Annotated in this window: 49 protein-coding genes and 2 pseudogenes (1 of these 51 cut by a window edge); 25 read left to right on the forward strand and 26 right to left on the reverse strand. The window is 71.8% G+C overall.

Translation table 11 applies throughout. From position 1 onward, the window contains the following. Positions 1 to 73: 73 nt before the first annotated feature. The 6 genes from HFV08_RS04335 to HFV08_RS04360 all read right to left on the reverse strand — a co-directional run bounded on the left by HFV08_RS04335 (position 74) and on the right by HFV08_RS04360 (position 7,785). Complete coding sequence (locus HFV08_RS04335; protein WP_168536038.1) at positions 74 to 1,126, reverse strand: BMP family lipoprotein; 1,053 nt, start codon at positions 1,124 to 1,126, stop codon at positions 74 to 76. A gap of 332 nt (positions 1,127 to 1,458) precedes the next feature. Further along, positions 1,459 to 2,766 (reverse strand): amidohydrolase, encoded by a 1,308-nt coding sequence (locus HFV08_RS04340; RefSeq protein WP_168536543.1) that lies wholly within the window; start codon positions 2,764 to 2,766, stop codon positions 1,459 to 1,461. 186 nt (positions 2,767 to 2,952) lie between these two features. Beyond that, entirely contained in the window at positions 2,953 to 4,131 is a 1,179-nt protein-coding gene (locus HFV08_RS04345) for a hypothetical protein (protein ID WP_168536040.1), read from the reverse strand. A 24-nt stretch (positions 4,132 to 4,155) separates the two neighbouring features. Next, positions 4,156 to 5,067, reverse strand: coding sequence for an N-acetylneuraminate synthase family protein (locus HFV08_RS04350; RefSeq protein WP_168536042.1), 912 nt, complete (start codon positions 5,065 to 5,067; stop codon positions 4,156 to 4,158). A 13-nt stretch (positions 5,068 to 5,080) separates the two neighbouring features. Then, the gene (locus HFV08_RS04355; RefSeq protein WP_168536044.1) at positions 5,081 to 6,397 is read right to left on the reverse strand and encodes an N-acylneuraminate cytidylyltransferase; all 1,317 of its coding nucleotides are present in this window, start codon (positions 6,395 to 6,397) and stop codon (positions 5,081 to 5,083) included. A gap of 68 nt (positions 6,398 to 6,465) precedes the next feature. After that, complete coding sequence (locus tag HFV08_RS04360; protein ID WP_168536046.1) at positions 6,466 to 7,785, reverse strand: DUF6716 putative glycosyltransferase; 1,320 nt, start codon at positions 7,783 to 7,785, stop codon at positions 6,466 to 6,468. 198 nt (positions 7,786 to 7,983) lie between these two features. Here HFV08_RS04360 and HFV08_RS04365 point away from each other — a divergent pair, with 198 nt between their 5' ends. Genes HFV08_RS04365 through HFV08_RS04375 form a run of 3 tightly spaced genes read left to right on the forward strand, consistent with a single transcriptional unit; the run spans position 7,984 to position 11,464 of the window. After that, positions 7,984 to 8,961 carry a glycosyltransferase family 2 protein gene (locus HFV08_RS04365; protein WP_168536048.1) on the forward strand — a complete coding sequence of 326 codons (978 nt, stop codon included), beginning with the start codon at positions 7,984 to 7,986 and terminating at the stop codon, positions 8,959 to 8,961. Beyond that, positions 8,958 to 10,316 carry a polysialyltransferase family glycosyltransferase gene (locus HFV08_RS04370; RefSeq protein ID WP_168536050.1) on the forward strand — a complete coding sequence of 453 codons (1,359 nt, stop codon included), beginning with the start codon at positions 8,958 to 8,960 and terminating at the stop codon, positions 10,314 to 10,316. Before HFV08_RS04365 ends, HFV08_RS04370 begins: the two co-directional genes overlap by 4 nt. Beyond that, positions 10,313 to 11,464, forward strand: coding sequence for an acyltransferase family protein (locus tag HFV08_RS04375; protein WP_168536052.1), 1,152 nt, complete (start codon positions 10,313 to 10,315; stop codon positions 11,462 to 11,464). The genes HFV08_RS04370 and HFV08_RS04375 overlap by 4 nt, the downstream gene beginning before the upstream one ends. Positions 11,465 to 11,692: 228 nt before the next feature. Here HFV08_RS04375 and HFV08_RS04380 read toward each other — a convergent pair whose 3' ends face one another. Then, positions 11,693 to 12,304 carry a TetR/AcrR family transcriptional regulator C-terminal domain-containing protein gene (locus HFV08_RS04380; protein ID WP_312885374.1) on the reverse strand — a complete coding sequence of 204 codons (612 nt, stop codon included), beginning with the start codon at positions 12,302 to 12,304 and terminating at the stop codon, positions 11,693 to 11,695. 249 nt (positions 12,305 to 12,553) lie between these two features. On the opposite strand from HFV08_RS04380, the gene HFV08_RS04385 reads away from it, so the two are divergent. Further along, positions 12,554 to 14,056, forward strand: a complete 1,503-nt coding sequence (locus tag HFV08_RS04385) for an FAD-dependent monooxygenase (RefSeq protein ID WP_168536054.1) — start codon at positions 12,554 to 12,556, stop codon at positions 14,054 to 14,056. 139 nt (positions 14,057 to 14,195) lie between these two features. Here HFV08_RS04385 and leuE read toward each other — a convergent pair whose 3' ends face one another. Then, complete coding sequence (gene leuE, locus HFV08_RS04390) at positions 14,196 to 14,855, reverse strand: leucine efflux protein LeuE (RefSeq protein WP_168536056.1); 660 nt, start codon at positions 14,853 to 14,855, stop codon at positions 14,196 to 14,198. 824 nt (positions 14,856 to 15,679) lie between these two features. On the opposite strand from leuE, the gene HFV08_RS04395 reads away from it, so the two are divergent. After that, positions 15,680 to 16,591 (forward strand): L,D-transpeptidase family protein, encoded by a 912-nt coding sequence (locus HFV08_RS04395; protein WP_168536058.1) that lies wholly within the window; start codon positions 15,680 to 15,682, stop codon positions 16,589 to 16,591. A gap of 1,267 nt (positions 16,592 to 17,858) precedes the next feature. Further along, positions 17,859 to 18,581: pseudogene (locus HFV08_RS04400) on the forward strand (class I SAM-dependent methyltransferase); the annotation flags it as partial. A 2-nt stretch (positions 18,582 to 18,583) separates the two neighbouring features. Here the strand turns inward: HFV08_RS04400 and HFV08_RS31350 are convergent. The 5 genes from HFV08_RS31350 to HFV08_RS04420 all read right to left on the reverse strand — a co-directional run bounded on the left by HFV08_RS31350 (position 18,584) and on the right by HFV08_RS04420 (position 23,979). Further along, on the reverse strand, positions 18,584 to 19,669 hold the full coding sequence (locus tag HFV08_RS31350) for a hypothetical protein (RefSeq protein ID WP_246341493.1): 1,086 nt from the start codon (positions 19,667 to 19,669) through the stop codon (positions 18,584 to 18,586). Continuing rightward, positions 19,669 to 20,331 carry an RNA polymerase sigma factor gene (locus HFV08_RS04405; protein WP_168536062.1) on the reverse strand — a complete coding sequence of 221 codons (663 nt, stop codon included), beginning with the start codon at positions 20,329 to 20,331 and terminating at the stop codon, positions 19,669 to 19,671. The genes HFV08_RS31350 and HFV08_RS04405 overlap by 1 nt, the downstream gene beginning before the upstream one ends. A 677-nt stretch (positions 20,332 to 21,008) precedes the next feature. Further along, positions 21,009 to 21,590 (reverse strand): hypothetical protein, encoded by a 582-nt coding sequence (locus tag HFV08_RS04410; protein WP_168536064.1) that lies wholly within the window; start codon positions 21,588 to 21,590, stop codon positions 21,009 to 21,011. 126 nt (positions 21,591 to 21,716) lie between these two features. Further along, entirely contained in the window at positions 21,717 to 22,226 is a 510-nt protein-coding gene (locus HFV08_RS04415; protein WP_168536066.1) for a hypothetical protein, read from the reverse strand. A gap of 121 nt (positions 22,227 to 22,347) precedes the next feature. Then, positions 22,348 to 23,979 (reverse strand): beta-N-acetylhexosaminidase, encoded by a 1,632-nt coding sequence (locus tag HFV08_RS04420; RefSeq protein WP_168536068.1) that lies wholly within the window; start codon positions 23,977 to 23,979, stop codon positions 22,348 to 22,350. A 429-nt stretch (positions 23,980 to 24,408) separates the two neighbouring features. Between HFV08_RS04420 and HFV08_RS31355 the strand changes: the two genes are divergently transcribed. The 5 genes from HFV08_RS31355 to HFV08_RS04445 all read left to right on the forward strand — a co-directional run bounded on the left by HFV08_RS31355 (position 24,409) and on the right by HFV08_RS04445 (position 28,527). Further along, a complete protein-coding gene (locus HFV08_RS31355) occupies positions 24,409 to 24,969 on the forward strand; it encodes a 2-oxo-4-hydroxy-4-carboxy-5-ureidoimidazoline decarboxylase (RefSeq protein ID WP_312885405.1) in 561 nt (186 codons plus the stop codon). A 149-nt stretch (positions 24,970 to 25,118) separates the two neighbouring features. Further along, on the forward strand, positions 25,119 to 25,499 hold the full coding sequence (sdhC, locus tag HFV08_RS04430; RefSeq protein WP_168536072.1) for a succinate dehydrogenase, cytochrome b556 subunit: 381 nt from the start codon (positions 25,119 to 25,121) through the stop codon (positions 25,497 to 25,499). Between the two features lie 5 nt (positions 25,500 to 25,504). Then, entirely contained in the window at positions 25,505 to 25,990 is a 486-nt protein-coding gene (locus HFV08_RS04435; protein WP_168536074.1) for a succinate dehydrogenase hydrophobic membrane anchor subunit, read from the forward strand. Positions 25,991 to 26,014: 24 nt separating this feature from the next. Further along, the gene (gene sdhA, locus HFV08_RS04440) at positions 26,015 to 27,769 is read left to right on the forward strand and encodes a succinate dehydrogenase flavoprotein subunit (protein ID WP_168536076.1); all 1,755 of its coding nucleotides are present in this window, start codon (positions 26,015 to 26,017) and stop codon (positions 27,767 to 27,769) included. Further along, positions 27,769 to 28,527, forward strand: a complete 759-nt coding sequence (locus HFV08_RS04445) for a succinate dehydrogenase iron-sulfur subunit (protein WP_168536078.1) — start codon at positions 27,769 to 27,771, stop codon at positions 28,525 to 28,527. The genes sdhA and HFV08_RS04445 overlap by 1 nt, the downstream gene beginning before the upstream one ends. A gap of 68 nt (positions 28,528 to 28,595) precedes the next feature. Here HFV08_RS04445 and HFV08_RS04450 read toward each other — a convergent pair whose 3' ends face one another. Further along, positions 28,596 to 29,507, reverse strand: coding sequence for an alpha/beta fold hydrolase (locus HFV08_RS04450; protein ID WP_168536080.1), 912 nt, complete (start codon positions 29,505 to 29,507; stop codon positions 28,596 to 28,598). A 154-nt stretch (positions 29,508 to 29,661) separates the two neighbouring features. On the opposite strand from HFV08_RS04450, the gene HFV08_RS04455 reads away from it, so the two are divergent. The 4 genes from HFV08_RS04455 to HFV08_RS04470 all read left to right on the forward strand — a co-directional run bounded on the left by HFV08_RS04455 (position 29,662) and on the right by HFV08_RS04470 (position 32,293). Continuing rightward, positions 29,662 to 30,072 carry a MerR family transcriptional regulator gene (locus HFV08_RS04455; protein WP_168536082.1) on the forward strand — a complete coding sequence of 137 codons (411 nt, stop codon included), beginning with the start codon at positions 29,662 to 29,664 and terminating at the stop codon, positions 30,070 to 30,072. Positions 30,073 to 30,343: 271 nt separating this feature from the next. Next, entirely contained in the window at positions 30,344 to 30,751 is a 408-nt protein-coding gene (locus HFV08_RS04460; RefSeq protein WP_168536084.1) for a hypothetical protein, read from the forward strand. After that, the gene (locus HFV08_RS04465; protein ID WP_168536086.1) at positions 30,748 to 31,290 is read left to right on the forward strand and encodes a thiol-disulfide oxidoreductase DCC family protein; all 543 of its coding nucleotides are present in this window, start codon (positions 30,748 to 30,750) and stop codon (positions 31,288 to 31,290) included. The genes HFV08_RS04460 and HFV08_RS04465 overlap by 4 nt, the downstream gene beginning before the upstream one ends. Before the next feature lie 253 nt (positions 31,291 to 31,543). Next, complete coding sequence (locus HFV08_RS04470; RefSeq protein WP_168536547.1) at positions 31,544 to 32,293, forward strand: TetR family transcriptional regulator; 750 nt, start codon at positions 31,544 to 31,546, stop codon at positions 32,291 to 32,293. Positions 32,294 to 32,375: 82 nt separating this feature from the next. Here HFV08_RS04470 and HFV08_RS04475 read toward each other — a convergent pair whose 3' ends face one another. Further along, entirely contained in the window at positions 32,376 to 32,945 is a 570-nt protein-coding gene (locus tag HFV08_RS04475) for a GNAT family N-acetyltransferase (protein ID WP_168536088.1), read from the reverse strand. Between the two features lie 221 nt (positions 32,946 to 33,166). Here HFV08_RS04475 and HFV08_RS04480 point away from each other — a divergent pair, with 221 nt between their 5' ends. After that, entirely contained in the window at positions 33,167 to 33,658 is a 492-nt protein-coding gene (locus tag HFV08_RS04480; protein WP_168536090.1) for a hypothetical protein, read from the forward strand. A 209-nt stretch (positions 33,659 to 33,867) separates the two neighbouring features. Further along, positions 33,868 to 34,203, forward strand: a complete 336-nt coding sequence (locus tag HFV08_RS04485; RefSeq protein ID WP_168536092.1) for a DUF4440 domain-containing protein — start codon at positions 33,868 to 33,870, stop codon at positions 34,201 to 34,203. Between the two features lie 63 nt (positions 34,204 to 34,266). On the opposite strand, the gene HFV08_RS04490 is transcribed toward HFV08_RS04485, so the two are convergent. Both HFV08_RS04490 and HFV08_RS31360 read right to left on the reverse strand, forming a co-directional pair. Then, positions 34,267 to 35,706 (reverse strand): metallophosphoesterase, encoded by a 1,440-nt coding sequence (locus tag HFV08_RS04490; protein ID WP_168536094.1) that lies wholly within the window; start codon positions 35,704 to 35,706, stop codon positions 34,267 to 34,269. Positions 35,707 to 35,830: 124 nt separating this feature from the next. Further along, positions 35,831 to 36,070 (reverse strand): SCO4848 family membrane protein, encoded by a 240-nt coding sequence (locus tag HFV08_RS31360; RefSeq protein ID WP_246341495.1) that lies wholly within the window; start codon positions 36,068 to 36,070, stop codon positions 35,831 to 35,833. Positions 36,071 to 36,233: 163 nt separating this feature from the next. On the opposite strand from HFV08_RS31360, the gene HFV08_RS04495 reads away from it, so the two are divergent. Beyond that, positions 36,234 to 37,475 (forward strand): D-alanyl-D-alanine carboxypeptidase family protein, encoded by a 1,242-nt coding sequence (locus HFV08_RS04495; RefSeq protein ID WP_359707018.1) that lies wholly within the window; start codon positions 36,234 to 36,236, stop codon positions 37,473 to 37,475. 184 nt (positions 37,476 to 37,659) lie between these two features. On the opposite strand, the pseudogene HFV08_RS04500 reads toward HFV08_RS04495, so the two are convergent. Next, positions 37,660 to 38,580 (reverse strand): annotated as a pseudogene (locus HFV08_RS04500) (YihY/virulence factor BrkB family protein); the annotation flags it as partial. Between the two features lie 207 nt (positions 38,581 to 38,787). On the opposite strand from HFV08_RS04500, the gene HFV08_RS04505 reads away from it, so the two are divergent. Further along, on the forward strand, positions 38,788 to 40,179 hold the full coding sequence (locus HFV08_RS04505; protein ID WP_168536100.1) for an FAD-binding oxidoreductase: 1,392 nt from the start codon (positions 38,788 to 38,790) through the stop codon (positions 40,177 to 40,179). A gap of 45 nt (positions 40,180 to 40,224) precedes the next feature. After that, positions 40,225 to 40,980, forward strand: a complete 756-nt coding sequence (gene dprE2, locus HFV08_RS04510) for a decaprenylphospho-beta-D-erythro-pentofuranosid-2-ulose 2-reductase (protein WP_168536102.1) — start codon at positions 40,225 to 40,227, stop codon at positions 40,978 to 40,980. Between the two features lie 108 nt (positions 40,981 to 41,088). Here dprE2 and HFV08_RS04515 read toward each other — a convergent pair whose 3' ends face one another. Further along, positions 41,089 to 41,670 (reverse strand): 2'-5' RNA ligase family protein, encoded by a 582-nt coding sequence (locus HFV08_RS04515; protein WP_168536104.1) that lies wholly within the window; start codon positions 41,668 to 41,670, stop codon positions 41,089 to 41,091. Between the two features lie 235 nt (positions 41,671 to 41,905). After that, on the reverse strand, positions 41,906 to 42,919 hold the full coding sequence (gene trpS / locus HFV08_RS04520; RefSeq protein WP_040252930.1) for a tryptophan--tRNA ligase: 1,014 nt from the start codon (positions 42,917 to 42,919) through the stop codon (positions 41,906 to 41,908). 315 nt (positions 42,920 to 43,234) lie between these two features. Here trpS and HFV08_RS04525 point away from each other — a divergent pair, with 315 nt between their 5' ends. Then, positions 43,235 to 47,686, forward strand: a complete 4,452-nt coding sequence (locus HFV08_RS04525) for a tetratricopeptide repeat protein (RefSeq protein ID WP_168536106.1) — start codon at positions 43,235 to 43,237, stop codon at positions 47,684 to 47,686. 25 nt (positions 47,687 to 47,711) lie between these two features. Here HFV08_RS04525 and pdxR read toward each other — a convergent pair whose 3' ends face one another. Then, positions 47,712 to 49,106 carry a MocR-like pyridoxine biosynthesis transcription factor PdxR gene (gene pdxR / locus HFV08_RS04530; RefSeq protein ID WP_168536108.1) on the reverse strand — a complete coding sequence of 465 codons (1,395 nt, stop codon included), beginning with the start codon at positions 49,104 to 49,106 and terminating at the stop codon, positions 47,712 to 47,714. A gap of 47 nt (positions 49,107 to 49,153) precedes the next feature. On the opposite strand from pdxR, the gene HFV08_RS04535 reads away from it, so the two are divergent. Beyond that, positions 49,154 to 49,696 carry a carboxymuconolactone decarboxylase family protein gene (locus HFV08_RS04535; protein WP_168536110.1) on the forward strand — a complete coding sequence of 181 codons (543 nt, stop codon included), beginning with the start codon at positions 49,154 to 49,156 and terminating at the stop codon, positions 49,694 to 49,696. A 216-nt stretch (positions 49,697 to 49,912) separates the two neighbouring features. Then, complete coding sequence (locus tag HFV08_RS04540; RefSeq protein WP_168536112.1) at positions 49,913 to 51,133, forward strand: glycosyltransferase; 1,221 nt, start codon at positions 49,913 to 49,915, stop codon at positions 51,131 to 51,133. 341 nt (positions 51,134 to 51,474) lie between these two features. Here HFV08_RS04540 and HFV08_RS04545 read toward each other — a convergent pair whose 3' ends face one another. Both HFV08_RS04545 and HFV08_RS04550 read right to left on the reverse strand, forming a co-directional pair. Beyond that, positions 51,475 to 51,780, reverse strand: coding sequence for a DUF397 domain-containing protein (locus HFV08_RS04545; RefSeq protein ID WP_168536114.1), 306 nt, complete (start codon positions 51,778 to 51,780; stop codon positions 51,475 to 51,477). After that, positions 51,777 to 52,598 (reverse strand): helix-turn-helix domain-containing protein, encoded by an 822-nt coding sequence (locus tag HFV08_RS04550; protein WP_168536116.1) that lies wholly within the window; start codon positions 52,596 to 52,598, stop codon positions 51,777 to 51,779. The genes HFV08_RS04545 and HFV08_RS04550 overlap by 4 nt, the downstream gene beginning before the upstream one ends. 143 nt (positions 52,599 to 52,741) lie before the next feature. Here HFV08_RS04550 and HFV08_RS04555 point away from each other — a divergent pair, with 143 nt between their 5' ends. Both HFV08_RS04555 and bla read left to right on the forward strand, forming a co-directional pair. After that, positions 52,742 to 53,200 (forward strand): ATP-binding protein, encoded by a 459-nt coding sequence (locus HFV08_RS04555; protein ID WP_246341497.1) that lies wholly within the window; start codon positions 52,742 to 52,744, stop codon positions 53,198 to 53,200. A gap of 166 nt (positions 53,201 to 53,366) precedes the next feature. Beyond that, positions 53,367 to 54,308, forward strand: a complete 942-nt coding sequence (gene bla / locus HFV08_RS04560) for a class A beta-lactamase (RefSeq protein ID WP_246341498.1) — start codon at positions 53,367 to 53,369, stop codon at positions 54,306 to 54,308. Positions 54,309 to 54,382: 74 nt separating this feature from the next. Here the strand turns inward: bla and HFV08_RS04565 are convergent, their stop codons facing one another. The 3 genes in view from HFV08_RS04565 to HFV08_RS04575 are tightly spaced (at most 4 nt apart) and all read right to left on the reverse strand, a layout consistent with a single transcriptional unit that may run on beyond the window. Next, the gene (locus HFV08_RS04565; protein ID WP_168536118.1) at positions 54,383 to 55,396 is read right to left on the reverse strand and encodes a serine/threonine kinase C-terminal domain-containing protein; all 1,014 of its coding nucleotides are present in this window, start codon (positions 55,394 to 55,396) and stop codon (positions 54,383 to 54,385) included. A gap of 4 nt (positions 55,397 to 55,400) precedes the next feature. Then, complete coding sequence (locus HFV08_RS04570) at positions 55,401 to 55,871, reverse strand: hypothetical protein (protein ID WP_168536120.1); 471 nt, start codon at positions 55,869 to 55,871, stop codon at positions 55,401 to 55,403. Further along, positions 55,855 to 55,974: the final stretch of an AbeC-like domain-containing protein gene (locus HFV08_RS04575; RefSeq protein WP_168536122.1), read on the reverse strand. 1,863 nt of this gene lie beyond the right edge of the window; 120 of the gene's 1,983 nt are visible here — the last part of the coding sequence; the start codon falls outside the window, past its right edge; its stop codon occupies positions 55,855 to 55,857. Before HFV08_RS04575 ends, HFV08_RS04570 begins: the two co-directional genes overlap by 17 nt.

The following is a 55,974-nucleotide window of genomic DNA, read 5'->3' on the forward strand; positions in this document are numbered from 1 at the left end:
GGGGCCCCCCCCGGGCGGGGGGGGGTCCCGGCCGGGTGGGGGGGGCATCCCACCGCCCCCCCCCCGACCGGTGTCACGGGGTGGTCTTGACCTTGATCTCGCCGGCGACGATCTTCTTCTCGGCCGCGTCGAGCTTGGCCTTGATGTCGTCCAGGTACCCGCCGGAGGTCGCCAGCGCCACGCCCTTGTCCTTGAGGGCGTAGGAGCTGACACCGGTCTTCGGCTTGCCGTCCTTGACGGACTTCACCAGGTCGTAGACGCCGATGTCGACGTTCTTCAGCATCGAGGAGAGGATCGCGTGCTTGAACTTGGCCAGCGCCGGGACGGCGTACTGGTCGGAGTCCGTGCCGATCGCCCAGGCGCCCTTGACGCCCGCGGCGGCCTCGATGGCGCCGGTGTTGGAGTTGCCCGCGGCCGTGTAGACCACGTCGGCGCCCCGGTCGAGCATGCCCTCGGCGGCCGACTCGCCCTTGTCCGGGCTGGTGAAGCCGGAGGTGTCGTTGCCGCGGCTGAGGTACTGGCGGTCGATCTTGATCTTGGGGTCGGTGTCCTTGACGCCCTGGACGTACCCCGCCTCGAACTTCTTGATCAGCGGGTTGTCGTTGCCCCCGATGAAGCCGACGTGGTCCTTCTTGGTCTTCAGCGCCGCGGCCACACCCGCGAGGTAGGAGCCCTGCTCCTCGGTGAAGACGATGCTGTCGACGTTCTTCTGGTCCACGACCGAGTCGACGATGCCGAAGGTGGTGTCCGGGTACTTCGCGGAGACCTTGTTGACGGCACCGGCGTAGGCGAAGCCGACGCCCACGATCGGGTTGTACCCGGCGTCGGCGAGGTCGGTGAGCTTCTGGACCCGGTCGGCCTCGGTGTCCGAGGTCTTGGCGGTGAGCTCCTTCAGCTCGGCGCCGAGGTCCTTCTTGGCCTTGTCGGCGCCGCTGGCCGCGGAGTCGTTGAAGGAGTGGTCGCCCCGGCCGCCGACGTCGAAGGCCAGGCCGACCTTGACCCCGCCCTTGCCCGAGTCGGAGTCCGAGTCCTCCTTCTCGGAGGATGTGCTGCCACACGCGGTGGCGGAAAGTGCCAGTGCGGCGCTGGCCATACACGCGGCAGAAATCTTCGCTACCCGGCGCAAGGGAGGCTCCTTAGACCTGACCTAAGCGCCTTAGCCGGCGCTCTGAGGGTGCGCGCCGCTCGGACGAGTGGCGCAGAGTTTCGCCGCATCGTAACGCGCGTAGATTTCCTCGCCAGACCCTATTCGCAGCCGTTACCGTATCGACGCGAACGGGTCCTGAACGCGCAACCTACGAGAGGTGGCGGAGCCAGGCTACGCCGGTCGGCGGACATCGGCACGGCCTGTGGAAAACCTCTCGCCGGTGGCCGGAAACCGGCCCGGAATCCGGTCCCGGAGCCGGTCCGCGGGGCGCCCCGGTCCACCCCGGGGACGCCCCGTGCACGAGAGAGCACTCAGCGCTGCTGCCCGTCGAGGAGGGCGGCCGCGGTGAACAGCTCCACGCCGACCCGGATCGCGGACTCGTCGGCGTCGAAGTCGCCCTGGTGCAGATCGCGCGCGATGCGGTCGTCCGGGCGGCGCACCCCGAGCCGGGCCATAGCGCCGGGGACCCGCTCCAGATACCAGGAGAAGTCCTCGCCGCCGAGGCTCTGAGTGGTGCTCTCCACCGCGTCGGGGCCGCGGCGTGCCGTCATCGCCCGGCGCAGCAGCTCGGTGGCGGCCGTCTCGTTGACCACGGGCGGCACCCCGCGGACGTAGTTGATCTGGCTCTTGGCCCGGTACATGCCCGCGATCTCGTCGACCGCCGCGTGCACCAGGTCCGGCGCCTGCCGCCAGGTGTCCAGGTCCAGGCAGCGCACGGTCCCGGACAGCTCGGCGTGCTGCGGGATCACATTGCAGGCGTGGCCGGACTCGATGCGCCCCCAGGTGACCGCGAGGCCCGAGCGGGCGTCCACCCGGCGCCCGACCAGGGTGGGCACCTCGGTGGCGACCCGGGCGGCGGCGGTGACCAGGTCGGTGGTCAGGTGCGGGCGGGCGGTGTGGCCGCCGGCGCCGTCCAGGGTGATCTCCAGGCGGTCGCAGGCCGAGGTGATGGCGCCGCGGCGCAGGCCGATCCTCCCGGCGTCGACCTTGGGGTCGCAGTGCACCGCGAGGATCCGCCCGACGCCTTCGAGGACGCCGGATTCGATGGCGTCCGGGGCGCCGCCGGGCAGCACCTCCTCGGCGGGCTGGAAGATCAGCCGCACCGGGTGCGGGAGTTCGCCCCTGCGGTCCAGCTCGGCGAGGACGAGACCGGCGCCGAGCACCACCGCGGTGTGCACGTCGTGTCCGCAGGCGTGCGCGCGGCCGGGCTCGGTGGAGCGGTAGGCGCAGCCCGTCTTGGTGTCCGGGATGGGCAGCGCGTCGATGTCGGCGCGCAGCGCGAGCATCCGCCGCGCCCCGCCCGCGCCCAGCTCGGTCTCGATGCCGTCCAGGGGCGCCCCGGCGCCGGACTGGGTGGCCATGTCCCCGATGTCGCACATGAGGCCGGTGCCCATGCTCAGGACGTGCGGCTTGAGACCGGCTCTTTCCAGCCGGTGTTTGAGCGCGGCGGTGGTGCGCACCTCCTGGTTGCCCAGTTCGGGGTGCATGTGCAGGTCACGCCGGAAGGCGACCAGCTCGGCGAAGAGCTCCTCACCGAGCAGCCCGGGCAGGCCCGGCAGTCCGAGCAGCCCCGACAGCGGTTCCGCCTCGGGCAGGTCACCTTCTGACTCGTACGGCATCACGTGGCTCACCCTTGGCAGGATACGGCGCCGAAGGGGGCCTCCGAGTGGCGTGGAACGATTCTTCAGCCGTATTGGTCAGAGAAATTTCCCCGCCGCAGGCGTGATCACCACATACGGCGGGTATGTCGTCTGGTTTGCCTCACGGACGTTCGGTCCGTGGCCCGATCCGGTGCGTACGGAGCGTCATCCCGCGGCTGTGCCGGGTGAGGCCGGGGCCGGGCCGAGCCGCTGGACGTCCCGGGCGCTGCCGGTCACCCCGGAGAGGAAGCCCTGCGCGCGGGGCGAGGCGTGCGCGGTCAGCCAGGCGGGGTCGATGTCGCAGACCGCGACCCGCACCTCGGTGCCCGCGAGGGCCAGCGGCAGGGTGTGCACCACGGTCGAGGGAAAGCTGAGGATCGTACGCCCGATCGGGCCACGCCGGGCGATCAGTTCGAGCGGCAGGTCCGGGCGGACGATCTCCAGGCCGGTCTCGGCGGAGAGCCGGTGCAGCTTCTCGGTGCTCTCGCGGCGGTGCGCGAAGTAGCGGGTGGCCCGGTGGGCGGCGCTCAGCTCGGCCACCGCCACCAGATAGCGGTCCAGGTCCACCACCCCGGTCTCCACCAGGGAGGTGCCGACCAGGTCGGCGCCCTGGGTGAGGCGGGGCGGTCCGAAGCGGGAGCGGGTCCAGCCGAAGTCGTTGGCGCTCAGGTGCACGCCCTCGGGGGCGGAGTCGATCGGCATCGAGGAGAAGACCTCGACACGGCGCCCCTCGCCCGGGGTGAGCCGGCGCCGCGCCGCCCGCGAGACCGGACCGAAGGCCAGATCGCGCGGGCTGGGACGGCCGCCCCTGCGGTGCCAGCGCACCAGCCGCTGCCCCTCGGCGAGCTGGGTGATGAACTCCATGGTCGCGGTGCCGTCGTCCACCACCACGATGTCCCGGACCTTGGTCAGGGTCAGCAGCAGCTGCACATAGCGCGAGAAGGGGTCGCCGATGACGATCCGCTCGGCCTGGCGCAGCAGCGGGGTCAGCCCGCCGATGGTCTGGAAGGGCGCGCTCGCACCGCCGCGCGCCTCCTCCCAGCGGACCGTGCAGCCCTCGCTGCTGGCGAGTTCCGCCATGCGCCGCAGCTGGCCGCGGGTCATGGGGTCGAGCGGGGAGAGGACGACGACGGTGAAGTCCTCGTAGGGAGGGGTCACCGGTGGGTTCCCGGCCGGGCTGCCGTCCGGCCCCGCCACGCCCGCGGGGGGCGTGGCCGGGCGCGGGCGGTCGTCGAGCGTGCTGGGCACCACTGTGTGCGCCCACTCCAGGACGTTCAGCAGCTGGACGGGGCTCTCGACGAAGGCGAGGGTGGGGCCGCCGTGCGGCCCGACGCGGGAACTCATCGGTGTGTGGCTGCTACCCGGCCGTCAGCCCTGCTCGGCCTCGGCGACGACACCGGGGACGCGGCGCAGCTTCTTCATCGGGCCCAGCTCCGATTCGTAGACCTTCTTGACACCGTCGCCGAGGGCGGTCTCGATGACGCGGATGTCGCGGACCAGGCGCTCCAGGCCCTGCGGTTCCACCGAGGCGGCCTGGTCGGAGCCCCACAGGGTGCGGTCCAGGGTGATGTGGCGCTCGACGAAGGCGGCGCCGAGGGCGACGGCGGCCAGCGTGGTCTGCAGTCCGGGCTCGTGGCCGGAGTAGCCGATCGGGACGTTCGGGTACTCGTCCTGGAGGGTGTTGATCACCCGCAGGTTCAGCTCCTCGGCCCTGGCCGGGTAGGTCGAAGTGGCGTGGCAGAGCAGGATGTTGTCGCTGCCGAGCACCTCGACGGCGTGCCGGATCTGCTTCGGGGTGGACATGCCGGTGGACAGGATGACGGTCCGGCCGGTGGCACGCAGGGCGCGCAGCAGCTCGTCGTCGGTGAGCGAGGCGGAGGCCACCTTGTGCGCCGGGAGGTCGAACTTCTCCAGGAAGGCGACGGCCTCGGTGTCCCACGGGGAGGCGAACCAGGCGATCCCGCGCTCCTTGCAGTGCTCGTCGATGGAGCGGTACTCCTCCTCGCCGAACTCGACGCGGTGCCGGTAGTCGATGTAGGTCATCCGGCCCCAGGGGGTGTCGCGCTCGATGTCCCACTGGTCGCGCGGGGTGCAGATCTCCGGGGTGCGCTTCTGGAACTTGACGGCGTCGCAGCCGGCGGCGGCGGCCACGTCGATCAGCTTGATGGCGTTGTCGAGCTCGCCGTTGTGGTTGATGCCGATCTCGCCGGTCACGTACACGGGCTGGCCCGGTCCGGCGGTGCGGGAACCGAAGCTGCGCAGGCGGGTGTTGGAGCTCATGATGGTACTTTCCTTAGCTATCGAGGGAGGGGCCGAGAATCCAGGCGGCAATCTCTCTGATGGCGCCGTCACCACCGGGCAGGGTGGTGACGGCGCGTGCGGCTCCGCGCACCACGTCGTGTGCGCTCGCAACCGCTACCGGCCAGCCGACGAGGCTGAAGCACGGCAGATCGTTGACGTCGTTGCCGACGTAGAGCACGCGCTCGGGCGCGATGCCCTGTTCCTCGCACCACTGCTTCAGTGCGAGGTCTTTCCGGTCGATGCCGTGCAGCACGGGGATCCGGAGCTTCCGTGCGCGAGCGGCGACGACCGGATTCTGCTCCGTGGAGAGGATGAGCATCCGCAGGCCCGCCTTGCGCAGGGCCGCGATGCCGAGTCCGTCGCCGCGGTGCACGGAGACGAACTCCTTTCCGTCGGAGTCGATCAGCACCCGGTCGTCGGTCTGGGTGCCGTCGAAGTCGAGGACGACCGCGTCCACGTCCGAGCGGGCCGGCAGCGCGCCGGGCCGCTCCGCGTCGAAGAGCGGGGCCAGCGCGCGGGCGCGGGCCAGGTCGTGCGGGTCGTCGATCTCCAGGACGCGTGCGGGGTCGGTGCGCACGAGTTCGGTGTGCCCGAAGAAGCGGTGGTTGTGCTTGCGGAAACCGAGCGCGTCCATGGCGTAGGCGGCGCCGGTCTCCAGGAGGTCCTGCGGGCGGTCCTGGCGGCGCGGCCGGAAGGACTTGTCGTGGTTGACGCCGTAACCGCCTTCGGTGGCGGTCGAGTTGGCGAGCCGGGTGGTGCCGCCCCCGCTCGTCGCCCGCTCCTCCCGCTCGCCCCGCCCGTCCTGTTCGGCGGCGATGCCCGCGGGCTCGTCGGCGGAGTCGCGCCAGACGAAGCCGTGGAAGGGGGCGACGGTCAGCGCGGTGTCGGCGCCGCCCTCCACCAGGGCCCCGACCACGCCGTCGATGTCCTCGCGCAGGATGAAGGGGCTGGTGCACTGCACCAGGAGGACCACGTCCACCCGCGCGCCGTGCAGCTCCTCGTGGGCGTCCATGGCGTGCAGGACGGCCGCCTCGCTGGTGGCGGTGTCGCCCGCGATGGCCGCCGGGCGGATCACCACCTCGGCACCGGCCTCGCGGGCCGCGGCGGCGATGGACTGGTCGTCCGTGGAGACCACGACATCGGTGACCAGGCGGGCGGCGCGGCACTCCCGCACGGTGCGGGCGACCAGGGGCGCGCCGCCGACCGGGGCGAGGTTCTTCGCGGGCACGCCCTTGGATCCGCCACGGGCGGGGATCACCGCGAGCACACGGCGTGCCGGCGCAGCCGAACCCGCTTCCTGGTGGGTCATGGATGCTCCTTCGGGGGGCAGTCGGTGCGGACCGCCGGCGGGCGGGGCGGCCTGGTCGCCGGGCGTGTTCACAGCTCACCCATACGACGGATGACGGGAGCCACGCGCTGTACGCCGTGGCGATACGCGCCACGGGCCGCCCGGCGCACGATCTGCCGTACCGGACCCGGGTCCTTGTCGGCCCCGGGGGCACCGGGCAGCGGCGAACCGTCCCGGTCCAGGTGGTGCCGGGCGAGGATGCCCGGCAGATAACCAGGCGCGGTGGCGAGGGTGTAGTAGGGGCTGATCGGTGGCAGGGAGTCGGCGGTGAGCAGTTCCCGGACCCGGTCGCGGGCCTCGTCGAAGGCCCGCTCGTACCCCCCCTCGGCGGCGACGCCCTGCCGGGAGACCCACACCGGATCCGGCACGGGCCGGTGCCCGGCGTCCAGCTCGTCCCAGGAGGCCAGGCATCCGGAGCCGATGAAGTGGTGGTTGCCGAGCGCCTCGCGCACTCCGTTGTCGGTGAGGACGACGGTCGGGATACGCCGGTGCAGCGATTCGAGCGCGGCGGTGGAACTGACGGTCACCAGGAGGTCGGTACGGTCGAGAACTTCCCCCATATTGCCGTACACCAGGCGGAAGTTGGACGGAAGTCCCCCTTCGATCCGCTGTGCGAGCCGCTGGTACGGCAGCTCCTCGATGTGCGTGGTGTGCTCACCGGGGCGGCTGCGCAGCTTGAGCAGCACCTCGCGCTCGGGGTGCAGCCTGGCGTGCTGCACCATCCGTTCGAGGAGGTACATGCGGTCCCTGCGGTTGTCCGGGACGGACGGCTGAGCCGCGAAGACCACGGTGTACGGATCGCTCCTGGTGTACTCCGCGCCGCCGAGGAAGGGCAGCGCGGTCTCGGTGACGCCGGAGGCGTCGGCGCCCACCCCCCGGTAGACGGCGCGGAAACGCTCCGCGTCCTGGCGGGAGTTGGCGAGTACCAGGTCGGCGCCGTGCCGCAGCAGCAGACCGTCGGCGAGCTTTTCGTAGACCACGCCTACATAACCGGTGACGACCACCGGACGTTCTGCACGACCCTTCCAGGCGCGGGCCAGTCCGTGCAGCATGGCCTGGACGGCTCCGCCGACGAGGGCGAGCACGACGACGTCGTACTCCTCCGCGTCGCGTTCCATCTCCTTGAGGAACTCGACCGCCGTGACCTCGGCGAGCGAGTCCGCGGTGACACCAACTTCCTGGAGTTGGCGTGGAGTCGGGGTGGCCCGCCCACGCAGGAGGAAGCCGCTGAGCCTGCTGTCCGTCACGATGCGGTGCGCGGTGAGGGCGCCCCATTTCCACCGAGTATCGGAATCCGCGAGCACGGCGACCCGCAGAGAGGACTGGGAGGTGGTGGTACTTCCTGGCACGCCTCAGACAGTAGGAAGCAAGATGAAGCCCTGCCCGAATCTCGGGGCAACAAACGGTTAACAGTGGGTCAACGGGCCGAAAATCGGCCGCGAGTCGGCGCAAAACCCCCCTAGGTTTACCGATCTGGCACGTGTCGTTCATCTGACATCTCACCCAGGTACGCGACAGGCTCGGCCCGGGGGCCTACCGTCCTCTACGTGGCTAAGCTCTCCGTCATCGTGCCGTTCTACAACGTGCAGCAATACGCGCCCGACACCCTCAAATCCTTGCAGGCCAACGCCCGCGAGGACTTCGAGTTCCTCCTCGTCGACGACTGCTCGCGCGACGAGACCCCGGACATCCTCGCGCGCGCAGAGCGCGAGCTGCCGGGCGCGCGCCTGCTCAGACACGAACAGAACGGCGGACTCGCGACCGCCCGCAACACGGGCATCGACGCCGCGAGCGGCGAGTACCTGACCTTCCTGGACGGCGACGACTGGCTGGCCCCCGGCTACTACGCCCAACTCGTCGCCGCCATCGAGGACTTGGGCTGCGACTTCCTGCGCACCGACCATGTGCAGTGCACCGCGCGGGCCCGCAGCATCCACCGGGTCCCGCACGGGCGGCGGGGCGAGGTGATGAGCCCGCGCGAGGTCATCCTCCCCGCGGACCGCTCCACCTCCGTCGACTACGCCTTCGCCTGGGCGGGGATCTACCACCGGCGCCTCGTCGACTCGGGGCTGCTGCACTTCACGGACGGGCTGCGCACCGCCGAGGACCGGCCCTGGATCTGGAAGCTGCACCGCGAGGCGGAGAGCTTCGCCGCGGTGGGGCTGCTCGGCGTGTACTACCGCCGCGGTGTGGCCTCCTCGCTGACCCAGATCGGCGACGTCCGCCAGCTCGACTTCATCCGCGCGTTCGACCAGGTGGTCGAGGAGACCGCGAAGGACCGCGAGGCCGCGAAGCTCCTTCCCAAGGCCGTCCGCACCTACTGCGCGATCATCTCCCACCACCTGGGCTCCATCGAAAGGTTCGAACCTCCCGTGGCGCGGAAACTGAAAGCCTTGAGCGCTGCGGCACTGCGGCGCATGCCGCAGGACGTCCTGGACGAGGCCCTGGACTCGATGGACGTCCAGCGCGCCACCCGGCTGCGCCGACTGCGCCGCCGCCCGGCCTCCTCGGGGGTCGCGGCGTGACCACCCAGATCTTCTTCGCCTCCACTCTCTACGGCACGGCCACGCTCGCCGCGGCCCTCGACGCCGACTGCTTCGCCCCGGCCGACCGGCGCATCCTGCTGGTCTCCAACAACGCAGCGACGCCCGAAGTCACCCCGTCCGTCGACGAGATGCCCGGCTTCGCGAAGCTGCGCGACCGCTTCGACGAGGTGCTCTCCTGGAACGAGACCATCACCCCCTTCCACCCCGGCGGCTGGTCCCCGCGCGCCGACGACGTCCCGCTCTGGGAGCGGCATCTGCGGCTCGCCTGGAACCTCGGTGACGACCCGGTCGAGCTGGCCCTGGAGTCCATCCAGGTCAACCCGGCCCTCGGGCTCGCCCAGATCTTCATGGGCGCCCCGCTGGACGTCTACGCGGACGGCCTGATGAGCTACGGACCCACTCGCAACAAGATCGACCCGCTGGTCGGTTCACGCGTCCGCAGGCTGCTCCACCTGGACCTGGTCCCCGGACTGAAGCCGATGCTGCTGACCGAGTTCGGTGTCGCACCCGAGATCATCCCCACCGAGGTCTTCCTGAAGGTCCTCGGCGAACTCGGCGACGACCCCTCCTCGACCGCCGGCCTCCCCCGACTCACCTCCCCCGCACTGCTTCTGGGCCAGTACCTCTCCGCCCTCGACATCCTCACCGCGGAGGAGGAAGAGGACCTCCACGTCCGGCTCGTACGCGGTGCCGCCGCCCTCGGCCACCACCAGATCGTCTTCAAGCCGCACCCGAGCGCCCCCGCCCGCTGGTCCCGCACCCTGGAACGCGAGGCCGAGCAGCTCGGCGTCGAACTCACCGTCGTCGACTCGCCCGTGCTCGCCGAGGTGCTGTACCAGCGCATGCGCCCCGCCCTGGTCGCGGGCTGCTTCTCCACCGCCCTTCTCACCGCCCAGACCTTCTACGACATCCCGGTCGCACGCCTCGGCACCACCACGCTGCTCGACCGGCTCGCGCCCTACCAGAACAGCAACCGCGTCCCCGTCACCATCGTGGACGCCCTGCTGCCCGAACTCACCGACAAGAGCGCGGTGCAGGCCCAGTCCTCCGGCACGCAGTCCTCCGGCATGTCCGTCGCCGAACTGAGCGAGCTGATCGTCGCCGTCGGATTCGCGATGCAGGCGAAGATCTATCCGAGCCTGCGCCCCGCCGCCGAGCGCTACCTCTCGCGCCACCTCGACGCCCACACCTGGCGCTACTTCAAGCGCCGCCGCCTGACCTCCCTGGCGCTTCCCGGCGCGGTGCCCCAGCAACTCGCCTTCATCCCGCGCAATGCCACCGTGCGCCGCGTCGCCCGCCGTGCGCGCTCCTTCAAGCGGGCAGCTCTCGGATGACAGCCCCGAGCACAGACCCGGGCACAGCGGCGAAGGAGCTTCCCGGGGTGACGCCCGGGGCAGTGGGGCCGGTACAGCCCAAGCCGGTCAAACACCCGCCCCGGCTGCGGGCATTGGACGGACTGCGTCTGATCGCCGCCCTGATGGTGGCCTTCTACCACTACGGCGGACGTGACGGGGAGATCTCCGAGGCCTGGGGCACGTCCAGCAGACTGCAGTTCCCGACGGCCCACGAGTTCTTCGCCTACGGCTGCCTCGGCGTCCAGATCTTCTTTGTCATCAGCGGCTTCGTCATCTGTATGAGCGGCTGGGGCCGCCCGCTGCGGTCCTTCTTCGCCTCGCGCGCCTCGCGCCTGCTGCCCGCTTACTGGGCGGCGATCATCCTGGTCACCGCGGTCTTCGCGCTGCCGACCATCGCCTATAAGGCGGTCTCGCCGAGCGACGCACTGCTGAACCTCACCATGATGCAGCAGCCGCTCGGGGTGGACCGCGTCCTCGGTGTCTGCTGGACGCTGTGGGCGGAGGTCCGCTTCTATGCCCTGTTCGCGCTGTGCATTGTCCTTCCGGGCGCCACCCGGCAGCGCGTCATCCTCTTCTGTGCGGGCTGGACGCTCGCGGCGGCCATAGCCGAGGCCGCGAACGAACCGCTGCTCGACCTCGTGCTCATGCCCGAGTACGCGCCGTTCTTCATCGGCGGTATCGGCCTCTACCTGCTGCACCGCAACCGCCGCGATGCCATCGGCTGGGGCATAGTCGGTGTCAGCTGGCTGATAGGCCAGCACTACGCGGTGGACCGGCTGTGGCATCCGCCGAATCCGGACTACTTCTCCAACCGCTCCTCGGTGGGCATCATTCTGGTCGTCACGCTCGGATTCCTGGCTGTCGGCGCCATCGCCCTCGGCGCGATGAACTGGGCCCACTGGCGTTGGCTGACTGTCGCCGGCGCACTCACCTATCCCTTCTACCTGGTGCACGAGCACCTCGGCTGGGTTGCCGTGGATGTTCTGCATCAGCGGATCGGTCTGCCCTCGTACGCCACTCTGGGGCTCGCGATCGGCTCGATGCTGCTGCTTGCCTGGCTGTTGAACCGGTTCGTCGAGGACTGGGCGACTCCGAGGCTGCGCTCGGCCCTGGCTCCACGCCGCTGAGTCCTGCCCCCTCCGTCCCCACTCCCCCTGTGCTCCCCGCCACCACCGTGCGCGCACCCGCACGCGAGGCCGGGAACCGAACCGGACACCGGCCCGACATTTCCTCGCGGGCCCACTGTGCACCATTGAGCCCGGCTGTGGGGAGAATCCTCCCGTGTTCACCCGATCGTGGGACAGAGCGGCAACTTCCGCCGCGAGGCGCGGAGTTGTTCACGGGCATCCGCCCGCTCAGTGGATTCCGTACCGCGTCTCGATACCCGCGATGATCAGGTCGAGCCCCTCGTCGAAGCGCTCCTCGTAGCGGTCGAAGAGCTCGGGACCGGCCGCGGCGGCCAGCGGGTAGTCCGCCAGCATGGCCGTACGCTCCTCAAGGTCGAAGCCTTCCCGGCGCTCGCCCGGCAGCGGGCTGACACCCTGCTCCTCGGTGACGAAACCGATGGTGAACAGGAAGGCCGTGGTGCTCGCGCGCACCGCCTGCTGCAAGGTGAACCCGGCCCGCAGGAGATAGCCGAGCTCGGCCTCCATCCCCTCGCCGTGCTGATCCCCGGTGAAGCGGGAGCCGCTGAACACCTTCGCACCGTCGCGATAGCGCAGCAGTGACTGGCGCAGTCCGTGGTTGGACTCCCGGAGATGGCCCTGCCAGCCCGCGGCCGGCTCGTAGACGATGTCGACGACCATCCGCCGGTACATCTCCGTCGCCATCTCGTCGAGCAGCGCCTGCTTGTTCTTGAAGTGCCAGTAGAGCGCGGGCGCCTGGACGTCGAGCTCCTTGGCGATCGCGCGCAGCGTCAGGCCTTCGAGCCCGACGTCGTTCAGCAGATCCAGTGCGGTGTCGGCCACCCGGGTCTTGTCTATCCGCGCCTTCTCCGTCTTGGCCCGCTTCCCGGCACCAGGCCCCCGCGTGGCGCCTTCGGCCTGCGCCGCCGGGGACTTCGCGCCTCTGCCCGCACCGCTCCGGGCCCCGGAATCCCTTTCCCGCTCAGTCACGCTTGACAGCTTAACACCGTTAAGGCAATCTCGGCCTCGGCGGAGCTTAACGCCGTTAAGGCACGTTGGGTGAGCAGACGAGCACGCACAGAGGAGCGAGAGATGACGTCAACAGCGGTCTTCACACAAGGAGAAGGCGCGGCCGGGGTCGCCGACGAGGACACCGAGGTGCTGATCGTCGGCGCGGGTCCCACCGGGCTCGCGCTGGCCGTGGATCTGACCCGGCGCGGGGTGCGCTGCCTGGTGGCGGAGCGGCAGGAGACCCTCTTCCCCGGGTCACGCGGCAAGGGACTCCAGCCGCGCACCCTGGAGATCCTCGACGACCTGGGCGTCCTCCCGCGGATCCACGCGGCGGGCTCCCTCTATCCGCCGATGCAGCTCTGGGAGGACGGGCGGCCGGGCAAGACCTGGCATCTGGCCCCGCGGGGCGAGGCCACCGAGCAGGTGCCGTACGCCAACGGCTGGCTGATACCGCAGGCACGCACCCAGGAGATCCTCTTCGCCCGCCTGCGCGAGCTGGGTGGTGACGTGGAGTTCGGCGTGGCGGTGGAGGAGCTGACCCAGGACGCCTCGGGTGTCAGGGCGAGGCTGAGCGACTCCCGTACGGTGCGCGCCGCTTACGCGGTCGCGGCGGACGGCGGCCGCTCCACCGTGCGCCGGTCCCTCGGCATTCCGATGACCGGCGAGACGGTGGACCCGAGGCCCCTGCTGGTCGCGGACGTCGAACTCGCCCTGGGGGCAGCCCTGGACCGCGAGCACTGGCACGTCTGGGAAGGAGAGGGCGGCGACGGCATCTCGATGTGCCCGCTCCCCGCGCCGGGCAACGCCTTCCAGGTCCTGGTGCGGTACGGCGACGAGAACGCCGTACCTGACGCCTCGGCCGACGGCGTCGTCAAGCTGGTGGACCAGCGCACCCACCTCACCGCCGAGGACGTCGTACGGGTGCAGTGGTCCTCGGAGTTCCAGGCCAAGGCGGCGCTGGCGGACCGCTTCCGCGAAGGGCGCGTCTTCCTCGCCGGGGACGCCGCACACGTCCATTCGCCGGTCGGTGGCCAGGGGCTCAACACCAGCGTCCAGGACGCCTACAACCTGGGCTGGAAGCTGGCGGCGGTGCTGCGAGAGGGTGCCCCGGAGTCCCTTCTGGACACCTACGAGGAGGAGCGCCGGCCCATAGCCGCCGGGATGCTGGGGCTGTCCACCCGTACCCACCGGGCCACTGTCGCCAAGGGCGGGACCATGACCGTCCAGCGGGGGCGGGAGTTCCGGCAACTCGATCTCGGGTACCAGGACTCGCCCCTGTCGGTGGAGACCCGCACCGGCCTGGCCCCGGAGGCACTGCGGGCGGGTGACCGGGCCCCGGACGGCAACCCGGGCGGCACCCGCCTCTTCGACCTCTTCCGCGGCCCGCACTGGACCCTGCTGGCCCTCGGCACGGACTGCCCGCTGCCCCGGCTCGACCCGGACACGGTCACGACCCACCGGGCGGCCGCCTACGAGGCCTACGGGACCGGGGTCTTCCTGATCAGGCCGGACGGCTACCTCGCTTGGGCGGGCGAGACCGCGGAGGGGGTGGAGGCCTATCTGACCTCAGTCACCGGCGGTTGACCGCCCGGCGGCCGACGGCACCCGGGCCCGGTACCGCCACGACCGCCGGTACCGCCACGACCGCCGGGACCACCACGGCCACCACGGCCAAAGGAATCACCACACCGCAGAAACCGCAGGAACAACCGACCGGAACCGCTCAGGCGCTCGCGAGAGACAGCTTGACCGCGAAGCCCAGGAAGACCGCACCCGCCGCGGAGGTCGCCGTGGCCGAGAGGCCCTTGTGGCGGCGGAAGGCGGAGGCGAGCCGGGTGCCACTGAAGATCAGGGCGCTCAGGTAGAGGAAGCTGGCGGCCTGCGCGAACGCGCCCAGGATCACGAAGGAGAGTGCGGGATAGGCATAGCCGGGATCGACGAACTGCACGAAGAACGCCACGAAGAAGAGGATCGCCTTCGGGTTGAGCAGGCTGACGACGAAGGCCCTGCGGAAGGGTCGCTCACCCGCGGGGGCCGCCCCGTCCTCGCTCTCCGCCTCCGCCTCCGCCTGCCGGTGGCGTGAGCGCCACATGCTCCAGGCCGTCCGCACCATGCCGACCGCAAGCCACGTGAGGTAGCCCGCACCGGCGTACTTCACGATGCTGAAGAGGAAGGCGTTCCCCTGGAGCAGCGAGGCCACCCCGGCTGCGGAGAGGGTCATCAACACGGTGTCCCCGCACCACACTCCGGCCGCCGCGGTGTACCCGGCACGGACACCGCGCCGGGCGGAGACGGAGAGAACGTAGAGCGAGTTGGGTCCAGGGAGGAGGACGATGACGAGAAGGCCGACGAGGTAGGTCGGCAGATCGGTGACACCCAGCATGAGGCGGAGTCTCGCACGCCCGTCCGGGGGTTTGCCCTTTTGTCCGATTGCCGGACAGAAGGAGGAGCGCGGGCGAGACAGGCGCCGAGGGCGGGCGGCCTTCCTCGGGTGGAGGACGTTGCCGGGGCCCTGAGCCGCGTGCGGAACTCCTCGGCGTCGAGGGCGAAGCAGTTGGCGTCGACCACGACGCGCTCGCCCGCCTCGGCCTCCCGGCGACACGGGCAGACCAGGTTCACCTCAGGCTGCTGGGCGGTGAGCTGGGGTGAGCTGGACGCCTGCCGCCTGGCGACGCCGTCTGGCGGTGCGCCTTGCCGAAAACCGTCGCTCACGGGGAATGACCCCGGCCACCCGCCCAAGGGTGACCAGGGGCGGTCAGGGATGAGTCGAGAGGAGACAGCAGAAGAGGAAGGGAAGCGCGCTTGCCGAAAACTTTGCCGACGCTATCTCTCTCGCGTGAGCGCAAAGGGGCTGGTGGGACCTCTGGATGCCGCGCCCGTCCCAACGGGCTCCCAGGGCAAGCCCGTTGGGGTCCCGCGCGGCGGTGCAGGCGGTGCGGGTCCGGCACGCTTGCCGTGGCGGGATCCGGCGGGATCGCCCCTCCGGTCCCGTAAACGCGCCAGTCTCACATCGAAGAGCTGTGAAGAGTTCGCAACCATCAACGGCTGGGAAGCATCTTCTCTGTCGTACACCCGGGAGGGGGAGTCGGCGTATGCCGACGCCTTCGGGCACCGAAGCCCGGGCAGGAACGGCGGGCAACAGCCCACCGGGAGTGCCTTTTCGGATATTCGTGACAGGGAACAACAACCCAGGACATGGGGGCTTTTATGCGCGCACCCGTCATACAACGGTCACTCGCGGCCGCAGCGGCTCTCGCCGTGGTCACCGGGTGCACCGCGCAGGCGGTCGATGCGAAGGGCGAGGCGCCCAAGGCGCACACCTCGCCGACCACCGCCGCGAAGAAGACACAGCAACCCGAGGTCCAGAAGCCGGCCGTACAGAAACCGGCGGCGCAGAAGCCGGCCGCCGCCCGGCCCGAGAAGCCCGCGACCGCGGCGAAGGCGCCGACGCAGCAGGCCGCCGCGGTGCGGCCGGTGGCGGCGAAGCCCGTGATCGTGATCGCGCAGGGCACCACGAGCGCGAAGGTACGTGAGCTCCAGGCGCGGCTGCGGCAGTTGAAGCACTTCGGCCTCGCGCCCACCGGCTTCTACGGCCCGATCACCGCCAACGCGGTCGGCGCTTTCCAGAGCGCACACGGTCTGCCCCGTACCGGGAACACCGACCTCAAGACCTGGAACAAGATCCAGGACCTGAGCGACACCCCCGGCCAGGACGCCCTGTACCCGCCGACCACCCTGCCGCCCGCGAAGCCGGACCCCCGGTGCCTGAAGGGCCGGGTGCTCTGCATCAGCAAGTCCAGCCGGACCCTGCAGTGGATGGTCAACGGCAAGGTGCGTTCGGCCATGGACGTGCGCTTCGGCTCGCAGTACACGCCCACCCGCGAGGGCCTGTTCAGCGTCTTCTGGAAGTCGCGGGACCATGTGTCGACGATCTACGACACCCCGATGCCGTACGCGCTCTTCTTCAGCGGCGGCCAGGCCGTGCACTACTCGTCCGACTTCGCAGCCCGCGGCTACAGCGGTGCCTCGCACGGCTGCGTCAACGTCCGCGACAAGAAGAAGATCGCCGCGCTCTTCGACCAGGTGAAGACCGGCGACAAGGTCGTCGTCTACAAGTAGCCCCGGGGACAGGGACCGATCCGGCCCGCGCGGAGGGGAACTCCCCTTCGCCCGGGCCGGATCGGTGTCCGGGACCGGAAACGAGCCGAGGACACCGGCAGGGCGGACGTCACCGGAAGGTACGGGACAGTTCGTCCGCGCGTCGGGCGGCGTGTGTCCGACCGGGGCACCGTCCCGACCGGGGGCGTCTCCTGGCGAAGGAGCCCGGGAGGATCCCGAAGAGGCGGAAGCCCGGCCGAGCGGGCCGACCTCACCAGAGGAGCGGAACCGCTCGGCGAGGAAGAGAATGCGGCGCGGGTGGGACCGGGGGAACGTGTCCCACCCGCGCCGGTTGGCACTGAACCTCGGGTACGGGGGGAACCCGGGCTCGTGCGCGGCCGATGACCAGTCGGCTCACTCTGTACTGCGCCCCGGCGCCGAAAAACGTCACACCTTCAATCGAATATGCTCCTGGCATATTGCACACAGGGTGAGAGCCGACCGGAAATGGACTGCTCAGCACCGGATACCTCACGCTGAGTGAGTGGACCGAAGCGAAGTGGGCGGCTTCACCCACTCTCTCCTCACCCCAGGGCAAGGGGAGTTTCGGACATCGCGCGGCCCCTTTTCATCCCTCCCCCGCCCCGCCTCGACCTCCCGCCGCCAGACACCCGGCAGCACCACCCACGGGGCCGGGCGCAACCCCTCCCCCAGCCCCGGCAATCCCACCCGCCGCCCGCCTCCGACTCTCCCCTGGCTCTACCCCGGCTCTCCCCTGCCTCTCCCTCGGCTCTCGCTCGACCGGCCCGACCTCGCTCGCCCCCGGCACCCGTCCTTCTCTCTCCCCCCGCGGCAAAAGGCCACCCCGCCGCCGCCCGGAAAGCCCCCCGTACGGCACTCACCGATCCACGTACCGCCCTCTCACCCAAGCCCGGCGGCGCCGCCCCACCCCTCGCCCCCGCCCCGGCGAGTGAAGCCCACACGGCTTCCGCGCACCCCCGAACTCACCCTCTGAGCTGGGCTCTTGCCCGCTTCGGCCCTACGCTCACCGCATCGGATCCACCGGCATGCCCGCACCGAACCAGCGGCCAAGCCGGTGCCCGAGCCAGCGACCGAGCCAGTGCTCGAACCAGCGACCGGGCGAATGACCGACGCAGTGCCCGAGCCAGTGGCCGAAGCGGGGTCGCAGCAGTGCCCGAGCAGGGTTCGAGGCCGAGTTGCAGCGCCGGCAGGCGAGGCGGGGGCCGCCCTCGCCGGCCCAGGAGAGGAACCCGGGGAGGGGATCCGGATGGACCGCACCGTACGCACGGTGGATGACGTCATGCGGCTGCTGGACGGCTTGTTCGCGTCCGGGGCAGATCGATGGACGCGTGAAGGTGCCACCTGGTGGGACGAGTTCTACGCGGACCGGTCCCGGCCGGTGCCGTTCTTCGCGGCGAAGCCCGATGAGAACCTGGTCGGCCTGGTGGAGCGGGGCGGACTCGGCGGCGGACGCGCCCTCGACCTCGGCTGCGGCCCGGGGCGCAACGCCCTGTATCTGGCCGGCCGGGGTTTCGAGGTGGACGCCGTCGACCTCTCCCCCGCCGCCCTCACCTGGGCCGGGGAACGCGCCCGGGCCGCGGGCGTCCGGGTCGGCTTCCACCAGGGGGACGCCTTCGCGCTCGCCGGGGAGGAGTTCGCCGGGCCGTACGACCTGGTCTACGACTCAGGCTGCTTCCACCATCTGCCGCCGCACCGCCGGGTCGGCTACCTGGATCTCCTGGACCGGCATCTCGCACCGGGCGGGCACTTCGCCCTCACCTGTTTCGCCGCGGGGGCGATGGGCTCCGAACTCTCCGACGCCGACCTCTACCGCGAGCGGCGGCTGCACGGCGGTCTGGCCTATACGCCCGCGTCCCTGCGGCACGTCTTCGCCGGGCTGACCGAGATCGAACTGCGCCGGATGCGCGAGGAGCCGCCCGAGTCCCCGTACTTCGGGGAGGCCTTCCTGTGGGCCGGCCTGTTCCGCCGGGCTCAGCCCGCGAGGGACAGCGGAGACCCCGAGGTCTCCGGCGCCGAGGAGGTGGTGTCGCCCGCCGGCAGCGTTGTCGGCGGAAGGGGCGCCGGGAGGGTGGAGGCCTTGGACGGGTCGGGCACCGGTCCCTGACCGGAGTCGTCGTCGTGTCCGCTGCCCTGGTCGGGGCGGCCGCCGCCCGGCCTGGGCCAGTCGCCGTCGTGCCCGTCCTGGGAACCGCCGTGGCCCTCCTCGGCGTCGAGGACCTTCTCGCAGTAGCGCTTCAGGCGCCCGGCACCCTTGGCGGCCTCTTCGAGGGCCTGCTGCTTCTCGGCGTCCAGGGTCCCGGCCTCGTAGGCACGGCAGGCCTGGACCGCGCGCTGCCACCACTCCTTGGCGCCGGAGTCCGGGTGCCCGGGGCGGTCGCGTTCGGGCACCGGCCGGCTGGGCACGGGGGTCTTGCCGCCGCGTGCCTCGGCGTCCCCGCTCTCGGGCTCGTTGCCGGTGTTCCGCCGCGGGGTGTCCTCGGGGGTCGGCGAGGAGCCGCTCTCACTCTCCTCGGAGTCCGGGACCGCGGGGAACTCCGAGGAGAGCGGGACCTCCTGGTCCGGCTCGGGGGAGACGGTGGAGGCGGGCGAGGGGCGCGGGTCCTTGAAGGGCGAGGGCAGCACACCCGCCGAGCCCGCGACGGCGACCCCGCCGATCATGCACGCGGCCACCGCCGCCGCCATGCCCCAGCGCATCGGGCGGCCGATCCGTACCGCGCCCGCGCCGCCGCCGCGCCGTCCGTTCAGGACCTCGCGCGGGGCGAGCAGCGTGGTGGTGGAACCGTGGCCGTGGTGCACGGCGGAGGCGGCGGCGCCGTGTGCAATCGCGGCGCCCCGGGCCACCGGCGCCTGCCGGGCCTCGCGGAAGGCGGCCAGCGCGGCTTCCTCGCCGGGAAGTTCACCGCCCGCGCCGAGATCGGCGGGGGTGAGCGCGGACAAGGTCCTGGCCAGGCGTTCTGCCTGGGCACGCGCGTGATCGTCGACGTTGCCGAGCGCCTCTCCGCAGAGCAGGCGCTCCACGGCCTCGGGGCTCAGCCACTCGTACTGCTCGTCGGCCATCACATGTCCTTCTGCGTCCGCGTACGCGAATGCGTCACACCGGCGGACGTCACCGCAGTCGTGTGCGCCTCACGCTGCGGCGGTACGGCGTCGAGCATTCCGTTCTGCTCCGGATCGGAGCCGAGGAGTTCGGCGAGCCGCTTCAGGCCGCGGTGTGCGGCGGTGCGCACCGCACCCGGCCGCTTGCCGAGCGTGTCCGCCGCGCTCTTGGCGTCCAGGCCGACGACCACCCGGAGCACCACGGCCTCGGCCTGGTCCTGCGGCAGTTGCGCGATCAGCGACATGGTGGAACTGGTGGCGAGGGACTCCATCGCCTCGACGGCCGTGTCGGACTCGGCGGGCTTGCCGGTCAGTTCGGTCTCGTCGCCGCCGATGGCGGGCCTGCGCCCGCGCATCCGGATGTGGTCGAGGGCGCGGTTGCGCGCGATACGGGCGGCCCAGCCGCGGAAGCGGTCGGCGTCCCCGCTGAACCTGCCGAGGTCACGGGCGATCTGGAGCCAGGCCTCGGAGGTCACGTCCTCGGCGTCCGGCTCGCCGACCAGGGTCCGGACATAGCCGAGCAGCCGCGGATGCACAGCCCGGTACACAGTACGGAAGGCGGTTTCGTCTCCGTCCTGTGCCGCACGCACCGCGGCGGTCAGTTCCGCGTCGTCCCCCAGCACTCCCTCATCCTGCCCCAGTCGATGTTCACCCGCTGCGGATCGGGTCCTTTGCCCGGTTACCGATCATCCGAATCCGCCGCGCCGGCCGGTGCGAATCAGCACGCTACGGCGTCGAGCGGCACACGTCCACGCTTGATACAACGCGCAACTAACACGTGACCGAGTGGGGTGTGACAGAAAACGCAGCCCCGGCGCTGAGTGAAGTACGGGCCGCCGCGCGGCCCGTGCCGTGCGGCGGCCGGGGCCTCTCCTGTGGGGGGTGGCGGCCCTGGCCGTCCGCTGGCAGGGGCCCGCGGCGTTTCCCGACCGCCCCGCCCGCCTTCGACACCGGACGTTCACCTCCGGTCGGCGGGCCAGGGCATCGGCGCTCCCCCTCGCCCACGGGGCACCACTCACAGAGACCTCGGCTCCGGCGGCCGGGGCGAAGCCCGCCGAGCGCACCGGGTCCGCGTACAACTCCCGTGCGTCGAGCAGCAGTTCAGGGCCCGTGTGGCAGCCGGCCCACGCCGGAGGCACCCGAGGGCGGCCGGTCCACGGAGGCCCCGGGGAGAGTCGACCCGCGCCGGAAGCGGGTCATGCCCTCCCCCTACCGGAACCGGTCACGCTCTCCCCGTCCCGGAACCCGTCACGCTCTCCCCGTCCCCGAGCCGGTCACGCTCTCCCCGCGCCGGAACCGATCACACCCTCCCCCGCGCCCGCCGTGAGACCACCGCGCGCAGGACGCGGCGGCCCTCCGCCGAGACGTCGAGGGCCTGGCGCAGGCCGCCGGCGCCGCGGCCCGCGAGGAGTTCCAGGATGGTGGTCTGGCGGCGGAGTTCGGCGGCGACCAGGGGGGACATGTCCTCGGTGCGGCCCTCGCGGCGGGCGGCGACCGTGCGGGCGCCGTCGTCGAGGGCGTCCAGCTCCCGGTGTATCTGGAGCGCGGCGACCGAGCAGGCGTCGGCCCAGGCGCGCAGCGGACCGGCCGTCCGGGTCACGGGTACGGCGCCCAGCATGCGGTGGGCGAGGGTGACCGCACGGTCCTCCTGGGCGGGGGCGGCGTCCAGGGCCTCGCGCGCGTGGGCGGGGGCGGTGTCCAGGGCCTCGCGCGCGCGGGCGAGCGGCGCCTGCCAGTCGGCCTCCTCGGCGAGGCTGGCCCACAGCGGGCGCAGCACCTCGTCGTCGTCACCGAGCAGCGGCACACAGCGGTCGAGGCAGGCGAGTCCGCTCGCCGCCAGACCGCGGTCGTCCGCCTGGGCGAGGAGCTCCACCAGACTCATTGCGTACGCCTTTCCGTGCGCCGGCATCGACTCGTACTGCGTGCGCGCGCCGCCGAACGTCACTCTTCGGCCACCGTCCACCCGCCCGGGGACCGCGCCGAGAGGCCCGTTCCGGGGCCCGGACGCTCACCGCTCGACCACGCCGAGCAGGTCGAGGAAGCGGAAGAAGTGGGTCTCCGCGGAGGGCTCGGCGACCGCGGTCAGCGCTTCGAGCAGCGGCGCGGACGGCACCGTGAATCCGGCCTCGGCGGCCCAGGCCACGGCCCGGCGGGCGGCGTCGCCCGGTGGCAGGAAATAGTCCTCCAGGACCCGGGCGTCCTCGCCGAGGTGGGCGGCCATCGCGGCCGGGGCGAGGCAGGCGCTCCAGGCGCCGCTGCCGGGTGCGGCGGCCTCGACCACCACGCAGTCGCTGTCCAGGACGTAGCCGAACAGGGCGGGGGCGCCGGTCTCCCGGGCGAGCCGGTTCATGCTGCCGATACGGGGCGCCGCCTCACCCGCGGCCGGGCACTCCCAGACCTGCCAGTCGGCGGCGCGGTCCTCGAGCAGGGTGAGTTCGGGGCGTACCGCCCGCAGCGACGCGCAGTCCGCGAGCGGGCGCGGGCTGCGCCCCACCACGTAGTAGCCCCAGTAGCCCACGCCGTCCCCCGGTTCTCGACTGTGCTGGTGAGGGCTGAATACACCACAGACCCACGCGGTCGCGCCAGTGTCCGAAACCCCTCGGTGCGGGCCGGAGCCGCCGCACCGAGGGGTCGGGGCCTCAGTCCGCCTTGGCCGCGAGGGCCTTGAACTCCCCCCAGCTCAGCGGAGGTTCACCCGCGTCCCACAGTTTCTGGGCGACCGCGGCGAGCGGCAGGCGGATCCCGGCGGCGACCTGGTCCTGGGTCTGCGAGTCGGCCAGATCGCACCAGACCGCGAAGCTGCCGCCGAGGATCTGGGAGTCGTACTTCGCGGGCACCGCGCCGGTGCCGCGGATCACCCGGGGCGTCCACTCCTTGTAGATGCGCTCACCGGTCGGATAGACGAACTGGTTCGGCTGCCCGAGGACGTAGTAGAGGTACTCGTCGTTGTAGTTGAGCACCTTGCGCCCCTCCGCCAGGAACTCGGCGGGCTCGCGCTTCCCGGACTCCTTGCCGGTCCAGTAGGCGACCTGGAGGTCCTTCGCGGGGCGGACCGCACCGCCGGTGAAGAAGCCGTCGTTCCAGGCCCGCAGCTCCCGGCCGTCGCCGCGGACCGCCTTCGCCCGGTCGTTGAGCCAGCCGGTGGCGAGGTCCTGGACGCGGCCGTTGGGCCCGTACTTCTTGCGGGCCGCGGCGGCGAGTCCGGGGTAGGAGCCCTCCGGGTCGGCGGACATCAGGGCCAGGTACTCGTCGGCGCCGAGGTGCCAGTCGCTGCCCTTGAACAACTCGGCGTACTCCTTGAGGAGTTCGTCGACGAGCTTGCCCGCGGCCGGGTTCGCGATGTCGACGGTGCCCTGCACCGGGCTGCCCGAGCCGCTCCTGAGCTGGAGCTGCGGGTGCGCCTTGAGCACCGCGCCGAGGTGGCCGGGCGAGTCGATCTCGGGGACGACGGTGATGTGGCGGCTCGCGGCCAGCTTGATGATCCGGCGGACCTGCGCCTTGGTCAGATGCGGCTCGGAGACGACCTCCGGGTGCGAGTCGGAGGCGATCCGGAAGGCCTGGTCGTCGGAGAAGTGCAGGCCGAACTCGTTGAGCTTGAGGTCGCCCATCTCGCGGATCCGCTGCTCGATCCAGTCGGCGGTGAAGTTCTTGCGGGCGATGTCGAGCATGAAGCCGCGCCGCGGCTTGGCCGGGACGTCGTGCACCTCGCCCTCGGGGACGCCCCCGCCGGTGCGCACCAGCTGCTTGAGGGTGCGGGTGCCGTAGAAGACGCCGGTGTCGCGGCTGCCGGTGATCCGGACCCTGCCGCCCTCGGTCTTCAGGGTGTAGGCCTCGCCGCCGCCCTTGACGCCCTCGTCCAGGGCGAGTTCCACGTCGCCCGCCCCGGCGTCGCCGTCCGTGGCGCGGTCGAGCTTCAGTTCGGAGGCAAGCAGGGCGGCCTCGTCGTCCAGGGCGTCGTCCTCCGCCACCACCTTGGCGTCCTTGCCAGGCTTCCAGCCGGGCCCGCGGGCCGCCTCGAAGCCGCTGACCGCGGGGATCACCCGGGGCCGCTTCGAGAGGGCGTACGAGCGCTCGGGCGTCGGGGTGCCCGCGGCGGCGGTGTCCGCGCCGGAGGCCTCGCCGCCCCCGCGGTCGCCGTCCTCGTCGCCCGGCCACAGGGAGAAGACGAGGGCCACCGCGGTGGCGGCGACCAGGGCGACCAGGATCCAGAGCAGTTTCCTGCGGTCGCCGGGTCCGCGTGGGGAGGACCGGCCGTTCGCGGCATGACTCATGCGGCATCCATCCTGCTGTCGCCTCCGCCCGGCGTGCGGCCCGGTGCGGCCGTACGCGGTTTCCTGATCACTGCTGCGGCACCGGCGCCCGGCTCCTGCCTCACCCGGCACACCGCCCAGCCGAAACCTAAGGCCCGTATCTCAGACGCTTGCCGACAACGTCCACCACACGCGCCGAAACTCTCCCTTCCGGGTGAATTTCCTCTCCGTCCCGACCGACGGCGCGTCCGCGTGACTAGCGTGGGTGCCGTTCCTCGCATCCCCGTGCGGGTGCGCACGCACCCGTCCGTCCCGTACACCGAAGCGTCCTGTCCTCTCCCCGGCCGCATCCAGCGACCGGCCCGTGCCTTCCCCTGTCCCTGCCCGTCCCCTGTCCTGGAGCACACGCTGTACACGCCACGACTGCCCCGCGGCCGCGGCCCCGGGGCCATACCCGCCCAGGGGCCGGGCGACCCGTGGCCGCGCGGACTCCAGCGGTTCAACACCACGGCGTCCGAGGCCGCGGAGGGCGAGCTGCTCGCCTGCCTGGCCGACCTGCGCTGGGCGCGACGGCTCGCCCGGCACCGGCCCTACCCGGACCTGGCCGCGCTGCTCGCCGCCGCGGACGAGGCCACCTACGATCTCACCCCGGCGGACCTCACGGCCGCGCTCGCCAGGGAACCGCGGGCCGCCCTCCCGCCCCGCGGCAGCCACTCCGCCGCGCACACCGCGCTGACCGCCGCGCACGCCGCCTACGAACACCGCTTCGGCCATGTGTTCGTGCTCTGCCTCGACGGCTTCCCGCCCGAGGAGACGCTCGACCAGGTGCTGCACGGCATCCGCTCCCGGCTGGGCAACGACCCGGAGGAGGAGCGGGTGCTCGCCGCCGAGGAGCTGCGCCGCCTCGCCCGTGGCCGGATCACGCGCATGCTGAGCAGACATCACCGGGCCGAGGAATCGCAAGAATCTACGGATTCCGGGCATTCGGATAGCCCGTACGTGCAAGTTTGACGGCCACTTTGATCAGTTGAGCGGGCAAGGCACCAGGTTTCGGCCAGGGCCTCGCTACGATGACCGGGGCCGGTGGACCGTACCCGGCCGGGCCCGTCCGACCCTCGATGCCGGCGCGGCCCCGATCCCCGCTCCCGGAGGGTTCTTCCGTGCCGGCTGGAACGCTGTACCGCGGCCGGGAAGGAATGTGGTCCTGGGTGGCTCATCGAGTCACCGGCGTCCTCATCTTCTTCTTCCTGTTCGTCCATGTGCTGGACACCGCGCTGGTCCGTGTCTCGCCCGAGGCGTACGACGACGTCGTCGCCACCTACAAGACGCCGGTCGTCGCGCTGCTCGAATACGGCCTCGTCGCCGCGATCCTCTTCCACGCGCTCAACGGCCTGCGCATCATCGCCGTCGACTTCTGGTCCGAGGGCCCGCGCTACCAGAAGCAGATGCTGTGGTCCGCCGTCGGTATCTGGGTCGTGCTGATGGCCGGGGCGCTGTACCCGGTCCTCGGGCACGCCTTCCGCGAAGTCTTCGGGAGCTGAGGCGGATGTCCGACACCACCCTCGGCACGAGCGGAACCGGCTCCCCGGACGGCGCCTCGCTCTACGACCGGGACCATCCCGCGCCGATCATCGAGCCCCCGCGGCAGCGCACGGCGAAGAGCCCCGGCACCCGGGCCCGCGGCAACTTCGAGATGTACGGCTGGTTGTTCATGCGCCTGTCCGGCATCGTGCTGGTCGTCCTGGTCATCGGCCATCTGCTGATCCAGCTGGTGCTCGACGGCGGCGTCTCCAAGATCGGCTTCGCCTTCGTGGCGGGCCGCTGGGCCTCCCCGTGGTGGCAGGCCTGGGACCTCGGCATGCTGTGGCTCGCGATGCTGCACGGCACCAACGGCCTGCGCACCGTCGTCGACGACTACGCGGAGCGCCCCGGCACCCGCATGTGGCTCAAGGGCCTGCTCTACACCGCCACGGTGTTCACCATCCTGCTGGGCACGCTGGTGATCTTCACCTTCGACCCGAACATCCGCTAGGCGCCGGGGAAGAGGCAGCCAGACATGAAGATGCACACGTACGACACCGTGATCGTCGGCGCCGGTGGTGCGGGCATGCGCGCGGCCATCGAGGCGACCGGGCGCAGCCGGACCGCGGTGCTGACCAAGCTGTACCCGACCCGCTCCCACACGGGCGCCGCGCAGGGCGGCATGGCCGCCGCGCTGGCCAATGTGGAGGAGGACAACTGGGAGTGGCACACCTTCGACACCGTCAAGGGCGGTGACTACCTGGTCGACCAGGACGCCGCCGAGATCCTGGCGAAGGAGGCCATCGACGCCGTCCTCGACCTGGAGAAGATGGGCCTGCCCTTCAACCGGACCCCCGAGGGCACCATCGACCAGCGCCGCTTCGGCGGCCACTCGCGCAACCACGGCGAGGCCCCGGTCCGCCGGTCCTGCTACGCCGCGGACCGCACCGGGCACATGATCCTCCAGACGCTCTATCAGAACTGTGTGAAGCAGGGCGTGGAGTTCTTCAACGAGTTCTACGTACTGGACCAGTTGCTCACCGAGGTGGACGGCGTCCGGATGTCGGCGGGCGTGGTCGCCTACGAGCTGGCGACCGGCGAGATCCATGTCTTCCGGGCGAAGTCCGTCGTCTACGCCTCCGGCGGCACCGGCAAGTTCTTCAAGGTGACCTCCAACGCGCACACCCTCACCGGCGACGGTCAGGCGGCCTGCTACCGGCGCGGACTGCCGCTTGAGGACATGGAGTTCTTCCAGTTCCACCCGACCGGCATCTGGCGGATGGGCATCCTGCTCACGGAGGGCGCCCGCGGCGAGGGCGGCATCCTGCGCAACAAGGACGGCGAGCGCTTCATGGAGAAGTACGCCCCCGTCATGAAGGACCTCGCCTCCCGCGATGTCGTCTCGCGCTCCATCTACACCGAGATCCGCGAGGGCCGGGGCTGCGGACCCGAGGGCGACCACGTCTACCTCGACCTCACGCATCTGCCGCCGGAGCAACTGGACGCCAAACTCCCGGACATCACCGAGTTCGCGCGCACCTACCTGGGCATCGAGCCGTACACCGACCCGATCCCGATCCAGCCGACCGCGCACTACGCGATGGGCGGCATCCCGACCAATGTCGAGGGCGAGGTCCTGGCGGACAATCTGACCGTCGTCCCCGGCCTGTACGCGGCCGGGGAGGTCGCCTGCGTCTCGGTGCACGGCGCCAACCGGCTCGGCACCAACTCGCTGCTCGACATCAATGTCTTCGGTCGCCGCGCGGGCATCGCCGCCGCGGAGTACGCGGCCCGGCACGAACTCGTCGAACTCCCGGAGAATCCCGGGGAGTCGGTCGCCGCGCAGGTGGAGCGGCTGCTCTCGGCCACCGGCAGCGAGCGGGTCTCGGAGATCCGCAGGGAGCTGCAGGAGACCATGGACGCCAACGTCATGGTGTTCCGCACCGAGCAGACCATCAAGACGGCCGTCGCGAAGATCGCCGAGCTGCGCGAGCGCTATCTGCACGTCTCCGTGCAGGACAAGGGCAAGCGGTTCAACACCGACCTGCTGGAGGCGATCGAGCTGGGCAATCTGCTCGACCTCGCCGAGGTGATGGCGGTCTCGGCCCTGGCCCGCAAGGAGTCCCGCGGCGGCCACTACCGCGAGGACTTCCCGAACCGCGACGACGCCCACTTCATGCGCCACACCATGGCGTACCGCGAGGTCGGCGACGACGGCGCACAGACCGTCCGTCTCGACTACAAGCCGGTCGTCCAGACCCGCTACCAGCCGATGGAGCGTACGTACTGATGGCTACCCCGACCATGGACAAGGTGGAGGCCGAGGCGTCCGCCTCCCCGTACATCACGGTCACCTTCCGGATCCGGCGCTTCAACCCGGAGGTCTCGGCGGAGGCGAGCTGGGAGGACTTCCGCCTGGAGATCGACCCCAAGGAGCGGGTGCTCGACGGCCTGCACAAGATCAAGTGGGAGCTGGACGGCACCCTGACCTTCCGCCGCTCCTGCGCGCACGGCATCTGCGGCAGCGACGCCATGCGCATCAACGGCAAGAACCGGCTGGCCTGCAAGACCCTGATCAAGGACATCGGCCCGGAGAAGCCGATCACCGTCGAGCCCATCAAGGGGCTCGCGGTCCACAAGGACCTCATCGTGGACATGGAGCCCTTCTTCCAGTCCTACCGCGAGGTGATGCCCTTCCTGGTCACCAGCGGGAACGAGCCCACCCGCGAGCGCCTGCAGTCCGCGAAGGACCGGGAGCGCTTCGACGACACCACCAAGTGCATCCTGTGCGCCGCCTGCACCTCCTCCTGCCCGGTGTTCTGGAACGACGGTCAGTACTTCGGCCCGGCGGCGATCGTCAACGCGCACCGCTTCATCTTCGACTCGCGTGACGAGGCGGGCGATCAGCGCCTGGAGATCCTGGGCGGCCAGGACGGGGTGTGGCGTTGCCGCACGACCTTCAACTGCACGGACGCCTGCCCGCGCGGCATCGAGGTCACCAAGGCCATCCAGGAGGTCAAGCGCGCGCTGATCACCCGGCGCTTCTGACCCGCCCCGGCCTCCCGGTCTCCCCTGCTCCGGTACGCCCCGCCGTCCTTCCGGGTGGCGGGGCGTCCTCATGAGCGCTGCCCGCCCTCCGTCCCATCCGTGCCGTACAGCACTCCGTCGAGGAACTCCCGCTGCAGGTCCAGCCATTGAGCCGGGCGCTCGGCGAACGGCAGGTGCCCGGTGGGCAGTTCGACGGTCACGGCGCCGGGGATCCCCTCGGACAGCTGCCGCTGGTGGAAGGGGCTCACCAGGGCGTCCTCGGTGGTGGAGACGGCGAGCACCGGCACCCGCAGCCGCCCCAAGTCCTCGCGTACGTCGAGGGTTTCGAGGAGGGCGACCTGCTCGTCGGTGCCGGGCGGGACCGTGCGCGCGGCCTCTTCGAGGGCTGCCTCCACCGTCGCGCGGTCCATGCCGTCGGCGGTGGTGGAGCCGAGGCCGGACAGGAAGAGGTAGGCGGCGAGCCGGTCCCGCTCGGGCTCGGCGAGCAGTCGGCGCCAGAGCCGTGCGGCGAGCAGGAAGCGCGGGCTCGGACGGGCGAACCCGGCGGTCAGCACCAGCGCCCGCACCCGCCGCGGATGCCGGGCGGCGGCCCGGACGGCGAGGGCGGTGCCGAGCGAGTACCCGGAGACGGCGAAGCTCTCCAGTCCCTCTTCGACGGCGGTGGCCACCAAGTCGTCGGCCAGGGCGTCGAGTTCGAGGGGCCGCTCGGCGCGCGGGGTGCCGCCGGAGCCGGGCAGATCGGGCCCGACGACCCGGTACCGCTCGGCGAGCCCCTGGACCACCGGACCGAAGTTGGCCGCGAAACCACCGCCCGCCCCGTGCGCCAGCAGCAGCCCCGGCCCGCTGCCGAGCACGGTCCGGCTCAGCCCGGAGGGGCCGAGGTGCGCGGCGGGTACGGGAGCGGGGGCCGGCGCGGCAGCCGGGGAGGGCGGGGTCGTACGGGGCGAGGGCGCACCGGAGTGCGGCGGGTTCGTGGTCATGCCCGGACGCTAAGGTCTGACATCGGTGTGAGGGTCAAGCCCCCTCTCGCCCCTGGTCCCGGCCGCGGGCGACGCCGTACGGGGAGACGCACGCAAGACGCACGGGAACGCGGGGCGGAGACGGGGACGGACCCGCGGAGCGAGGGGAGAAGCCATGCGCATCGGAGACATGGTCCGGCGGACCGGAGTCAGCGAGCGGCTGCTGCGCTACTACGAGGACCAGGGCCTCCTCTCCCCCGCCCGGCGGCCCAGCGGCTACCGCGCGTACACGGAGGCCGATGTCGCGACGGTCGCCCGGATCCGGAGCCTGCTCGCGGCGGGCCTCGGCACGGCCACCATCGCCCGGGTGCTGCCCTGTGTCCGCGAGGAGGCCGAGGTCCTCGCCCCGACCTGCCCGGACCTGGTGGCCGAACTCCGGGTGGAACGGGACCGTATCGACCTGGCGATCGGCCAGCTGCTCACCTCCCGCGGGCTGCTCGACCAGGTGATCGCGGCCGGCCCGGCGGCACCCTCCACCGAGGAGCCCGAGGCGCCGTGCAGGGCACGGACGGCGCAGGCGATCTAGACGACAGGCGGCAGACGGCCGCGGGTCCGACCCCAGCCCGCTCCCCCTCCCCACAGACACCCACGGACCCGGTGTGCGCCCGCCGCACACCGGGTCCGCTCATGTCCCGCGCCGGAATCCCGCTGGCCCCAACTCCCGCACCCCGAACGGCAGGTGGCATGGCGCCGGTCACATCACCCCACCGCGACCCCCTCCCACTTGAACACGTTCAAAAACCGTCCTACAGTCCTGGCATACAGCTTTTTGAACACGTTCAAGAAGGGGTGGGGACATGGATCTCACAGTGGTCGCCTACATCGTCTATCTGCTGGTCAGCATCGGTCTGACCGTCTGGGTGGCGCGCACGCTCAGCCGGAACGGGCGGATCTTCCTCGCGGATGTCCTCAAGGGCAACGAGAAGCTCGCGGACGCGGTCAACCACCTGCTCGTGGTCGGCTTCTACCTGGTCAACCTCGGCTTCGTGGCGCTCTATCTGAACGCCGACGAGGAGATCACCAGCACCCGGGAGATCTTCGAGACGCTCTCGACCAAGCTCGGCGTCGTCCTGCTCGTCCTCGGTGTCCTGCACCTGGGCAACGTGTGGGTGCTCAACAAGATCCGCCGCCGGGGCGTCCTGGAGCGCGAGCAGCTGCCGCCCGTTCCGCCGCAGGGCTGGGTGGCGCCGGGGGCCCGGGCATGACCGCCCAGCCCTCCGGTGCGGACCGGGGCGCCGCGCGCGTCCCGGTCCGCGGGCTCACGGTCCTGTACGACCCGGACTGCTCGCTGTGCGCGCACCTGAGCCGCTGGCTGCGGCGGCAGCGGCAGCTCGTCCCGCTCGAACTGCTCCCGGCCGCCTCGCCGGAGGCCCGGCGCCGCTACCCGGGGCTCGACCACCGGGCGACCCTGGACGAGATCACCGTGGTCGGCGACAGCGGCCAGGTCTACACGGGGACCGCGGCCTGGGTGGTCGTGCTGTGGGCGCTGTCCGAGTACCGCGAACTGGCCCACCGGATGAGCAGCCCCACCGGCGCCCGGTTCGCCCGCGGCGCCGTCCTCGCCGCGGCCAAGTGGCGCGCCGCGCAGCTCCCGGCCAGGGCCCCGGTACGCGGCGGCCACCCCGGCAGCGGCTGGGGCGGCGGCGCCTACCGGCAGCAGGACGGCTGGACCTACCGGCCCGGCTCCGGCTGGACCATGGAGCCGCCCGGCGCCTGCGCCGGGGGCGAGTGCGGAACTCGTTAGGCTCGCTGCCGTGTCAACCGCGAACGAGTCACCGACGCCGGGCCCCGGCCGCCGCCCGTCCGGAACGCCGGAAGGGCAGGCCGGGTCGGAGAAGCCGGCCACCCCGGCCGAGCCCGTCAGGACGAAGAAGCCAAACAGGCCCGAGAAGCCGAGGCCCGAAAAGGCGGAGAAGGCCGAAAGAGCCGAGAAGACGGAGAGGGCCGAGAAGACGGAGAAGAGCGAGCAGACCCGGGCGCTCATCCTCCAGACGGCGATGGAGCTCTTCCAGGAGCGCGGCTACGACAAGACCACCATGCGGGCCATCGCCCAGGAGGCCGGGGTCTCGGTCGGCAACGCGTACTACTACTTCGCGGGCAAGGAGCACCTGATCCAGGGCTTCTACGACCGGATCGCCGCCGAACACCAGGAGCGGGTACGGCCGATCCTGGCCCGGGAGACCGATCTGGAGGCGCGTCTTTCGGGGGTGCTCCAGGCCTGGCTGGACATCGCCGAGCCGTACCACGAGTTCGCGGCGCAGTTCTTCAAGAACGCCGCCGACCCGGACAGTCCGCTCAGCCCCTTCTCCGCCGAGTCGGAGCACGCGCGGGAGGCCGCGATCGATGTGCACCGCGCGACGCTGGCCGGGGCCGAGGCGAAGGTGCCCGCCGAACTCGCGGTGATCCTGCCGGAGTTGATGTGGCTCTCGCAGATGGGCCTGGTGCTCTACTGGGTCTTCGACCGCTCCGAGGGCCACCGCCGCAGCCGCCGTCTCGCGGACCGCGGGGCCCGGCTGACCAGCCGGGGCGTGGCGCTGGCCCGCTTCCGGGTGCTGCGCCCGCTCGTACGCGAAGTGCACGAGCTCTTCACGGACTTCCTGCCGGGGATGACGCAGGCGGCACCGGCGGCGGAGAACTCCCCCGCAGCGGACGGGACTTCACCGCCGGACGGCGCGGCGAAGACGGAGCGGGCCGCGAAGACGGAACGCGCGGCGAAGGGGAAGAGGGTGCGGCGCGGGAAGCGCTAGCGGTGCCGGGGAGGAGGAGGCGGCGGGGGTGTACGGGCGCGTGCGGTCAAGTGGTGGCGTGCGTCCGCCGGTTGAGGACGACTCAGTTCAACTCCCGGCGCAGTACGGGCCGTTTGGGTGCCCGCCGGGCGACCTCCGCGAAGCCCTCCTGCGTCAGCAGGGAGACCAGGCCGTGGTAGGCGTCGTCCGCGCCGACCGGGCCGAGGGTGTCGTCCACCGGGTAGGCCTCGACCGTACGGGCGCCGCGTTCCCGGGCGAACTCGACGGCGGCGCGCACCAGTTGGCGGGCGACCCCGTGGCCGCGGTGCTCCCGGGCGACGTAGAGGCAGACCAGCGACCAGACCGGGCGGTCGTCCACCGGCTTGCTCACCGGGGAGCGGTCCAGGCGGCCGAACTCCTCACGCGGGGCGAGGGAGACCCAGCCGGCCGGAAGGCCCTCGCGGTAGACGAGGAGGCCTGGTTCGCGGCCCTCGTCGACCAGGGCGCGCAGCGCGAGGCGGTTGCCCTCGCCCCACCGGGTCCGGCGTTCTGCCGGGGTGAGCCGGAAGAACATGCACCAGCAGCCCTTCACGGCGCCGCGCCTGCCGAGGAGTTCCTCGACATCCGGCCAGCAGGCGGGGGTGGCGGGTACCGCGGCGGGGGTCTCGGTCATGCGGGCGATCCTGCCGGAAGCGGAAGCCGCTCGGGCCGAGGCGTGCCGGAGCCGGAACCCGGTGCCTCCGGCGGGAACCCGGGTGAGGGCAGGGGGCGTCCTGGTCTGCGTAACGGACCTGCCGAGCGCCGCGGCCCGGTGTCGGTGTTCTTCGATACCCTCGACCCACAGCCGCCGACGCCCGCGGGAGGCGACCGGCTGTTCGCAGAGAGCGGGGAACGATGAGCCAGCCCAACCCGTACCAGGACGGGAACTACCAGTGGGGACCCGCGCAGGGCCAGGGCGCCCCGGGCTACGGATACCCGGGCGGCGCCCCGGGCTACGGCTACCCGCAGGGCGGCGCCCTGGTGCCCGGACAGGGCGGCGGCGCGGTACCGCTGCTGTCGCTGGGGGACATCACGGTGCTGCAGGACCGTATCGTCACCCCCGCGGGTGAACTCCCGCTCAAGGGCGCGGTGTGGAACGCCACCGACATGTCGCGCACCGAGGAGAAGATCCCGACCCATGCCGTGGTGCTCGCGATCATCTTCTTCATCTTCTGCCTGCTCGGACTGCTCTTCCTCCTGATGAAGGAGAAGAAGACCACCGGCTTCATCCAGGTCTCGGTCACCAGCGGCGGCCGCCACCACACCACGATGATCCCGGCCCAGGGCCCGCAGACCATGCCCCAGGTGATGGCCCAGCTCAACTACGCCCGCTCGCTCAGCTCCTGAGCCCCGGCGCTCTCCGGTGCCGCCCGCGCCGGCGGTACGTCATGGGCGGGGCACGGGTGTTGACGCCCGGGGACGCGCCCGAGGGACTTCCGTACGGGCGGGTGCCGTGCGCGGCGGCGAGGCTGCCGGGACCGGGTGCCCGGGCCGCCGATAATGCCGGGCGGCGGTCCGGACCGGCCCGGGGCCGCCCCGTACGGAAGGAGAGCGGCATGTCGCACACCGAGGTGGTCCGCGCGGTCCTGGAGAGCTATCTCGCCCAGGACCGCGTACGCGCCGAGCAACTCATCGCCCCCGACTACGTGTTCACCAGCCCGCAGGACGACCACATCGACCGGGCGGCCTTCTTCGACCGCTGCTTCCCGACCGCCGACCGGTTCCGCTCCCAGCACATCCTCCGGCTGGTACCGGCCTCCGAGGACGAGGTCTTCCTGCTGTACGAGTACGAGCTGACCACCGGCGCCCGGCACCGCAATGTCGAGCTGAGCCGGGTGCGGGACGGCATGCTCACCCGGACCGAGGTGTTCTTCGGCGGCCGGGTGGGGTGAACCAGGCGGACGGCGTGCGCCGGGCAGACCTGGTGGGCCGGGTGAACCGGTACCGGTGGGCCGTCACGCCTGGCGGGAGGCCAGCTCCACCACGGTGATGTCCGAGGGGGCGCCGACGCGGGTCGGCGGGCCCCAGGCTCCGGCGCCCCGGGAGACGTAGAGCTGGGTGTCGCCGTACTCCTCCAGACCGGCGAGCGTGGGGTTGGCGAGCCCGGCGACGAGGTTGCCGGGGAAGAGCTGGCCGCCGTGGGTGTGGCCGGAGAGCTGGAGGTCGACGCCGTGGCGGACCGCGTCGTGGATCACCACCGGCTGGTGGGCGAGGAGGACCGCGGCGCGGGAGCGGTCCCGGTCGCCGAGCGCCTTGGTGAAGTCGGGGCCCTGGCCCTCGCTCTCGCCCTGGACGTCGTTGACCCCGGCCAGGTCGAAGGCGCCGATCTCGACCCGGGCGTTCTCCAGGGGGTGCAGGCCCAGTTCGCGTACCTCGCGGACCCACTGCTCGGCGCCGGAGAAGTACTCGTGGTTGCCGGTCACGAAGAAGGAGCCGTGGCGCGCCCGCAGCTTCCGCAGCGGGGCCGCCGCCGGGCCGAGGTCCTTCACGCTGCCGTCGACCAGGTCGCCGACGACCGCGATCAGGTCCGGCTGGGTGGAGTTGATGGTCTCCACCACCTTCTCGGCGAAGCCGCGGCCGAGGATCGGGCCCAGGTGGATGTCGCTGACCACCGCGATCCGGAAACCGTGCGCCGCCCGCGGCAGCTTCGCGAGCGGCACGGTCACCCGCTTGACCTTGGGCCCGCTCAGCACGCCGTACGTCCCGGCCCCGACCGTCGCGACGGCCGCGGCGGCGGCTGCCCCGCCGACGACTCGGGAGACGAAGAGGCGGCGGGTGGGGGTGGAGGTGGTGGGAGCGGATGGGGAGGGGGTGGGAGCGGGGGCCGGGTCCGGGGATTGCCGGTCCTCGGATCCGGGATCGTGGGATCCGGGGTCCTGGCCCGCACGGTCCTGGGAGCCGCGATCCTGGGATCGCGGATCCGAGGATTCCGGGTCCTGGGATTCCGGGTCCGTGGACTCATGATCCGAGGACCGACGCTCCTCGGCCCCCTGACCCTCGGCCCCCTGACCCTGGGATCCCCGATCCTGGGACCCCTGATCCAGGGACTCCCCTTCCCGGGACTCCCGCCCCCGGTCCCCCCACCGCCCCCGCATCAGCAGCGGCCGCACCAACTCCCCCACCAGGAGCGCCAGCAGCAGATACAGCGACAGGGCCAGCCACAGGAACCCCGGCCAGGCCAGCACCCGCTGGAGCCAGAAGGGTGCCCCGGCGCGTTCGGTGGCGAGGGCGGCGAACATGCAGAGCGGGCCCGCCACGATCAGCACCGTGCCCGCGCGGCGTACCGGCCCGGGCCCGCGGGTGGTGTCGCGGAACAGGCGGCGCCAGACGTACCAGTGCAGGGCGGCGAAGGCCGCGAGTACGGCGAGGAAGATCAGGACGAAGACGACCACCACGGTGCGTCGGCCTTCCGGTGCGTCGGTTGCTGAGGGGTCCGGCTGCTCCCCGGGGTGTCCGGTGTCCCTCGGCCGCGGTGCGGGGAGGGGTGCCGTCCGCGGAGATGCCGGGCGGGCGGGCCGGTCATGCCGTCTGTCGCAGGGCGCGCAGTCCGCGCAACCCGATGGCTCCGACAACCGTCCCCAGAACAAAGGAGACGACGGCGAGCGTCAGGTGCACCCAGAAGTACGCGGTGGGGTCGCCGTCGTCGAAAGCGAGCCCGCTGCCGTCCTTGACGAGATTCTTGACGAAAGTGATCCAGATGACCCAGCTCCACACCCCGAAGGCGAGCAGGAACCAGGAGACGGGTCGGCTGAGCTTCATGCGCCCAGTATCGCTTTCGGCCCGGCCGGGCCCGGCGGCGGGTCCGCACCCCGGGCGCGAGGCGGCCGCGCCCGGCACCGGCCGGGGTGCCGGCGGCCGGAAGTCGACCGAAGGGCGGACCTCGCCGGGCGCGTCGCGCCGGGGGCCCTGTACGTTCTCGACCGTGCCTGTCTCGAAAAAGACCGCCTTCCTGGTCGCTTCCGCCTCCTTGCTCTGCCTGTCGCTCACCGCGCCCGCCCTGGCCGACGACAAGCCCAAGGACCCCTCCCCCCGTCCCACGGCGCCGATGTCCAAGCTCGGCGGCGAGCTGCTCGGCAAGCCCGGCACCCAGGTGCGCCTCGCGGGCGGGGCCCCGGTGCTGCCGAAGAAGCTGACCGGGCGCTCCTGGCTGGTCGCGGACGCCGAGTCGGGCGAGGTGCTCGCCGCGCACAACGCGCACTGGCGGCTGCCGCCCGCGAGCACCCTGAAGATGCTCTTCGCGGACACCGTGCTGCCGAAGTTCCCGAAGACCACGACCCACAAGGTCGCGGCGGCGGACCTCGCGGGCATGGGCGCCGGGTCGAGCCTGGTCGGCGTGAAGGAGGACCAGACGTACAGCGTGCACGACCTGTGGCTCGGGGTCTTCCTGCGCTCCGGGAACGACGCGGTGCATGTGCTCTCCGCGATGAACGGCGGCAAGAAGCAGACGGTCCGGGACATGCAGGAGCACGCCGAGGAGCTCCAGGCCCTGGACACCCATGTGGTCAGCCCGGACGGCTACGACGAGCCGGGCCAGGTCTCCTCCGCGTACGACCTCACCCTCTTCGCGCGGTCGGGGCTGCAGAAGAAGGACTTCCGGGAGTACGCGGCGACAGCCCGGGCGAAGTTCCCCGGGGAGGCGAAGAAGGGCAAGAAGCGCCCGACCTTCGAGATACAGAACACCAACCGCCTGCTGACCGGCGACTACGACCTGGACGCCTACCGCGGCATCGCGGGCGTGAAGAACGGCAACACCACCAACGCGGGCGCGACCTTCACCGGGGTCGCCGAGCGCGACGGCCGGGTGCTGCTCGTCACCGTGATGAACCCCTCCGCCAAGGAGCACGACGCGGTCTACAAGGAGACCGCGAAGCTCCTGGACTGGGGTTTCGCGGCCTCCGGCAAGACCGAGCCGGTGGGCAATCTGGTGCGCCCGAAGAGCGAGTCCGGTGAGGAGGGCGCCGCGGGCGGCAGCGGCGGCAAGGACGGCGGTGCCTCGGGCGGCGACGACACCGAGGTGCAGAAGGCGGACTCGGCCTCCTCCGGCGGGGTCGGCACCGCGCTCGGCATCGCCGGTGGTGTCCTGGTCCTCCTCGCCGCGGCCGCCTTCCTGGTCAACCGCCGCTGGCCGCTCCCCGACCTGGTCCGCCGCCGTCCTCGTCCCTGACCCCGGCGCCGTCCGCGTCCCCGGCCGCCGCGCCCCCGGCGCCCGCGTCACGGGCCTCGCCCGCGGCCGGATCGCCACCGGCGCCCGGACTGCCACCGACCGGACTGCCACCGCCGCCGTACGCCTCACCGGGTGCGGCGGCGGTGCCGGTGCCGGAGGTGTCGGTCCCGGTGACCGCGGTGGCGCCCCCCGCCGCCGCGCCCTCCTCGGGTCCCGCCACCGGGCCGGGCTCGTCCCACTTCACGCGGTCCGCCTCGGCCTCCGGGGAGGTGGCCGTCCAGGCGGCGCAGAAGAGCAGCAGCTTGGCGGTGAAGTTGATCCACAGCAGCAGGGCGACCGGGACGCCGAAGGTGCCGTACATGCTCTTGCCCGCGACGCCGCTGATGTAGCCGCCGAGCAGCAGCTTGAGCAGTTCGAAGCCGAGGGCGCCGATGAGGGCGGCGACGACCAGCGGGCGGCGGTGCGGTTCGGCGCCGGGCAGCAGGGTCAGTACGTAGAGCAGGATCAGGAAGTCGGCGAGGACGGCGACCGCGAAGGCGGCGAGCTGGAGCAGCACCCCGCCGAACCCGCCCTCCTCGATGCCGAGTTGGCGGCTGGTCCAGCCGACGGTGATCGAGGCGAGGGTGGAGACGACCATGGAGGCGAGGCCCGCGCCGCCGAGCCCGGCGAGGATGCCCGCGTCCTTGGCCTTGCGCAGGACGGGGTTCTCCTCGGGCTCCGGCAGCTCCCAGACCGCGCGCAGGCACTCGCGCATCGAGCCGACCCAGCCGATGCCGGTGAAGAGCAGCAGGGCGCCGGCGATCAGGCCGACGGTGCCGGCGTTGTCGACCAGGGCGCTGATGTCGAGTTCGTCGGAGATGCCGGGGACCTGTTCGGCCAGCTTGTCCTGGAGGTCCTGGCGGCGGCTGTCGCTGAGGGTGGCGGCGGCGACCGCGGCGCCCAGGGTGAGCAGCGGGAAGAGCGCCAGGAAGCTGATGAAGGTCATCGCCGCGGCGAGTTGGGACCACTTCACCTCGTCGAGGCGCTCGTAGGCGCGCCAGGGATGCGTCCGCATCAGGCGGGTGAAGCCCGGCCCCACCACAGGTAGGTTTTTCAGCCAGTCCATGATCTGCGTCTGCCCCCGTCACGTGGTCTCTACCGCTTACGGAGCCGGATTCCCCGGCGGAAACTGTTCCCTCTGCCGCCTGTTGCCGGAGCCCGGCGGGCTTGCCCGGTCCGCGACAGACGGAACTTCTCACTCGTATCGCCTATTTCACAGCATCTCGGTTGCGGCTTTGACAATAGTCCGCAATCCCGGCGATACCGTCCCTGCATGGCTCCTGAGTCCGCTGCACCCGCCCGTCCCGCCGCCCCGGCCCCCGCCGACTGGCCGGTCCCGGTCACCGGCTGGGGCCGCACCTCCGCCAGCTCCGCCCGCCTGCTGCGCCCGCGTTCGTACGAGGACGCGGCGGAGACGGTACGGGGCTGGGCGCTGCCCGGTGCGCGCGGCGGCATCCCGCGCGGGCTCGGCCGGGCGCACGGGGACGCGGCGCAGAGCGCGGGCGGCGCCGTGCTCGACATGACCGCGCTGAACCGCGTCCATGTCATCGACGTGGCCACCGGCACCCTGCTCACCGACGCGGGCGTCAGCCTCGCCCGGCTCGCCGAAGTGCTGCTGCCGCACGGCTGGTTCCTGCCGGTGAGCCCGGGCAGCGGGCAGGTGACGGTGGGCGGGGCGATCGGCGCGGACGTGCACGGGCTCGGCCACCGCGCGGCGGGCTCCTTCGCCCGGCACCTGCTCTCCCTCGAACTCCTCACCGCGGACGGCGAGGTGCGCACCGTCCCGCGCGGCACTCCCCTCTTCGACGCCACCACCGGCGGACTCGGCCTGACCGGGGCGGTGCTCACCGCCACCCTGCGCCTGCTGCGGGTGGAGACCTCCCTGCTGACGGTGGAGACCGAACGTGCCCCGGATCTCGACGACTTGCTGCACCGGATGAGCACCTCCGCACCGCCCCGCCGGTACGAGGCCGCCTGGATCGACCTGCTCGCCCGCGGCCGCTCCACCGGACGCGCCGCGCTGCTCCGCGCCGACCACCTGCCCGCCCGGGAGCTGCCCTCCCGGGCCCGGCGCGCCGCGGCGGCCCTCGGCCCCGGTCAAGGCCCGTATCCGCCGCGGCAGTTGGCGCCGGGCCCGCTCGGACTGCGGGCGACCGGCGCCTGGCAGGGCCTGCGGCTGCGCACCCTGCCCCGCACCGGTACCCGCCGCCTGTGCGAACTGGACGCCTTCTTCCACCCCCGCGAGGCACCCCGGCCCCGCCACCGCGGAGGCCTGATCCGCTACGAGTGCCTGCTGCCGTACGAGGCGCAGGGGACCCTGGAGCGACTGGTAAGGAGGCTGGCCCGGCGCGGCTGCCCGGCACCGCTCGCCCTGCTCCGCCGCTTCGGCGAGGGCGACCCGGGCTGGCTGTCCTTCGCGGCGCCCGGCTGGTCGCTCTGCCTGGACCTGCCCGCGCGGCTGCCCGGGCTCGGCGCCTTCCTGGACCGGCTGGACGAGGAGGTCGCGGCGGCGGGCGGCCGGGTCCGGCTCGCCGAGGACGCCCGGCTGCGGCCCGATCTCCTTGCCGCGATGTACCCGCGTCTGACCGAGTTCCGCGAGCTGCGCCGCACCCTCGACCCGCGCGGCCTGTTCGCCTCCGACCTCTCCCGGCGCCTGGATCTGTAGGCCCCTGTCGTCATCCAACCGCCCACCCCCGCACAGGAGTTGCCCATGAAGGACGCCTTCGGAGCCCCGCAGTCCCTGCTCGTCCTCGGCGCCACCTCCGAGATCGCGCTCGCCACCGCCCGGCGCCTGGTGGCCCGCCGCACCCGTACCGTCTGGCTGGCCGGGCGGCCCTCCCCGGAGCGGGAGTCGGCCGCCGGGTGGCTGCGCGCGCTCGGCGCCGCCGTGCACACCGTGGACTTCGACGCGCTGGACACCGCCGCCCACGAGGAGTGCCTCGGCAAGGTCTTCGCCGAGGGCGACATCGACATGGTGCTGCTCGCCTTCGGCGTCCTCGGCGACCAGGCGCACGACGAGAGCGACCCGGGCGCGGCGGTCCGGGTGGCGCAGACCAACTACACCGGCGCCGTCTCCGCGGGCCTGATCTGCGCCCAGGCGCTCCAGGAGCAGGGCCAGGGCTCCCTGGTGGTGCTCTCCTCGGTGGCCGCGGAGCGCGCCCGCCGCACCGACTTCATCTACGGCTCCAGCAAGGCCGGTCTCGACACCTTCGCCCAGGGCCTCGGCGACGCCCTGCACGGCACCGGGGTGCACGTGATGGTGGTCCGCCCGGGCTTCGTCCGCTCCCGGATGACCGAGGGCCGCGAGGAGCAGCCACTGGCCGCCACCCCGGAAGAGGTCGCCGTCGCCATCGAGTCAGGCCTGCGCCGCCGGGCCCAGACGGTCTGGGTGCCGGGCGCGCTGCGGGTGGTGATGTCGGCGGTGCGGCATCTGCCGCGGGGGGTGTTCCGGCGGCTGCCGATGTGAGGGGTCTGCCACGCTGAGCGACGCCCCGATCCCGGTGTCGGCGGCGGCCCCGAGGCCAGCCTCAGCAGCAAATCGAGGCCAGGACCGGCAGCGGCCCCGGGCGCGGGCTCACCGGCGGCTGGGGGTGCCCTGGCTGGCCGGGTGGGTGGCCTGCGGGGGGACCGTGAGGGGGCCGAAGGGGAAGTCGCGCAGGCGGCGCCAGACGGCGTCGGCGCCCTGTTCGTAGAGCGCGAAGCCGTGGCAGGTCCAGGCGGCCTCGTACTCGGCCAGTTCCGCGTAGGCGCGGTCCATGGCGGCCTCGTCGATGCCGTGCGCCACGGTGACGTGCGGGTGGTACGGGAACTGCAGCTCGCGGGCGACCGGGCCCTCGGGGTCGCGCAGCTCCTGCTGGAGCCAGGTGCAGGCGGAGCCGCCCTCGGCGACCCGGACGTAGACCACCGGGGAGAGCGGGCGGAAGGTGCCGGTGCCGGCGAGGCGCATCGGGAAGGCCCGGCCCTGGGCCGCGACCTCGGCGAGGTGCTTCTCGATCGCCGGGACCGTGGCGCCGTCCACCTCGGTCGGCGGGATGAGCGTGACGTGGGTGGGAATGCCGTGTGCCGCGCGGTCGCCGAAGCCCGCACGCCGCTCCTGGAGCAGGCTGCCGTGAGGCTCCGGGACCGCGATCGAGACGCCGATCGTTACGGTCCCCACGTCGTCTCCCGTCGGGTAGGTGGGATGGGGTGGCTGGGAAGAGCTCTTGTGTTGTCGCGCCGTGGTCCTGCCCGGCGTCCCGCGCCGGTCCTGCCGGTCCGCGCCCCCGCACGGTGGCGGTGGCCCGGCCCTCCTGCGCGGTGGCCGCCCGGCCTGGGCCGGGGGCCGCCTCCTGTCGCTTGTGTCGCCTTTCGTGGCGCCTGGGGCGGCCCTACGACTGTACGACGCTTTTGGGTCAGTGCTTAGCGGGAAGCAGGCCGACCTTCTCGTAGGCCTGGGCGAGGGTCTCGGCGGCGACGGCCCGCGCCTTCTCGGCACCCTTGGCGAGCAGGGAGTCGAGGGTCTCCGGGTCGTCCATGTACTGCTGGGTGCGCTCCCGGAAGGGTGTGACGAATTCGACCATCACCTCGGCCAGGTCCGTCTTCAGCGCACCGTAGCCCTTGCCCTCGTACTTCTGCTCCAGTTCCGGGATTCCGGCACCCGTGAGGGTGGCGTAGATGGTGAGGAGGTTGCTGACCCCGGGCTTCTTCTCGGCGTCGTAGCGGATCACGGTGTCGGTGTCGGTGACCGCGCTCTTGACCTTCTTCGCGGTGGTCTTCGGCTCGTCGAGGAGGTTGATGAGCCCCTTCGGCGTGGACGCCGACTTGCTCATCTTGATCGCCGGGTCCTGGAGGTCGTAGATCTTCGCCGTCTCCTTCAGGATGTACGGCGCGGGCAGCGTGAAGGTCTGCCCGAAGCGGCCGTTGAAGCGCTCGGCGAGGTCGCGGGTCAGCTCGATGTGCTGGCGCTGGTCCTCGCCGACCGGCACCTGGTCGGCCTGGTAGAGCAGGATGTCGGCGACCTGGAGGATCGGGTACGTGAACAGGCCGACGGTGGCCCGCTCGGCGCCCTGCTTGGCCGCCTTGTCCTTGAACTGCGTCATCCGGGAGGCCTCGCCGAAGCCGGTCAGGCAGTTCATGATCCAGCCGAGCTGCGCGTGCTCGGGCACATGGCTCTGCACGAAGAGGGTGCAGCGCTCCGGGTCGACCCCGGCGGCGAGCAGCTGGGCGGCGGCGAAGCGGGTGTTCGCCTTCAGCTCGGCCGGGTCCTGCGGCACCGTGATCGCGTGCAGGTCGACGACCATGTAGAAGGCGTCGTGGCTCTCCTGGAGCGCCACCCACTGGCGCACCGCGCCGAGGTAGTTGCCGAGGTGGAACGAGCCCGAGGTGGGCTGGATCCCGGAGAGCACGCGGGGCTTGTTCGAGGCCATGGGCCCATTCTCTCAGGTGTCCGCGACAGCCGGGAAACGGATCACCGACAGTTCGGAACGCGTGCCGGTCTCCGCGCCGGTCGACGGTGCGGCAGAGGGGTGCGGCAGAGGGGCGTGCGCCGGACTGTCCGGAGAGCCGGGTACCGGTGGCGTCCCGCCCGGTGTGCGGAGTCGATGAGCCCCCGGTGTGCGGGGTCGATCAGCTATACCTGGGCCGGATCAGGCCGGTGGCCGTACGAGGCCGGACGAGGAAGGGGACAGCGCCGCCGACGGACAGCATGATGGCCTTCCGGACGCAGACCGTGGAGGGCACCGATGGCAGGGCGAGAGTTGTCCCGAGCGGAGTTCGTAAAGCGTCGGCGCGCCTCCCGCTTCGTCGGGCGGCAGGGGGAGCTGAGAGTTTTCCAGGCGAACCTGGAAGGCGGCACCGGTGCCGCTGACTACCAGGTCCTGTTCCATGTGCGCGGGATCGCGGGGGTCGGCAAGACCTCGTTGACGCGGCAGTGGGACAGCCTGGCTCGTGATCAGTTCGCGGCGGTGACCGCGTGGGTCGACGAAGAAGTGCACAGTGCCGTGGAGGCCATGACCGCGATCAGCGAGCAACTCGGCCGACAGGGCTGGGCGTTGAAGGGCCTGGACAAGCAGCTCGCGACCTACCGGCAACGTCGGCACGAGGCGGAGCTGGAGGCGGCAAGCCTGTCGGCAACCGGAGCAGAGGGCCAGGAACCGTCGGCGTCCGCCTCCAGCACCGTGATCACGCAGTTGGGCTTGGCGGGCTTGAGCACGGTGCCGGGACTGGGGTCGTTCACAGGAGCGTTCGACGCCAAGGAGATGGCGCAGGCGACCGATCGGCTGCGCGTGGCACTCCGCTCGCGTTTCCGCAGCCACGAGGATGCGGAACTGGTGCTGGCGCCGCTGCGCGTGCTGACTCCCTTATTCGTCCGGGAGCTGGCCGAGGTCGCGCGGCGCACTCCGTGGGTGGTGCTGTTCTTCGACACCTACGAGCAGACCGGACCGATGCTGGACGGTTGGCTGAGCGGTTTGCTGATCGAGAACGAGTACGGCGAACTGCCGCTGAACGTGGTCGTCGTGCTGTCCGGGCAGAGCGTTCTGGAAGCCCGCCACTGGGCGGACTGCCTGGACATGATCGCTTCGGTGCCGCTGGAGATCTTCAGCGAGGACGAAGCCCGGCAACTGCTGGCGCGCAAGGGCATCACCCAGAGCCGACTGGTGGAGATGATCCTGGAGCTGTCCGGGCGCCTGCCGGTTCTGGTCGACACCCTCGCGCAGGCCCCGCCCGGCGACCCCGAAGAGATCGGCGACCCCGCCGACACCGCCGTCGAGCGCTTCCTGAAATGGATCCCCGACACCGCCAGACGAACCATGGTCCTGGCCTGTGCCCTGCCCCTGCATCTGAACGAGGACATCCACCGCACCGCTGTCGGCGCATCCGGACCCGAGGGGTACGCGTGGCTGCGTGGCCTGCCTTTCGTCACCGGGCACGCCGGCCGCTCTCGCTACCACCAAGTCGTGCGCACCCAGATGCTCCGTGTCCAGCGCGCCCTCTCCCCCACCCAGTGGGCCGAGGACCACACACGCCTCGCCCAGGCCTTCGGACAATGGCGCGAAGCCCTGGAGACCAGCCTTTCGGCAGAGGACCACTGGGACGACCCGAACTGGCGTGATCTCCGCCTCAACCAGACCTACCACCAGTTGTGCGCGCACCCGCGTACTGCCCTGCCGGACGCACTCCACGAGATCACCCAGGCATGCGATCACGGGACAGCGGCCCTGAGCCGCTGGGCTCAGACACTCGTCCAGGCCGGTGGCGACATCGACTCCCGCGATCTCTCCCAGCTGGGTCAGAAGCTTCAGGACCTCACCGGCGAATCCGCCGGTGTCATCCCCGCCCTGACATTGATCCTCACCGGATCAGGCGCCACCACTGCCACCCGAGCACTCGCCCACAGCATCCGAGGCCGAGAACACCGCGAAGCCGAAGACTACGAAGCCGCCCTCACCGACTACAACACCGCCCTTCACCACGACCCGAACCTCGCGAGGGCTCACTCAGGCCGTGGAGTGACGCATCTGCTGATGAATCGCTTAGCGGAAGCCCGCAACGACCTCGACCGCTCCGTCGAGTTGGACCCGGACGACACGTGGGCCGTCCTGATGCTCAGTTTGATCTACCGGATCACCGGGCGGGGTTCAGAGGCCCTCGCAGATCTGAACCGTGTCATCGAGCGCGAACCTGACTACGCCTTCGCCATCGCCAGCCGCGGCCAGACCTACCGGCTGATGGAACGCTACGACGACGCACTCACCGACCTCAACCGCGCCATCGAACTCGACCCCGGCGAAGCCTGGACCATCACCGACCGCGCTGAGACCTACCGGCTGACGGGGCACTACGACGACGCACTCACCGACTTCGACCGCGCCATCGAACTCGACCCCGACTACGCCTTCGCCATCGGCAGCCGCGGCCAGACCTACCAGCTGACGGGGCACTACGACAACGCACTCACCGACCTCAACCGCGCCATCGAACTCGACCCCGACACTGCCTGGACCATCGCCAGCCGCGGTGAGACCTACCGGCTGACGGGACGCTACGACGACGCACTCACCGACTTCGACCGCGCCATCGAACTCGACCCCGACTACGCCTTCGCCATCGGCAGCCGCGGCCAGACCTACCGGCTGACGGGGCACTACGACAACGCACTCACCGACCTCAACCGCGCCATCGAACTCGACCCCGACACTGCCTGGACCATCGCCGCCCGCGGTGAGACCTACCGGCTGACGGGGCACTACGACAACGCACTCACCGACTTCGACCACGCCATCGAACTCAACCCCGACGACGCCTTCGCCATCGCCAGCCGCGGCCAGACCTACCAGCTGACGGGGCACTACGACAACGCACTCACCGACCTCAACCGCGCCATCGAACTCAACCCCGACTACCTCTTCGCCATCGGTAGCCGCGGTGAGACCTACCGGCTGATGGGACACTACGACGACGCACTCACCGACTTCGACCGCGCCATCGAACTCGACCCCGACTACGCCTTCGCCATCGCCAGCCGCGGCCAGACCTACCGGCTGACGGGGCACTACGACAACGCACTCACCGACCTCAACCGCGCCATCGAACTCGACCCCGACGAAGCCTGGACCATCGCCGCCCGCGGTGAGACCTACCGGCTGACGGGGCACTACGACAACGCACTCACCGACTTCGACCGCGCCATCGAACTCAACCCCGACTACGCCTTCGCCATCGCCAGCCGCGGCCAGACCTACCAGCTGACGGGGCACTACGACAACGCACTCACCGACCTCAACCGCGCCATCGAACTCAACCCCGACTACCTCTTCGCCATCGCCAGCCGCGGCCAGACCTACCAGCTGACGGGGCACTACGACAACGCACTCACCGACCTCAACCGCGCCATCGAACTCAACCCCGACTACCTCTTCGCCATCGCCAGCCGCGGCCAGACCTACCAGCTGATGGGACGCTACGACGACGCACTCACCGACTTCGACCGCGCCATCGAACTCGACCCCGACTACGCCTTCGCCATCGCCAGCCGCGGCCAGACCTACCGGCTGACGGGGCACTACGACAACGCACTCACCGACCTCAACCGCGCCATCGAACTCGACCCCGACGAAGCCTGGACCATCGCCGCCCGCGGTGAGACCTACCGGCTGACGGGGCACTACGACAACGCACTCACCGACTTCGACCGCGCCATCGAACTCAACCCCGACTACCTCTTCGCCATCGCCAGCCGCGGTGAGACCTACCAGCTGATGGGACGCTACGACAACGCACTCACCGACTTCGACCGCGCCATCGAACTCAACCCCGACGACGCCTTCGCCATCGCCATCCGCGGCCACACCTACCGGCTGATGGGACGCTACGACAACGCACTCACCGACCTCAACCACGCCATCGAACTCGACCCCGACGACGCCTTCGCCATCGCCATCCGCGGTGAGACCTACCAGCGGATGGAACGCTACGACGACGCACTCACCGACTTCGACCGCGCCATCGAACTCGACCCCGACGACGCCTTCGTCATCGCCATCCGCGGCCACACCTACCGGCTGATGGGACGCTACGACGACGCACTCACCGACCTCAACCACGCCATCGAACTCGACCCCGACGACGCATTCGCCATCGCCATCCGCGGCCACACCTACCAGCGGACGGGACGCTACGACGACGCACTCACCGACCTCAACCACGCCATCGAACTCAACCCCGACACCGCCTGGACCATCGACAGCCGCGGCCAGACCTACCGGCTGATGGGACGCTACGACGACGCACTCACCGACTTCGACCGCGCCATCGAGCTGGATGGGGAGAACGGCTGGGCTGTTCTGGAAAGTGCTGTGGTTCTGCGGCTTCAAGGGCTGCCGGAAGGGGATGCCCGGTGGCAGCGTGCCGTGGAACTCTTCGCGGCCGCCGCGGCGGAAGAGGGCGCGGGCGCGAGGTCGGCAGGGAATCTGTTGGTGGGTCTGTGCGGTCTCCCTGACTGGGGTCGCGCTCAAGAGCAGTTGGAAGCGCTTCTGCGTGCCGCTCCGCACAGGTACGCCATCGAGGAAGTGCTCCGCGACTTGGCAGACCTTCGGAGCGCGCTTCCTGTGGAGGCCGGACAACTCGACCCCCTTGTGCATCGTCTGCGAGAGGCCTTGGAACAGACGACTCAGGATTCTGAGCAGGAGACCTGATCCGCTGAGCCCCCGGCCCCGGACCTCACCCCACCGCCCGGCACAGGGCCTGGAGTGCCCCCTGCCAGGCGTGGTCCGGTGGGGTGCCGTAGCCGACGACGAGGGCGTCCGGGGTCTCGCCGGTTGCCGCCGGGTGGCGGTAGGCGCGCAGGCCGGAGACGGCGAGTCCGTGCCAGGCGGCGGAGCGGAGCACCGACTGCTCGGTGCCCGGCGGGAGTTCGAGCACCGCGTGCAGTCCGGCGGCGATCCCGCGGGGCCGCACCCGGGGCGCGTGCGCGGCGAGGGCGGCGACGAGCTGGTCGCGGCGGCGCCGGTAGCGCAGCCGCATCGCGCGCACCTGGCGGTCGTAGGCGCCGGAGTCGAGGAACTCCGCGAGGGTGAGCTGGTCCGGTGTCCCGCAGGCCCAGTCGCGGGTGCCCCGGGCGGCGGCGACCGCGTCGGCGAGCGGGCGGGGCAGCACCATCCAGCCGAGCCGGAGCCCGGGGGCGAGGGATTTGCTGACGGTGCCGAGGTAGACGACGCGTTCGGGGTCGAGGCCCTGGAGGGCGCCGACGGGCTGGCGGTCGTAGCGGAACTCCCCGTCGTAGTCGTCCTCCAGGATCAGCCCGCCGGTGCGGCGGGCCCAGTCGAGGACGGCGGCCCGGCGGTCGGGGCTGAGCGGGTCGCCCATCGGGAACTGGTGGGCGGTGGTCAGCAGGGCCGCGCCCGGGTTCCGTTCGTCGAGCGGGCCGGGGTCCGTGCCGAGCCGGTCGAAGGGGAGCGGGCGGGTGGCCAGTCCGCCGCGTTCCAGGATCCGCCGGTGGTCGGCGACCCCGTAGGACTCGGTCGCCACCTCGCGTACGCCACGGGCCCGCAGCACCTCGTCGAGGAGGACCAGGGCGTGCGCGAACCCGGCGCAGATGACGAGGCGTTCGGGGTCGGCGTGCACCCCGCGCGCCCGGGGCAGATAGGCGGCGAGCGCGGCGCGCAGCTCGGGCCTGCCGCGCGGGTCGGAGTAGCCGAAGGCCTCGTTGGGGGCGTGGGTGAGGGCCTTGCGGGCGGCCTTGAGCCAGGCGGTGCGCGGGAAGGCGGCCAGATCGGGGAAGCCGGGGCGCAGGTCGTGCACCGGCCCGGCCGGGGCGGTGGGCAGCGCGGGCGCGGCCTCGGGCCTCGGCACCGCGCGGGCGGCGACCCGGGTGCCGGAGCCCTGGCGGGCGGTGAGCCAGCCCTCGGCGACCAGATCGGCGTAGGCCTCGGCGACGGTGTTGCGGGCGATGCCCAGGTCGGCGGCGAGGCCGCGGGAGGAGGGCAGCCGGGTGCCGGGGGCGAGCCGGCCGCCGCGTACCGCCTCGCGCAGGGTGTGGGTGAGCCCGGCGCGCAGGCCCGGTCCGGAGGGTTCCAGATGCAGGTCCACGCCGAGAGTGGCCCAGGATTTAGCCATGGAAGTGGACCATACCGCCGGGTCACCGACGATTTAGCGTAAAGGGCATGACCACCGAGAACGACACCGCGAAGACCCCCGCCCGTACCGCCCGCAAGACCACCGACGCCCGCTTCTCGGCCGAGCAGCCGACCCGCCTGGACTGGACGAAGCTGCGGCCCGACGTCTACAAGGCCCTGGCCACCCTGGAGCAGGTCTCCCGGGTCGGCCTGGAGCCGGACCTGCTGCACCTGGTGCGGACGCGCGCCTCCCAGCTGAACCACTGCGCCTTCTGCGTCGACATGCACACCAAGGACGCGCTGGCCGCCGGGGAGACCGTGCAGCGTCTGATGCACCTCGGCACGCTGGAGGAGTCCCCGCACTTCTACACGGAGCGGGAGCTGGCGGCCCTGGAGTTGACCGAGGCGGTGACCGTGCTCACCGACGGCTTCGTCCCGGACGAGGTCTGGGGGCGGGCCGCCGCGCACTTCGACGAGGAGGAGCTGACCGGGCTGCTCGCCGCGATCGTCGCGATCAACGCCTGGAACCGCTACGGCGTCGCGACCCGCATGCGCGCGGGTGACTACAAGGCGGGCGACGTCCACCACTGAGGGCGCGGCGGCCCGGGCGCAGAGACGCGCAGACGCAGAAAGGCACGGACACACCAGACGCCCGTACGCACGAGAGGTCCGGACACACGAGAGGCGAGGAGTCGGTCCTCCTCGCCACTCTCAAGGTATAGCGCACAGGGGGGCTTGCGGCAAGGCCCCCCTTGTCCCGCAGAATCAGCGGCTCAAAGCCATGACCTGCGGAAATGGGAGTGCTAAGTGCGTGTGCTGTTGACGTCGTGGGGGTCGCGCGGGGATGTCGAACCGCTGGCCGGGCTGGCCGTCGCCCTGCGGGAGCTGGGCGCCGAGGCGCGGGTGGCGGCGCCGCCGGACGAGGAGTTCCGGGTGCTCCTGGAGCGGGCCGGGGTGCCGCTGGTGCCGCTCGGCCCGACGGTGGCCTCGATCGTCGTACGACCCAAGCCGCCGACCCATGCGGACGCCTTCCGGCTGGCGCCCGAGCTGGTCACCGCCCGCTTCGAGACGCTGCTGCCGGCGGCCGAGGACTGCGAGCTGGTCCTGGCGACGGGGCTGATGCCCGCCGGGGCGCGGGACGTGGCCGAGAAGCTGGGCATCCGCTACCGGCTGGCCTGCTTCCACACCCTGGGTCTGCCCTCCCGGCACTTCCCGCCGGGGGCGCGGCCCGGCAAGCAGTCCGCCGAGGGCGAGACCGACAACCGGGTGCTGTGGCGCCAGGACGCGGAGCGGGTGAACGCCCTGTACGGGGAGGCGCTGAACCGGCACCGGGCGGAGCTGGGCCTGCCGCCCGTCGACGACGTCCGCGGGCATGTCCTCGGCGACCGGCCGATGCTGGCCGCGGACCCGCTGCTCTGGCCGGGGCAGGACCGGACCGATCTCGAACTGGAGCAGACCGGCGCCTGGATCCTGCCCGACACCCGTCCCCTCCCGGACGGTCTGGCCGAGTTCCTGGACGCGGGCGAGCCGCCCGTCTACGTGGGCTTCGGCAGCATGGCCGCCTTCGCCCCCAAGGACATCGCCCGGGTGGCGACCGAGGCGGGCCGGGCGCTGGGCCGCCGGGTGCTGCTCGCCTCCGGCTGGGCGGGACTGACCGCGATCGACGAGGCGGAGGACTGCTTCGTGGTCGGTGACGTCAACCAGCAGGCGCTCTTCCCCCGGGTGGCCGCCGTCGTGCACCACGGCGGCGCGGGCACCACGCAGGCGGCGGCCCGCGCTGGGGCGCCGCAACTGGTGGTCCCCCGCATCGCGGACCAGCCGTCCTGGGCCGCCCGGGTGGCCGAACTGGGCATCGGCACCGCCCATCCGGACCCGGAGCCGACGGTGGAGTCCCTCTCGGCCGCGCTCGCCGGAGCCCTTGCCCCGGCCGTCCGGGAGCGGGCCGCGACCGTCGCCGGGACGATCCGCCACGACGGCGCCCAGGTGGCGGCCCGGCTGCTGCTCGACGGGGCGGACCGGCCGGCCTGAGCCCCGCCCTCGTCGGCAGCCGCCGCCACCGGTAGGGGTCGCGGACGGCGAACCGGGCGGGTACGGGGCCGGGTTGTACCTCTGCGGAACAGCGCGCGGCCGATCACGGCCCGACGCGCGGGGTAGAGAGAAGAGGCGGGGAGAAGGGATCGGAGAAGCCGGTCACACACCCGGACACAGCACACGCGTCACCGGCCCCTGAGCGGGCTGGTGACGCGCGGCGAGAACGCTTCCTGCTGCCATGCCCAAGACCCTAGGCGTGGCAGTACGCGGTGATCCATGTACGCCGTGTGAAATGTACGGCGCGGTCAACTCCCCTGCGGAGGAGGCGAGTTGTTCCGTCAGCCGGCGACGGCGAAGGAGAGGAAGGCGGTCCAGGCAGCGGCCGGTACGGCGAACTGCGGGCTGGACTCGCCGAGTTTGGAGTCACGGAGGTGGATCGTCTGGGGGCAGGCGGCCACCTCTACGCAGGCGCCGCCCTCGGAGTCGCTGTGGCTGGACTTGTGCCAGTCCAGGGCTACTTCAAGGCAGTCGCCGCCCTGGTTGTCGCTGTAGCTGGACTTGTGCCAGTCCAGAGCTACTTCAAGGCAGTTCCCGCCCTGGTTATCGCTGTAGCTGGACTTGAACCAGTGCAGCCGACTGTTCATAGCGACTCCGCCACCTCTCTGATAAACGCGGCCGACTCCTCAACTCCCAGAGCCTGCATGCGGATCATCCCATAGGCCTGAGTGAGGGCGCTCACCCTGTTTGCGTCAGCGTGCAACGCGCTCGTCTCCGGGCCCTCCACGTAGGCGAAGTGCTCGTGTTCAGATGTCTCCAGGAGCACAAACGGTCCATTGAGTTCTTGGCCGTTTCCACGCCCGAACGGCAGCACTTGAATCATGACATTACGCAATTCACCTGCCTTGAGCAGGTTGTGCAGCTGCTCCTTCATCACCTCCGGCCCACCGATTCTCGTACGCAACGCGGCCTCATGGATGACGAAGACGAAGGAGGTCTTGGGACGCCGTTCCAGAGCCTCACTTCGCTCAAGCCTGCCTCGAACTCGCTCCTCGATGGTGTCGTCATCAAGGGGTGGGCAGCTTTCGCCGATCAGCGCAGTCGCGTAAGGGCGGGTCTGCAAGAGACCAGGGATGAGCCCGAACTCGTAGACGTTCAGGACGGTGGCCTCCTTCTCCAAAGCCATGAACTCCTGTGACCGCGCCGGGTACGGCTCCGGCTTCAGGTACTCGTACGCCGCGATGAGCTTGCCCTGCGCCCCGCACAACGCGTCGCAGGTGCGCAGGAGATGGAGCGTCGGCCGTCGCCGTCCGTACTCCATGGACTTCACGTACTCGTAGTTGTAGACGGCCTCGTCGGCGAGGGTCTGGCGGGAGACGCCCGCGGTCTCGCGCCACAACTTGATCTGGTTTCCGCAGTACCGCCAAGCGGCGGGCGTCTGTGCTGCTTTCGGTTCCTGCGCCATGGGGACCCCTCCGAACGCTGAGCGCATGTCCTCGGCAGGTACCCGTACGCTCCGTACCCGCCTCGCTACTCGCGACATTAGGGCGCGCTGGCCAGTCTGAACCGGGTAACCGACAAAACCCCACCCGCAAGGATCACTTGGCCATGCCGACCCCCTCACCACAACGCCCGCCCGGCACCTCCGCACTCCCCCGTGACCGGCTCCCCCTGGACGTGGCCTGGATGCTGCCGCGCCATCCGCGCAGTGTCGGACGGGCGCGGCGGCGGCTGCGGCAGCAACTGGACGCCTGGAAGGTTCCCGAGGCGCTGACCGAGACGGCGGTGCTGCTGCTCAGCGAGTTGATGACCAACGCCTACCAGCACGCCAGGGCCACCCCGGGCCGGGAGATCCTGACCCGCTGCGAACTGTCGGCGGAGCGGCTGCGGATCGAGGTCTCCGACGCGGGCGACACCCTGCCCGAACCGCGCACCGTCACCGTCGAGGAGGAGTCGGGGCGCGGGCTCGCCCTGGTGGCCGCGCTCTCCGACAACTGGGGTGCCCAGCTGCGCAGTTGCGGCATCGGCAAGACGGTGTGGTGCGAGTGGGCGTTACCGCGGGAGTAGGCGGCGCCCACCGGGGGGCGGCTGCGTACCGGTGCGTGATCCGGAAGCGGCGGAACCGGAGCGGCCCGCACGGGTGTCTCAGGCCGGGAACAGCTGTCGCGGCCGGTCGGACGGACCTCTCCGGACCGTCCCGCCCGGCCGCCACCGACCAGAGGAGCGCACCACCTTGGCACCCTCCACGAACCCCCGCGGCCTCGCCCCCAGTCGCCGCACCCTGCTCGGCCTCGGCGCGGGCACGGCGCTGGCCGCCGCGGTCTCCCTCGCCTCGGCGGGCTCCGCCGCGGCGGGCACCGCGGGCGTACCGGGCGGCGGACTCTCCCGCGAACTGCGGGCGCTGGAAGGCCGGTTCGGCGCCCGGCTCGGGGTGTTCGCGCGGAACGCGGTCACCGGCGCAAGCGTGCGGTACCGCGCCGGGGAGACCTTCCCGATCTGCTCCGCCTTCAAGACCCTCGCCACGGCGGCGGTGCTGCGCGACCTCGACCAGAACGGCGAGTTCCTCGCGAAGACGATCCGCTACACCGCGCAGGAGGTCGAGGACTCGGGGTACGGGCCGATCACCGGTGAGCCGGAGAACCTCGCCCACGGGATGAGCGTCGAGGCGCTGTGCGCGGCGGCCGTCTCGTACAGCGACAACGCGGCGGCCAATCTGCTGCTGCGCGAACTCGGCGGCCCGCGTGCCGTCACCCGCTTCTGCCGCTCGCTCGGGGACCCGGTCACCCGGCTGGACCGCTGGGAGCCCGAGCTGAACTCGGCGGAGCCCTGGCGCACCACCGACCTGACGACCCCGGCCGAAGTCGGCCTGGACTACGGCCGGTTGGTGCTCGGCAAGGCACTGCCGCGCGGCGACCGGGAGCTGCTCACCGGCTGGCTGCGCGGCAACACCACCGGCGACGCGCGGCTGCGCGCGGGACTGCCCGAGGACTGGACGGTCGCCGACAAGACCGGCACCGGCGAGTACGGCACCACCAACGACGTCGGCATCGCCTGGACCGGGGACGGCACCCCGCTGATCCTCTCCGTCCTCGCCACCCAGCCGGACCCGGAGGCCCCGGCGGTGGACGCGCTCATCGCGGAGACCGCCCGGCTCCTGGTCCCCGCGCTGGTCTGAGCCCCGGCCCGCGCCGCGCCCAACCGGGGCGCGGGCCACTCGGCGGACGCGCCGCGCTCAGCACCCCGTACCGCTCAGCACTCCGTACCGAAGCAGAGGCCGCGCAGGACCGTGCGGTGCACCTTGCGCTGCGCGGGCCAGTCGGCGGCCGGGCCCTGGCTGAGGACCGTCCACAACTGGCCGTCCGCGCCCCGTACGACCCGGTCGACGGTGCGCAGCCGGACGCCGAACTCCTGGCTGTCGGCGGAGTAGTCCAGCTCGGCGGCCGGGCCGCGGGGGTCGTCGGGCAGGTCCTTGAGGCTGTGGCGGTCGTAGCCCGGGGCGCCGTCGATGAAGGTCTCGGCGAGTTCCAGGGTGCCGCGCGGGGTGGCGTCCTCCTCGGTGACCGGGAAGACCTGGACACGGCGGGGGCCGCCGGACTGCTCGTAGTAGTAGAGGGTGACGCCCTTCTCGCCGGACTTGGTGCGCCGCTGCCAGCCCTTGGGGACCACCAGGCTGAACTCGTCCTCGGTGACGGCCCGGTAGCCGGGCGGGGGCTCCTTCGGGGCGCTCGGCGTGGTCGGTGGCGCGGAGGTCTCGGCGGTCACGGGCGGCTCGGAGGGGCCCGGGGCGCTCCCGGCCGAGGCGGAGGCGCTCGGCTTGTCCTCGCCGCGGTCGCCGTCCCCGCTTCCGGCGAGCAGCAGCCCGCCGAGGCCGCCGCCCATCAGCGCCAGCGCGAGCACGGCGGCGACGGCACCGGCCCGGCCCCGGTACCAGGGTCCGCCGGGGCCCTGCGACGGCACCGGATGCGAGGAGCGCGAGACGGGCCCCGCGTGCCGCCACTGGCCGTCGGGCCCGAACTCCCCCTGGTCACCGGCGGCGTACTGGTGCTGCTCGGCCACCGGGGAGTCGGCGCGGCCCGGTCCCGGACCGCCGCCGGGGCCGAACCCACCGTCGGTGGGCGGGTGTTGACCGCCTTCCGGGTCCGGGTGCGGGCGCGGGGCGAACTCCGGGCGCGGTGGCGGCGGCGGGGTGTAGGGCGCGCGGGGACCGTCGTCCCAGCGCCCGGTCTCCGGGTTCCAGCCGAAGCCCTCGTCCTGTCCGGCCATGCGCTCACCCGCCCGCGAAGGCGCCGAGCGCCTGGGTGACCGTCGCCGCCGAGGCCAGGAAACCGGTGAGCGCGCCCGCGGCGGTCAGCGCCCGGCGCAGCCGGACCCGGCGGCCCTGGTCGGCGGCGCCCTGCTCCTCGATCTCGGCCTCGGCACCGGCGAGTTCGGCGTCCAGGTGCTCCCGCTCGGCGGAGGCGACCAGGGCGGTCAGCTCCGGGTTCAGGCCCTGCCGTCCGGCCGCCTCGACCAGTCGCGCGAGGTCGGCCCGCATGTCCTGGACGGCCCGCAGCAGCTCCTCCTGCTCGGGCGGGCGGGGGCCGGGGAGCGCCCCGTACACCTGGTTGCTCACCTTGTTGCCGTCGCCGATGGCGAAGGCGCCGTGCACGTTCCCGATGCTGATGGGGCCGCGGCCGGGCCGCTCGGCGGGGCCTGGGGTGCCGCTCGGGGCGGCCTGCTGCTCAGGGTCGGTCGTCATCGGTTCCTCCCGGTTCCGGGTTCGCCGCGCGGGGTGCGGGGCGCGGGGCGCCCTGCTGCGGCGGCACCGTGGGTCCGGCCGGCTCCGCCCGCCGCGGCGGTGG

This window comes from Streptomyces physcomitrii (genome assembly GCF_012273655.1).
Taxonomy (GTDB): Bacteria; Actinomycetota; Actinomycetes; order Streptomycetales; family Streptomycetaceae; genus Streptomyces; species Streptomyces physcomitrii.

What these genes read in the sequence shown, in the direction of transcription:
- leuE (WP_168536056.1), bottom strand. Translation starts at nt 14,855, where the DNA reads ATGCTGGGTGTCACCGATCTGCCGACCTACCTCGTCGGCCTTCTCGTC.
- HFV08_RS04460 (WP_168536084.1), top strand. Translation starts at nt 30,344, where the DNA reads ATGGATCTCACAGTGGTCGCCTACATCGTCTATCTGCTGGTCAGCATC.
- HFV08_RS04345 (WP_168536040.1), bottom strand. Translation starts at nt 4,131, where the DNA reads ATGAGTTCCCGCGTCGGGCCGCACGGCGGCCCCACCCTCGCCTTCGTC.
- HFV08_RS04450 (WP_168536080.1), bottom strand. Translation starts at nt 29,507, where the DNA reads ATGACCACGAACCCGCCGCACTCCGGTGCGCCCTCGCCCCGTACGACC.
- HFV08_RS04435 (WP_168536074.1), top strand. Translation starts at nt 25,505, where the DNA reads ATGTCCGACACCACCCTCGGCACGAGCGGAACCGGCTCCCCGGACGGC.
- HFV08_RS04455 (WP_168536082.1), top strand. Translation starts at nt 29,662, where the DNA reads ATGCGCATCGGAGACATGGTCCGGCGGACCGGAGTCAGCGAGCGGCTG.
- pdxR (WP_168536108.1), bottom strand. Translation starts at nt 49,106, where the DNA reads ATGGCTAAATCCTGGGCCACTCTCGGCGTGGACCTGCATCTGGAACCC.
- trpS (WP_040252930.1), bottom strand. Translation starts at nt 42,919, where the DNA reads ATGGCCTCGAACAAGCCCCGCGTGCTCTCCGGGATCCAGCCCACCTCG.
- HFV08_RS04485 (WP_168536092.1), top strand. Translation starts at nt 33,868, where the DNA reads ATGTCGCACACCGAGGTGGTCCGCGCGGTCCTGGAGAGCTATCTCGCC.
- HFV08_RS04340 (WP_168536543.1), bottom strand. Translation starts at nt 2,766, where the DNA reads ATGCCGTACGAGTCAGAAGGTGACCTGCCCGAGGCGGAACCGCTGTCG.
- sdhA (WP_168536076.1), top strand. Translation starts at nt 26,015, where the DNA reads ATGAAGATGCACACGTACGACACCGTGATCGTCGGCGCCGGTGGTGCG.
- HFV08_RS04535 (WP_168536110.1), top strand. Translation starts at nt 49,154, where the DNA reads ATGACCACCGAGAACGACACCGCGAAGACCCCCGCCCGTACCGCCCGC.
- HFV08_RS04475 (WP_168536088.1), bottom strand. Translation starts at nt 32,945, where the DNA reads ATGACCGAGACCCCCGCCGCGGTACCCGCCACCCCCGCCTGCTGGCCG.
- dprE2 (WP_168536102.1), top strand. Translation starts at nt 40,225, where the DNA reads ATGAAGGACGCCTTCGGAGCCCCGCAGTCCCTGCTCGTCCTCGGCGCC.
- HFV08_RS04465 (WP_168536086.1), top strand. Translation starts at nt 30,748, where the DNA reads ATGACCGCCCAGCCCTCCGGTGCGGACCGGGGCGCCGCGCGCGTCCCG.
- HFV08_RS04555 (WP_246341497.1), top strand. Translation starts at nt 52,742, where the DNA reads ATGCCGACCCCCTCACCACAACGCCCGCCCGGCACCTCCGCACTCCCC.
- HFV08_RS04545 (WP_168536114.1), bottom strand. Translation starts at nt 51,780, where the DNA reads ATGAACAGTCGGCTGCACTGGTTCAAGTCCAGCTACAGCGATAACCAG.
- HFV08_RS04505 (WP_168536100.1), top strand. Translation starts at nt 38,788, where the DNA reads ATGGCTCCTGAGTCCGCTGCACCCGCCCGTCCCGCCGCCCCGGCCCCC.
- HFV08_RS04570 (WP_168536120.1), bottom strand. Translation starts at nt 55,871, where the DNA reads ATGACGACCGACCCTGAGCAGCAGGCCGCCCCGAGCGGCACCCCAGGC.
- HFV08_RS04525 (WP_168536106.1), top strand. Translation starts at nt 43,235, where the DNA reads ATGGCAGGGCGAGAGTTGTCCCGAGCGGAGTTCGTAAAGCGTCGGCGC.
- HFV08_RS31360 (WP_246341495.1), bottom strand. Translation starts at nt 36,070, where the DNA reads ATGAAGCTCAGCCGACCCGTCTCCTGGTTCCTGCTCGCCTTCGGGGTG.
- HFV08_RS04445 (WP_168536078.1), top strand. Translation starts at nt 27,769, where the DNA reads ATGGCTACCCCGACCATGGACAAGGTGGAGGCCGAGGCGTCCGCCTCC.
- HFV08_RS04565 (WP_168536118.1), bottom strand. Translation starts at nt 55,396, where the DNA reads ATGGCCGGACAGGACGAGGGCTTCGGCTGGAACCCGGAGACCGGGCGC.
- HFV08_RS04420 (WP_168536068.1), bottom strand. Translation starts at nt 23,979, where the DNA reads ATGAGTCATGCCGCGAACGGCCGGTCCTCCCCACGCGGACCCGGCGAC.
- HFV08_RS31350 (WP_246341493.1), bottom strand. Translation starts at nt 19,669, where the DNA reads ATGGCCGACGAGCAGTACGAGTGGCTGAGCCCCGAGGCCGTGGAGCGC.
- HFV08_RS04355 (WP_168536044.1), bottom strand. Translation starts at nt 6,397, where the DNA reads ATGACCCACCAGGAAGCGGGTTCGGCTGCGCCGGCACGCCGTGTGCTC.
- HFV08_RS04375 (WP_168536052.1), top strand. Translation starts at nt 10,313, where the DNA reads ATGACAGCCCCGAGCACAGACCCGGGCACAGCGGCGAAGGAGCTTCCC.
- HFV08_RS04395 (WP_168536058.1), top strand. Translation starts at nt 15,680, where the DNA reads ATGCGCGCACCCGTCATACAACGGTCACTCGCGGCCGCAGCGGCTCTC.
- HFV08_RS04350 (WP_168536042.1), bottom strand. Translation starts at nt 5,067, where the DNA reads ATGAGCTCCAACACCCGCCTGCGCAGCTTCGGTTCCCGCACCGCCGGA.
- HFV08_RS04550 (WP_168536116.1), bottom strand. Translation starts at nt 52,598, where the DNA reads ATGGCGCAGGAACCGAAAGCAGCACAGACGCCCGCCGCTTGGCGGTAC.
- HFV08_RS04470 (WP_168536547.1), top strand. Translation starts at nt 31,544, where the DNA reads ATGGAGCTCTTCCAGGAGCGCGGCTACGACAAGACCACCATGCGGGCC.
- HFV08_RS04480 (WP_168536090.1), top strand. Translation starts at nt 33,167, where the DNA reads ATGAGCCAGCCCAACCCGTACCAGGACGGGAACTACCAGTGGGGACCC.
- HFV08_RS04385 (WP_168536054.1), top strand. Translation starts at nt 12,554, where the DNA reads ATGACGTCAACAGCGGTCTTCACACAAGGAGAAGGCGCGGCCGGGGTC.
- HFV08_RS04410 (WP_168536064.1), bottom strand. Translation starts at nt 21,590, where the DNA reads ATGAGTCTGGTGGAGCTCCTCGCCCAGGCGGACGACCGCGGTCTGGCG.